This is a genomic window from Acinetobacter sp. KH_038, from assembly GCF_057839405.1.
Window position 1 is genome coordinate 1,614,429 of the sequence record NZ_CM174489.1, and the last position, 57,671, is coordinate 1,672,099.

The 57,671-nt window shown below is 41.3% G+C and carries 57 protein-coding genes and 2 pseudogenes (2 of these 59 cut by a window edge); 27 read left to right on the forward strand and 32 right to left on the reverse strand.

The window, feature by feature from the left end:
• On the forward strand, positions 1-1,312 hold the 3' portion of the coding sequence (accC, locus tag AC3IT7_RS07565) for an acetyl-CoA carboxylase biotin carboxylase subunit (protein ID WP_475654402.1). 53 nt of this gene lie to the left of the window's left edge; only the last 1,312 of its 1,365 coding nucleotides appear in the window; its start codon lies beyond the left edge, outside the window; it ends in the stop codon at positions 1,310-1,312.
• A 55-nt stretch (positions 1,313-1,367) separates the two neighbouring features.
• On the opposite strand, the gene AC3IT7_RS07570 is transcribed toward accC, so the two are convergent.
• Positions 1,368-1,811 (reverse strand): hypothetical protein, encoded by a 444-nt coding sequence (locus tag AC3IT7_RS07570; protein WP_489248017.1) that lies wholly within the window; start codon positions 1,809-1,811, stop codon positions 1,368-1,370.
• Positions 1,812-2,126: 315 nt separating this feature from the next.
• On the opposite strand from AC3IT7_RS07570, the gene AC3IT7_RS07575 reads away from it, so the two are divergent.
• Together AC3IT7_RS07575 and AC3IT7_RS07580 are read left to right on the forward strand one after the other, a co-directional pair.
• Entirely contained in the window at positions 2,127-3,557 is a 1,431-nt protein-coding gene (locus AC3IT7_RS07575; RefSeq protein ID WP_489248018.1) for a sensor domain-containing diguanylate cyclase, read from the forward strand.
• A 49-nt stretch (positions 3,558-3,606) separates the two neighbouring features.
• Complete coding sequence (locus AC3IT7_RS07580; RefSeq protein ID WP_489248019.1) at positions 3,607-5,097, forward strand: amidase; 1,491 nt, start codon at positions 3,607-3,609, stop codon at positions 5,095-5,097.
• Positions 5,098-5,120: 23 nt separating this feature from the next.
• Here AC3IT7_RS07580 and AC3IT7_RS07585 read toward each other — a convergent pair whose 3' ends face one another.
• Complete coding sequence (locus tag AC3IT7_RS07585; RefSeq protein ID WP_489248020.1) at positions 5,121-6,287, reverse strand: MFS transporter; 1,167 nt, start codon at positions 6,285-6,287, stop codon at positions 5,121-5,123.
• A gap of 438 nt (positions 6,288-6,725) precedes the next feature.
• Here AC3IT7_RS07585 and AC3IT7_RS07590 point away from each other — a divergent pair, with 438 nt between their 5' ends.
• The 3 genes from AC3IT7_RS07590 (at position 6,726) to AC3IT7_RS07600 (ending at position 9,209) form a co-directional block, all read left to right on the forward strand.
• Positions 6,726-7,922, forward strand: coding sequence for an alpha/beta hydrolase family protein (locus tag AC3IT7_RS07590; protein ID WP_489248021.1), 1,197 nt, complete (start codon positions 6,726-6,728; stop codon positions 7,920-7,922).
• A 185-nt stretch (positions 7,923-8,107) separates the two neighbouring features.
• Positions 8,108-8,755 carry a hypothetical protein gene (locus AC3IT7_RS07595; protein ID WP_489248022.1) on the forward strand — a complete coding sequence of 216 codons (648 nt, stop codon included), beginning with the start codon at positions 8,108-8,110 and terminating at the stop codon, positions 8,753-8,755.
• Positions 8,724-9,209 (forward strand): hypothetical protein, encoded by a 486-nt coding sequence (locus AC3IT7_RS07600; RefSeq protein ID WP_489248023.1) that lies wholly within the window; start codon positions 8,724-8,726, stop codon positions 9,207-9,209. Before AC3IT7_RS07595 ends, AC3IT7_RS07600 begins: the two co-directional genes overlap by 32 nt.
• 229 nt (positions 9,210-9,438) lie before the next feature.
• Here the strand turns inward: AC3IT7_RS07600 and AC3IT7_RS07605 are convergent, their stop codons facing one another.
• The 7 genes and pseudogenes from AC3IT7_RS07605 to AC3IT7_RS07635 all read right to left on the reverse strand — a co-directional run bounded on the left by AC3IT7_RS07605 (position 9,439) and on the right by AC3IT7_RS07635 (position 14,539).
• Positions 9,439-10,206 carry a hypothetical protein gene (locus AC3IT7_RS07605; protein ID WP_489248024.1) on the reverse strand — a complete coding sequence of 256 codons (768 nt, stop codon included), beginning with the start codon at positions 10,204-10,206 and terminating at the stop codon, positions 9,439-9,441.
• Positions 10,207-10,321: 115 nt separating this feature from the next.
• Positions 10,322-10,657 (reverse strand): annotated as a pseudogene (locus AC3IT7_RS07610) (phage terminase large subunit); the annotation flags it as partial.
• Positions 10,655-10,888, reverse strand: a pseudogene (locus tag AC3IT7_RS07615) (hypothetical protein); the annotation flags it as partial. The pseudogenes AC3IT7_RS07610 and AC3IT7_RS07615, both read right to left, overlap by 3 nt.
• A gap of 43 nt (positions 10,889-10,931) precedes the next feature.
• A complete protein-coding gene (locus AC3IT7_RS07620) occupies positions 10,932-11,483 on the reverse strand; it encodes a hypothetical protein (RefSeq protein ID WP_489248025.1) in 552 nt (183 codons plus the stop codon).
• Positions 11,484-12,760: 1,277 nt separating this feature from the next.
• Entirely contained in the window at positions 12,761-13,021 is a 261-nt protein-coding gene (locus tag AC3IT7_RS07625; protein WP_489248026.1) for a hypothetical protein, read from the reverse strand.
• Positions 13,022-13,970: 949 nt separating this feature from the next.
• Positions 13,971-14,111, reverse strand: coding sequence for a hypothetical protein (locus tag AC3IT7_RS07630; RefSeq protein WP_489248027.1), 141 nt, complete (start codon positions 14,109-14,111; stop codon positions 13,971-13,973).
• Between the two features lie 158 nt (positions 14,112-14,269).
• On the reverse strand, positions 14,270-14,539 hold the full coding sequence (locus AC3IT7_RS07635) for a hypothetical protein (RefSeq protein ID WP_489248028.1): 270 nt from the start codon (positions 14,537-14,539) through the stop codon (positions 14,270-14,272).
• 401 nt (positions 14,540-14,940) lie between these two features.
• Here AC3IT7_RS07635 and AC3IT7_RS07640 point away from each other — a divergent pair, with 401 nt between their 5' ends.
• On the forward strand, positions 14,941-15,567 hold the full coding sequence (locus AC3IT7_RS07640; protein WP_489248029.1) for an SOS response-associated peptidase: 627 nt from the start codon (positions 14,941-14,943) through the stop codon (positions 15,565-15,567).
• Between the two features lie 246 nt (positions 15,568-15,813).
• Here AC3IT7_RS07640 and AC3IT7_RS07645 read toward each other — a convergent pair whose 3' ends face one another.
• On the reverse strand, positions 15,814-15,966 hold the full coding sequence (locus tag AC3IT7_RS07645; protein WP_489248030.1) for a hypothetical protein: 153 nt from the start codon (positions 15,964-15,966) through the stop codon (positions 15,814-15,816).
• Positions 15,967-17,220: 1,254 nt separating this feature from the next.
• On the opposite strand from AC3IT7_RS07645, the gene AC3IT7_RS07650 reads away from it, so the two are divergent.
• Positions 17,221-17,562, forward strand: coding sequence for a hypothetical protein (locus tag AC3IT7_RS07650; protein WP_489248031.1), 342 nt, complete (start codon positions 17,221-17,223; stop codon positions 17,560-17,562).
• A gap of 166 nt (positions 17,563-17,728) precedes the next feature.
• On the opposite strand, the gene AC3IT7_RS07655 is transcribed toward AC3IT7_RS07650, so the two are convergent.
• Both AC3IT7_RS07655 and AC3IT7_RS07660 read right to left on the reverse strand, forming a co-directional pair.
• Positions 17,729-17,974, reverse strand: a complete 246-nt coding sequence (locus AC3IT7_RS07655) for a hypothetical protein (protein WP_489248032.1) — start codon at positions 17,972-17,974, stop codon at positions 17,729-17,731.
• A gap of 632 nt (positions 17,975-18,606) precedes the next feature.
• Positions 18,607-18,837: a hypothetical protein gene (locus AC3IT7_RS07660; protein ID WP_004280185.1), complete on the reverse strand. Its 231-nt coding sequence runs from the start codon at positions 18,835-18,837 to the stop codon at positions 18,607-18,609.
• 253 nt (positions 18,838-19,090) lie between these two features.
• Here AC3IT7_RS07660 and AC3IT7_RS07665 point away from each other — a divergent pair, with 253 nt between their 5' ends.
• Both AC3IT7_RS07665 and AC3IT7_RS07670 read left to right on the forward strand, forming a co-directional pair.
• The gene (locus AC3IT7_RS07665) at positions 19,091-19,564 is read left to right on the forward strand and encodes a CinA family protein (RefSeq protein WP_475655110.1); all 474 of its coding nucleotides are present in this window, start codon (positions 19,091-19,093) and stop codon (positions 19,562-19,564) included.
• Between the two features lie 98 nt (positions 19,565-19,662).
• A complete protein-coding gene (locus tag AC3IT7_RS07670) occupies positions 19,663-20,283 on the forward strand; it encodes an aminotransferase (protein WP_489249989.1) in 621 nt (206 codons plus the stop codon).
• A 58-nt stretch (positions 20,284-20,341) separates the two neighbouring features.
• Here AC3IT7_RS07670 and prpC read toward each other — a convergent pair whose 3' ends face one another.
• Together prpC and prpB are read right to left on the reverse strand one after the other, a co-directional pair.
• Positions 20,342-21,481: a bifunctional 2-methylcitrate synthase/citrate synthase gene (gene prpC / locus AC3IT7_RS07675; RefSeq protein WP_489248033.1), complete on the reverse strand. Its 1,140-nt coding sequence runs from the start codon at positions 21,479-21,481 to the stop codon at positions 20,342-20,344.
• A 4-nt stretch (positions 21,482-21,485) separates the two neighbouring features.
• Positions 21,486-22,370 (reverse strand): methylisocitrate lyase, encoded by an 885-nt coding sequence (prpB, locus tag AC3IT7_RS07680; protein WP_489248034.1) that lies wholly within the window; start codon positions 22,368-22,370, stop codon positions 21,486-21,488.
• Positions 22,371-22,601: 231 nt separating this feature from the next.
• On the opposite strand from prpB, the gene AC3IT7_RS07685 reads away from it, so the two are divergent.
• Together AC3IT7_RS07685 and argF are read left to right on the forward strand one after the other, a co-directional pair.
• The gene (locus tag AC3IT7_RS07685) at positions 22,602-23,252 is read left to right on the forward strand and encodes a TetR/AcrR family transcriptional regulator (RefSeq protein ID WP_489248035.1); all 651 of its coding nucleotides are present in this window, start codon (positions 22,602-22,604) and stop codon (positions 23,250-23,252) included.
• Between the two features lie 113 nt (positions 23,253-23,365).
• Complete coding sequence (gene argF / locus AC3IT7_RS07690) at positions 23,366-24,286, forward strand: ornithine carbamoyltransferase (protein ID WP_489248036.1); 921 nt, start codon at positions 23,366-23,368, stop codon at positions 24,284-24,286.
• Between the two features lie 57 nt (positions 24,287-24,343).
• On the opposite strand, the gene AC3IT7_RS07695 is transcribed toward argF, so the two are convergent.
• Positions 24,344-25,636, reverse strand: a complete 1,293-nt coding sequence (locus tag AC3IT7_RS07695; RefSeq protein WP_489248037.1) for an MFS transporter — start codon at positions 25,634-25,636, stop codon at positions 24,344-24,346.
• Between the two features lie 432 nt (positions 25,637-26,068).
• Here AC3IT7_RS07695 and AC3IT7_RS07700 point away from each other — a divergent pair, with 432 nt between their 5' ends.
• The gene (locus tag AC3IT7_RS07700; protein WP_489249990.1) at positions 26,069-26,494 is read left to right on the forward strand and encodes a hypothetical protein; all 426 of its coding nucleotides are present in this window, start codon (positions 26,069-26,071) and stop codon (positions 26,492-26,494) included.
• 106 nt (positions 26,495-26,600) lie between these two features.
• Here AC3IT7_RS07700 and AC3IT7_RS07705 read toward each other — a convergent pair whose 3' ends face one another.
• The 9 genes from AC3IT7_RS07705 to rpiA all read right to left on the reverse strand — a co-directional run bounded on the left by AC3IT7_RS07705 (position 26,601) and on the right by rpiA (position 36,313).
• Positions 26,601-26,954: a YnfA family protein gene (locus AC3IT7_RS07705; RefSeq protein ID WP_489248038.1), complete on the reverse strand. Its 354-nt coding sequence runs from the start codon at positions 26,952-26,954 to the stop codon at positions 26,601-26,603.
• Between the two features lie 92 nt (positions 26,955-27,046).
• On the reverse strand, positions 27,047-29,323 hold the full coding sequence (gene clpA / locus AC3IT7_RS07710) for an ATP-dependent Clp protease ATP-binding subunit ClpA (RefSeq protein WP_489248039.1): 2,277 nt from the start codon (positions 29,321-29,323) through the stop codon (positions 27,047-27,049).
• A gap of 9 nt (positions 29,324-29,332) precedes the next feature.
• Positions 29,333-29,746, reverse strand: coding sequence for an ATP-dependent Clp protease adapter ClpS (gene clpS, locus AC3IT7_RS07715; protein WP_475654893.1), 414 nt, complete (start codon positions 29,744-29,746; stop codon positions 29,333-29,335).
• Positions 29,747-29,764: 18 nt separating this feature from the next.
• Positions 29,765-30,514 carry a DUF6776 family protein gene (locus AC3IT7_RS07720; protein ID WP_489248040.1) on the reverse strand — a complete coding sequence of 250 codons (750 nt, stop codon included), beginning with the start codon at positions 30,512-30,514 and terminating at the stop codon, positions 29,765-29,767.
• Positions 30,515-30,591: 77 nt separating this feature from the next.
• Positions 30,592-31,647, reverse strand: coding sequence for an N-acetyl-gamma-glutamyl-phosphate reductase (gene argC / locus AC3IT7_RS07725; protein ID WP_489248041.1), 1,056 nt, complete (start codon positions 31,645-31,647; stop codon positions 30,592-30,594).
• Positions 31,648-31,838: 191 nt separating this feature from the next.
• A complete protein-coding gene (locus AC3IT7_RS07730; protein ID WP_489248042.1) occupies positions 31,839-33,434 on the reverse strand; it encodes a rhodanese-like domain-containing protein in 1,596 nt (531 codons plus the stop codon).
• A gap of 76 nt (positions 33,435-33,510) precedes the next feature.
• Positions 33,511-34,503: an aliphatic sulfonate ABC transporter substrate-binding protein gene (locus tag AC3IT7_RS07735; protein ID WP_489248043.1), complete on the reverse strand. Its 993-nt coding sequence runs from the start codon at positions 34,501-34,503 to the stop codon at positions 33,511-33,513.
• A 208-nt stretch (positions 34,504-34,711) separates the two neighbouring features.
• On the reverse strand, positions 34,712-35,395 hold the full coding sequence (locus tag AC3IT7_RS07740; protein ID WP_489248044.1) for a M48 family metallopeptidase: 684 nt from the start codon (positions 35,393-35,395) through the stop codon (positions 34,712-34,714).
• Between the two features lie 246 nt (positions 35,396-35,641).
• Complete coding sequence (gene rpiA, locus AC3IT7_RS07745) at positions 35,642-36,313, reverse strand: ribose-5-phosphate isomerase RpiA (protein ID WP_475654915.1); 672 nt, start codon at positions 36,311-36,313, stop codon at positions 35,642-35,644.
• A gap of 104 nt (positions 36,314-36,417) precedes the next feature.
• On the opposite strand from rpiA, the gene ilvA reads away from it, so the two are divergent.
• From ilvA to AC3IT7_RS07760, 3 genes are all read left to right on the forward strand, one after another.
• Positions 36,418-37,956, forward strand: a complete 1,539-nt coding sequence (gene ilvA / locus AC3IT7_RS07750; protein ID WP_475654916.1) for a threonine ammonia-lyase, biosynthetic — start codon at positions 36,418-36,420, stop codon at positions 37,954-37,956.
• Positions 37,957-38,123: 167 nt separating this feature from the next.
• Entirely contained in the window at positions 38,124-38,780 is a 657-nt protein-coding gene (locus tag AC3IT7_RS07755) for a potassium channel family protein (protein WP_489248045.1), read from the forward strand.
• Positions 38,777-40,117: a TrkH family potassium uptake protein gene (locus AC3IT7_RS07760; protein WP_489248046.1), complete on the forward strand. Its 1,341-nt coding sequence runs from the start codon at positions 38,777-38,779 to the stop codon at positions 40,115-40,117. The genes AC3IT7_RS07755 and AC3IT7_RS07760 overlap by 4 nt, the downstream gene beginning before the upstream one ends.
• A 72-nt stretch (positions 40,118-40,189) precedes the next feature.
• Here the strand turns inward: AC3IT7_RS07760 and AC3IT7_RS07765 are convergent, their stop codons facing one another.
• The 3 genes from AC3IT7_RS07765 to AC3IT7_RS07775 form a co-directional block, all read right to left on the reverse strand.
• Complete coding sequence (locus AC3IT7_RS07765; RefSeq protein WP_489248047.1) at positions 40,190-41,332, reverse strand: phospholipase A; 1,143 nt, start codon at positions 41,330-41,332, stop codon at positions 40,190-40,192.
• A gap of 21 nt (positions 41,333-41,353) precedes the next feature.
• Complete coding sequence (locus AC3IT7_RS07770) at positions 41,354-44,293, reverse strand: insulinase family protein (protein ID WP_489248048.1); 2,940 nt, start codon at positions 44,291-44,293, stop codon at positions 41,354-41,356.
• Between the two features lie 166 nt (positions 44,294-44,459).
• Positions 44,460-44,912 carry a GNAT family N-acetyltransferase gene (locus AC3IT7_RS07775; RefSeq protein WP_475654920.1) on the reverse strand — a complete coding sequence of 151 codons (453 nt, stop codon included), beginning with the start codon at positions 44,910-44,912 and terminating at the stop codon, positions 44,460-44,462.
• Between the two features lie 277 nt (positions 44,913-45,189).
• Between AC3IT7_RS07775 and AC3IT7_RS07780 the strand changes: the two genes are divergently transcribed.
• The 3 genes from AC3IT7_RS07780 to AC3IT7_RS07790 are packed head-to-tail and all read left to right on the forward strand — an operon-like array spanning position 45,190 to position 47,158.
• A complete protein-coding gene (locus tag AC3IT7_RS07780) occupies positions 45,190-46,194 on the forward strand; it encodes an adenosine kinase (protein WP_475654921.1) in 1,005 nt (334 codons plus the stop codon).
• 14 nt (positions 46,195-46,208) lie between these two features.
• The gene (locus AC3IT7_RS07785) at positions 46,209-46,523 is read left to right on the forward strand and encodes a Rieske (2Fe-2S) protein (protein WP_475654943.1); all 315 of its coding nucleotides are present in this window, start codon (positions 46,209-46,211) and stop codon (positions 46,521-46,523) included.
• A 20-nt stretch (positions 46,524-46,543) separates the two neighbouring features.
• A complete protein-coding gene (locus tag AC3IT7_RS07790; RefSeq protein WP_475654922.1) occupies positions 46,544-47,158 on the forward strand; it encodes an OB-fold-containig protein in 615 nt (204 codons plus the stop codon).
• 64 nt (positions 47,159-47,222) lie between these two features.
• On the opposite strand, the gene AC3IT7_RS07795 is transcribed toward AC3IT7_RS07790, so the two are convergent.
• Positions 47,223-47,903 (reverse strand): YidB family protein, encoded by a 681-nt coding sequence (locus tag AC3IT7_RS07795; RefSeq protein WP_489248049.1) that lies wholly within the window; start codon positions 47,901-47,903, stop codon positions 47,223-47,225.
• 98 nt (positions 47,904-48,001) lie between these two features.
• Complete coding sequence (locus tag AC3IT7_RS07800; RefSeq protein WP_489248050.1) at positions 48,002-48,472, reverse strand: DUF6231 family protein; 471 nt, start codon at positions 48,470-48,472, stop codon at positions 48,002-48,004.
• A gap of 34 nt (positions 48,473-48,506) precedes the next feature.
• Between AC3IT7_RS07800 and AC3IT7_RS07805 the strand changes: the two genes are divergently transcribed.
• Entirely contained in the window at positions 48,507-49,376 is an 870-nt protein-coding gene (locus AC3IT7_RS07805; RefSeq protein ID WP_489248051.1) for a DUF2797 domain-containing protein, read from the forward strand.
• Positions 49,377-49,440: 64 nt separating this feature from the next.
• Here AC3IT7_RS07805 and AC3IT7_RS07810 read toward each other — a convergent pair whose 3' ends face one another.
• The 3 genes from AC3IT7_RS07810 to AC3IT7_RS07820 form a co-directional block, all read right to left on the reverse strand.
• The gene (locus AC3IT7_RS07810; protein WP_489248052.1) at positions 49,441-51,306 is read right to left on the reverse strand and encodes a SurA N-terminal domain-containing protein; all 1,866 of its coding nucleotides are present in this window, start codon (positions 51,304-51,306) and stop codon (positions 49,441-49,443) included.
• A 130-nt stretch (positions 51,307-51,436) separates the two neighbouring features.
• A complete protein-coding gene (locus tag AC3IT7_RS07815; RefSeq protein WP_004786051.1) occupies positions 51,437-51,709 on the reverse strand; it encodes an HU family DNA-binding protein in 273 nt (90 codons plus the stop codon).
• A 157-nt stretch (positions 51,710-51,866) separates the two neighbouring features.
• Positions 51,867-52,346, reverse strand: a complete 480-nt coding sequence (locus AC3IT7_RS07820; protein ID WP_489248053.1) for a phasin family protein — start codon at positions 52,344-52,346, stop codon at positions 51,867-51,869.
• 205 nt (positions 52,347-52,551) lie between these two features.
• Between AC3IT7_RS07820 and AC3IT7_RS07825 the strand changes: the two genes are divergently transcribed.
• From AC3IT7_RS07825 to hscA, 7 genes are all read left to right on the forward strand, one after another.
• Positions 52,552-53,202 (forward strand): hypothetical protein, encoded by a 651-nt coding sequence (locus AC3IT7_RS07825; protein WP_489248054.1) that lies wholly within the window; start codon positions 52,552-52,554, stop codon positions 53,200-53,202.
• A 112-nt stretch (positions 53,203-53,314) separates the two neighbouring features.
• Entirely contained in the window at positions 53,315-53,788 is a 474-nt protein-coding gene (locus tag AC3IT7_RS07830; protein ID WP_263576366.1) for an Rrf2 family transcriptional regulator, read from the forward strand.
• Position 53,789: 1 nt separating this feature from the next.
• Complete coding sequence (locus tag AC3IT7_RS07835) at positions 53,790-55,007, forward strand: IscS subfamily cysteine desulfurase (protein ID WP_489248055.1); 1,218 nt, start codon at positions 53,790-53,792, stop codon at positions 55,005-55,007.
• 107 nt (positions 55,008-55,114) lie between these two features.
• A complete protein-coding gene (gene iscU, locus AC3IT7_RS07840) occupies positions 55,115-55,501 on the forward strand; it encodes a Fe-S cluster assembly scaffold IscU (protein WP_422196204.1) in 387 nt (128 codons plus the stop codon).
• Positions 55,502-55,535: 34 nt separating this feature from the next.
• Complete coding sequence (gene iscA, locus AC3IT7_RS07845; protein WP_004279817.1) at positions 55,536-55,856, forward strand: iron-sulfur cluster assembly protein IscA; 321 nt, start codon at positions 55,536-55,538, stop codon at positions 55,854-55,856.
• A gap of 103 nt (positions 55,857-55,959) precedes the next feature.
• Entirely contained in the window at positions 55,960-56,475 is a 516-nt protein-coding gene (gene hscB / locus AC3IT7_RS07850) for a Fe-S protein assembly co-chaperone HscB (protein ID WP_475654929.1), read from the forward strand.
• A 34-nt stretch (positions 56,476-56,509) separates the two neighbouring features.
• A protein-coding gene (hscA, locus tag AC3IT7_RS07855; RefSeq protein WP_489248056.1) for a Fe-S protein assembly chaperone HscA crosses the window boundary here: on the forward strand, positions 56,510-57,671 show its 5' portion. Its footprint extends 698 nt past the window's final position; 1,162 of the gene's 1,860 nt are visible here — the first part of the coding sequence; its start codon is at positions 56,510-56,512; the stop codon falls past the right edge of the window.

Consider the following 57,671-nt stretch of genomic DNA (forward strand, 5'->3'; position numbering starts at 1 on the left):
CCGGGCTTGCAGAACTTTAGGGATCAAAACCGTAGGTGTCTATTCTGACGCAGACAAGGACCTGATGCATTTACGCTTCTGTGATGAAGCAGTCTGTATCGGTCCGGGTGCCAGCAGTGACAGCTACCTGAATATTCCAGCGATTATTACAGCTGCTGAAATTACTGGTGCAGATGCGATCCATCCTGGTTATGGCTTTCTCGCTGAAAATGCTGAATTTGCAGAAATCGTAGAAAATTCTGGTTTTATCTTTATTGGTCCACGTCCGGAACATATCCGTTTAATGGGCAACAAGGTTTCTGCCATTACTGCCATGCGTAAAGCGGGTGTGCCAACGGTACCGGGTTCTGCCCATGCAGTCACACCAAACAATGCCATGGCTGAAGCGAAAGAGATCGGTTTTCCTCTGATTGTCAAAGCTGCTTCTGGCGGTGGTGGTCGTGGTATGCGTATCGTAGAAAATGTCGATACCCTGCTCGAATCTGTTCAGGCTGCACAGCGTGATGCAGAAATGTGGTTCGGTGATGATACGGTCTATATGGAACGTTTCCTGCAAAAGCCACGTCACGTCGAAGTACAAGTACTCGCTGATGGTAATGGCCATGCCATTCACCTCTATGATCGTGACTGCTCATTACAGCGCCGCCATCAGAAAGTACTGGAAGAAGCGCCTGCGCCAAACCTGCCAGAGCAAGCACGTGCTGACATTCTAGAAGCCTGTGTCAATGCCTGTAAACTGATGCAATATCGTGGTGCCGGTACATTCGAATTCCTGTTTGAAGATGAGGAATTCTTCTTCATTGAAATGAATACCCGTGTTCAGGTTGAACATCCGGTGACTGAAATGGTAACCGGTATTGATATTATCGAACAGCAATTACGTATTGCTGGCGGCTTAGGCCTCGATATTCAGCAAGAGGACGTCAAAGTTCTAGGCCATGCGATTGAATGCCGTATTAATGCAGAAGATCCATCGACCTTCTTGCCATCACCCGGCAAGATTGACAACTTCTATGCACCGGGCGGCGCAGGTATCCGTTTAGACTCGCATGTTTATCCGGGCTATAGCATTCCGCCGTATTATGATTCGATGATTGCCAAACTGATTGCGCATGGCAAGGATCGTGAAACCTCTATTTCTCGTATGAGAAATGCCCTGGAAGAAATGATTTTAACGGGTGTTAAGACCAATATTCCTTTGCATAAAGACTTAATCCTTCAGGATAAGAACTTCTGCAAACAGGCAATGGATATTCACTATCTGGAAAAACACTTGTTAAAGCAGCTGGAAGGCGCTGAAGACAAGGCTTAAATCCAAGCTCATAAAAAAACCGCTGTCATTCAGCGGTTTTTTTATTGTTGAAATTTTAAGGCAATACACGTCTCAGCACAGCAAAACACTGCTCGGCCTTGTCATTGGCACAAAAGTTAATCGTGTACGGATTCTGCCATTTCACAAAATATTGTGAAATTTCACCGGACTGATCCACCTGATTGCCGGAGCAGTCTTTTTCATTATTGTCATATTTCACTTGCAGAATCAGTGCTGGAATCTGCTGGGAAGGATCTTGTGCCGGCTGATAGTCATATAATCCGGAAGTCCACTCTGCACCACTTTTAATCACCACATTGTTATCGCCTTTGAAATTGTAATATTCAATACATTTTTTATTATTCGGAATTTCCATCCCCCACAATCCGACAATTTCCGGACGGGTCTTTACAGTAAAGGTATTCGGGACATCCGCCGCTTTAGCAGAAGTATCTGCTGGCTTTTTATTTTCTGTCGCCATTAGCCAAGGTGAGCTCATGAGTAAGATAAGGCTAAGACATATTTTTTTCATATTTACCGGCATCGTTTTAACAATTGATTCTAAATTATCATATTTTCCGGGATCGTGTCCCGCTCTAACGCAATTTCAATACACAGTCAGAAACTATTCATCATATTGTTTAAAAACATGGATTTCTTTTCTGACTTTTTTTGTATATATTTCGTATATAAGAATCTTAATAGTTCGTATTAATACAGCTTAATCAAACAATAAAATTATATTTTGGGTCAAACTTACTTGCTAAACAAAGTGATCATTCACACTTAAAAATTTGAAAACAGGATTTTAAATTTGCAATTAGCTCGAATAACAGAACAACAATTCAATCATGATACCTATGCTTATTTTGTCATTGTATGCGTGGTTCTGCTGTGTTGTTTTATTGGGATTGCGACCAGACCACTGGAGTATCTGGCCTTATTGTGGCCGGCGAATGCAGCCTTATTGGCCATATTTTTACGCTTTCCACATTTAAATAATCTGGGTGGCTGGCTTGGTGCATTCAGTGCCTTTATGTTTGCAGATCTGGTCACCGGCAACAGCTTACTGCAAAGCCTGTTTCTCACTTTTTCCAACCTGATCAGCACCATCGTTTCGCTATTCTTTATTCGTTATTTCAAGATTAATTATAAATATTATAATACCGGCTATACCTTTGTTCATTTATTTGGCATCTCTGCTTTTGCCGGCTGTCTGGCCAGTGCAGCCTTTGCTGTGGCCACTCTACCCCATTTACCCAATTCGTTCATGACCAAAGATAATTTATGGATTGATTTTGGTTTGTGGTGGACCGGCGAGATGGTCAATTATATTGTAGTACTACCTTTGGTTCTGGCCTTTCCCAGAATCAAGGATATGCAATATCTGTTGAAAAACCGCCGTCAGAAGCGTCATCATTTTAGCTATTTTCTGCCCGCCGCTACAGTCGTTCTTTGTGTCATCATCACCAACATTTTTTCGGGGCCGGGCGCGCTGCTCTATCCTTTAGCTGCACTGATCTGGGCTGCATTAACTTATCGCCTGTTTAGCATGACACTGATCAATGCTTTTGTGATCATCTTGACCTACTACAGCCTGACCCAGTTTTATGCGACCAATCACGCGACTCTGGCAGATTCTACCATTTATATTTCACTGCGCATTGGCCTGTTTATGCTGGCCCTATCGCCGCTGATTCTTTGTATTATTAGCCAGAACCGCAATGAGCTGTTTAAACGGGTTCTGTATCTGGCCAATCATGACAGCCTGACCCGTACCATGAATCGGCATTTTTTCTTTCAGAAAGGTGAATATTTACTGCAATATGCCAAGAAAATGGAATTTTCGGTCATCATGCTGGATATTGATCATTTCAAACGTCTGAATGACCATTTTGGCCATCATGTGGGTGATAAGGTACTGCAACACTTTGCTGAAATTATACGTACCAATTTACGTGCTCAGGATCTGTTTGCCCGGATTGGCGGAGAGGAATTTGTGCTGTTACTCTGGAATACCGAACCTTTCGAAGCTCAGGATATTGCAGAGCGCATACGCAATCGTGTCGAAAAAACCCCGATGCATCAACCGGATGGATCATCCTTATATATTACTGTGAGCGTTGGGATTACCCATCAAAATGAACCGCGGTACCAAGATTTGCAAAACCTGATCAATATCGCCGATCAGGCCTTATATCAGGCCAAACATCGCGGGCGTAATCAGGTGGTGCTTGCATCTTAAACTAAAATCATCTACAACCTTGAAACAGCATCAACGCTAGGGAATGGCAATGAAATTAGAAGAATATCTACAATATGATGGTTTGGGACTGGCCAAACTGGTCGCTAATAAACAAGTACATTCAAGTGAACTTTTATCTGTGGCCCTGGAACGTAGCTCAATTGTCAATCCTGAGCTGAATGCCATTATTATTCCGATGCATGATTATGCCTTGAAGCGTAGCCAGCAGAATTTATCCGGACCTTTTGCCGGTGTGCCCTTTCTGGTCAAAGACCTGTTTCAGGAATATGCCGGCTATCCGACTTCTTATGGCTGCCAAGGCTTAAAACGGATCGGTTATATTGCCGAAACCAATGCCGAGATTGTCAACCGTTGGGAAAAAGCCGGAATTGTGACTTTTGGCCGAACCAATACGCCTGAATTTGGTATTAAGGGGATTACCGAGCCGGATGCCTGGGGTAGCTGTAAAAATCCATGGAATTTAAAGCATAACAGTGGCGGCTCTTCGGGTGGCTCGGCTTCTGCCGTGGCTGCTGGGATTGTGCCGATTGCGGGTGCAGGTGATGGTGGCGGTTCGATCCGCATCCCCGCTTCATATTGCGGACTGTTTGGCCTGAAACCAAGTCGTGGCCGCACGCCGTGGGGACCGCAAATGAGTGAAGCCATGCATGGTGCAGCGATTCAGCATGTATTAAGCAAAACAGTGCGGGACAGTGCTGCAATGCTGGATGCCACTCATGGTGAAGATCACAGTTCGCTATTTAAGATTCAGCGTCCGCAACATCATTATCTGGATGTAATTCAGCAGCCACCGAAAAAACTGAAAATTGCCTTTAGTACCTATTCTACGATTGGCACGCCTGTCTCTCAGGATGCAATCAAGGCCATCGAACAGACAGCAAAGCTGCTCGAGTCTTTGGGACATGAGGTCATTGAAGACCGTCCAGCGATTGATGGCATGCAACTGGCCAAGGACTTTATTACCACATGGTTTAGCCAGTTTTCGTTTATGCTGGATGAAATTCAGAAAGGCTATCCGTCTAAAGCGAAGGATTTTGAACTGGACTCTTTAGCACTGGCGGCTTTCGGGGCGAAAACCAGCGCACTTGATTATATCCAGAACCTGAATAACTGGGGCCAGTACGTAACCCAGATGAATCATTTCTTTGATGATTATGACCTGTATCTGACACCTGCAACCGCATCCGTCGCGCCAAAAAATGGCGAAGTCAAAACACCTGCATGGCAGAAGCCCATCTTGAAGGCTTTATTGGGTGTAGGTAAGGCCCATCTGCTGGCACAGGGTAAACTGGTCGATCAGATTGTCAAAGAAAATTTAAAGTGGGTCCCTTTTACCCAGCTCGCCAACATTACCGGACTTCCAGCCATGTCGGTGCCGCTGTACTGGAATGAATACAACCTGCCACTCGGTTCCCAGTTTATTGCGCCCTTTGCCCGTGAGGACCTGCTCTTGCAACTGGCAGCGCAACTCGAGCAGGCACAGCCATGGTTTGGTCAATATGCCAAGATTCGGATCTGACTTTTAAGCAATCCAGGACATTATCAAGATGCCTTGGATTGCTCAACGCTATGCGGCAATCCAAAAATCAATAACAAACCGAGTAAGGTAGATGCGGCGGCAAACATAAAGACCATTTCTCCGCCAATTTTATCCCAGTAATAGCCTGCCAGAATACTGCCACTTGCTACACCTAGCCCCCACATGGTGCTATATAAAGCCTGTCCACGGCCTTGCTGTCCTGCAGAAAAATTCTGGAAAATAACCCGCATGGCAATCATGTGGAATAAACCAAAACTCAAAGCGTGAATGGTTTGTGCAAAAAATTGTGCCGCAAATGAAGATGGAAATATCCCTACAACCAGCCATCTTAAACCCGTCATTAACAGGCACAGCATCACCAGATGGCGCCATGACCAGCGTGTCAAAAAGAAAGTGGCATAAGCGAACATAATAATTTCCGCAATGACTCCGACCGACCACAGCAGTCCAATCTGGCTGGTACCGAACCCCGCCTGATTGAGATAATTACTATAAAAACTATAAAACGGCGCATGTGAAAACAGCATGATCAGCTCAATCAGAAAAAAGCTGTATACCACCGGACGCTTGAAAATTGGCCATAATGGTTCAAGCTGTTTCTGCGCAGTGGGTGCTGCCGTGGGTTCTTTAATGCTAAAAGACCAGAGAAAGGCCAGAAATGAAATACATAACAACAAGACCGGCAACATACTGATGCTGATAATTTCAAAGATGGCACCTAAGCCGAATACACCGATAATAAATCCGACCGAGCCCCACTTCCTGACTTTTCCATAAAGCTCTGCCCGTTTTTCCCCGAGCCAGAATAAAGTCACACCTTCAAATTGTGCCAAAATCGCATTTTGAAAAAAACTGAAAATCAGCATCAATAGAGCAACCGACTGAAAGCTATTTGGAATGATAAAAATCATGAACCAGATACAGGCTTCCATCCAGGTGGCAATGCGAACCAGCAACATGCGTTTACCGGATTTATCTGCAATCCAGCCCCAAATGAAAGGTGCAAAAAACCGGGTGAGAATCGCAATGGAAGATAAGATACCGATTTCCTGATAGTTAAAGCCTTGATCTTCCAGATACAAACTCCAGAACGGCATGAATGCACCAACTATCGCATAGTAGAAAAAATAGAAACCGCCTAGTCTGGATTGTATTGTCAGTGATTGCATTATCTTGCAATCCCTTGAATTTTCAATAACTTAAAAATATTTATAGTTGCATCACATTGCTTCATTTTGCCTTCTTTGCAGTTCAATAGTCTATAAATCAGTCTACAAAATTTATTTTTTGTAGATTTGATTTTTTTGTAGACTACTTAACTAATCCGCTGATTTTTAAATATTTAAATAGTGAAATTTTAGCATAATAGAGTTATGAGCCGGAATGAGAAATATATTACATCAAGCTGATACAGCTATAAGATAAAAAAACTTAAGTTAACTCATGAAGACCGATTGACTAAGTCAAAACTATTAAGCAGAAAAAAATGAAGAAGCCCATATCTTTGGAGAGTTTTAATTTACAAACTTTGTCAATAGTCAATTTAGTAAACTAAAAAAAACTGATACCTTAAAAATCATAATATAAAGAGTAAGGCAGATACATTAATGAAAATTAAAAGTTCTTTTTTAAAATTATCAATTAGCTGTTTATGCTTAGGCTCAACATATATGATAGCTTCGCCAGCCTTTTCTGCTAATAGTGAAAGTCAATTATCTGATATTTCAGCGAAAACACCAGGTACCTTATTATCTCTTCAAGAACAAAATATTGATCTTTTTACAAATGCTTCACAGCGGTTCCTAGTTACTTATCGTAGTCGTGGAGTACATTCTGAACCTATTGTGACTTCTGGATTTATTTTATTACCTAAAGGTCAGGCACCTAAAGAAGGCTGGCCTATTTTAGCTTGGGCACATGGCACCACTGGTGTTGCAGATATTTGTGCGCCTTCTGGAGATTATTTAGGTGGCCCAGTAAATAATTATCAGCAAGTAGCAACTCAGGCACTGAATTCTTGGCTAGCTCGAGGCTATGTAATAGTTGCACCTGACTATCAAGGTTTAGGTACACCTGGTAAGCATCCTTATATGAATGCACAAAGTCAGCTGCATACCGTGGTGGATGCTGTAAGAGCAACTCACTTTTTAAAAAGTTATAAAATTAGCAAAAATTGGTATGTTATGGGGCATAGTCAAGGGGGTGCAGCCTCGCTTAAAGTGGCAGCTGATGGTCAAAAAGATGCACCTGAACTAAATTTACGTGGCGCTATCGCTCTTGCTCCTGGAGGCTATCAATATCAAGGGATTGCAGAATATGTGAAAACCCAACCTCAAATAGATACAAGTGTCGCCGCATTTTTTCCAATTGTTCTCTTAGGTGCTGAAGCAGCAAATCCTCAGCTTAATCCTGCAAGTTTAGTCACTCCAGAAATGGAGAATATTATTAATTACGCGCGCAAACGTTGTTTATCTGAATTACAAACAGATTTAAAAAAAGCACCTAAAACAGTTTTCAAGCAAAATGCCAACCTGCAACCTTTGATTAACTATCTAAAAATGCAATCAATTGAAAATATGATCCCTACTGTACCCCTTATGATTATTCAAGGAGATAAAGATAAGCTGGTAGATTCCCGTGGCACATATGCTTATTACCAGCAAGTTTGCAAAATGAAAAAGCCGATTTTATTCCACTCAATTAAAGATGGAGATCATCGTGAGTCATTAAGACAAAGTGAATTTTTATTTGAAAACTTTGTCGCCTTAACAGAGAAAAATAAGCCTTTTAGTTCATGTAATTAAAAATACTGAGCTGTGCAACCTGATAGCAGGAAGCACAGCGTAAAACACTCAAATAAAACTACTTTTACTTAAATTACAGATATTTAGTTTAAAAAAACATGGATATACATTAAATTTATTTGAATATTAATATTTTATCAGTATATTGCATTTACGAAATTCTCATCAGATTTGAATATATGACAATGAATATAAAAAAAATTTTACTCTTAGGGATATTGGGATTTTTAACTGCATGTCAGGTTGTAGAAACTGCAGATAATAAAAAATCTGTTTCTATGCTACCACTGTATATTCCTAAAGAAGCGCGTTACTTAGATACTCCATCAAATGCACCCACCTCTGAAAAGTTGACGGCATATACAAATCAACTTGTTAGCCCAGAGCAAAAATATGCAACGATAAAAACTATTCCTTATACATTTTTTCAGGGTTCTGGCTCCCTTAGTGCTTATCCATATACCGTTTATAATTTTGATAGAAAACGCGTAAAATTTGTTGCGAATTCAATCATCAGTCCTTCTACTACAATGAGTCGATTTGATTACTCGCAAGCAAAATTAAAACTACCGGTTGGTCAACATGACATTGTTTTTGTTAGTGGAATAGGTAGCCATAGTTATTTCACTGAAATTAAAAATATAACCTTGGAAGAAAATAAAGATTATGTGATTGGTGTTGATCATATTCCAGGCAGCAAGACAAGAGTATTTATTGCTGAGTATGAAGTTGATTCAAGATTTAAATCAAATGATCCTGACTCTATTGTAATTAAAAAACGAATTGTTGATGGTGTTGAGCATGCAAATCTTAAAAGTGTCAAAATATATTAAGGAAACAGCTACTTTCGGATTATTGGCCTCCTTAGTACTATTACAGGGCTGCGTAAAAATGATCTTGCCGACTTCTGAAAGTGAATTAATCTCTAAGTCAATTGGCAAAGGTGGGTCAATAGATGTCCCATTAGGATATATAGATGCTTATGCAAATTTAAAGCAAGCGTATTTAAGATGTGAGCAGGTAAAAACTGCGAATTCATATATATTAGTTGATGCAAATTTAGATCGAGAAAAGAATCTTGCCATTTTTTTTGGTAAAGCACCTTATGGCACCTATCTGTTTAAAACAACTATCACACCATCTGATCCTAACAATTCCAGGCTTACTCTTCATTTGATGAAAGCTCAGCTATTAACAGAAAAAGCCAATCAAAATTTACTTCAAAAGCGTTTAGAGCGAGATAGACTACGTGCTTTAGGCCAAGACACTAAATGCAATAAAGATTAATTTTTCAAGCATTATATTAAAGTTTAAAAAAAAGCTGTGAACCCCAGGGTTGCACAGCGTTAAAAGATTAATTCGGAAGTCTTCACACCAACGTGCATTTCCACTCGATTGTTGCTCATAATTCCTATCTCACAGGCATAAAAAAACCGCCGTGAGACGGTATGGGAAATATTTTGGGAATTAAAAAGCACCCAAGGTGCTTTTTAATTAGATTTCAAATCTATGGAGATTACTGTTTTATTCCTAAGTATAGGACTGCGTTCTGTCTACTGCTATTTTCTGCTACAGCATAAAGTGATTTAATTGATGAATCATAATAAACCACACCCTTTACTGACTGTCCCGCCAAATAACAAGGTGAATAACCAAATGCTAATTCAACATTGAAATAAGGAGCATCTTCTTCAGCTGTTATTTTCCCTGAGAAACTGCAACCACTTTGGCCTTTACCTGATATCACACCTGTATTTGAAATAGTTAAGGTGGCTTCTTCGATACCTTCAACAATCGCTGATTGACCAATATAAGATCCTGCAATTGTCGTCAGATCGGATACCGTATTGTTTAAATCAACGTCATATAAGGTGTCAAATGTAACCTGGTTTGAAGGCGTATAAGTGATCGCCCCTTTAAGACTCTTTTTAGTTTTAAAAGTACCGACAATAGATGTGTCGTAAACTGCACCACCACCAAAATAAAAGTCTTTCCCTTTATTCGCTTTTACCATATCACCAGAAACAGCTAAGTCACCAGTCATGAAACCAGTAATTCCATTAGAATAAGGTGGTGTATATAAAAACCAGAATTTATTATTTTTATCTACCAATCCAATTACATTCTGCGCTTGATTGGTCTTACCAGTATAAACACCATTGATTTCAACATTAGCTACAGGTTGGTTATCCCCCTCACTATTAGAAGATGATGAATTATCCCCACCCCCACCGCAAGCAGTCAATGCCAAAGTTAATAGACCCACGCCAAATACATTTTTCATGGTTATTTCCAAGTTATTATAAAGTTCCGGCAAACTTTAACCAACTCAAAAACTTTAATCAATCAGGGCAGCCTTAACCACTCTGAGGAAAGTTCTGCAGATCTGCAAACGAACCATCTTCCTCGACATCTCTCGGCACTTTCTTTCGAATGTGCTCTGGCAATGCATTGATATATTCATCATCAATCAACGCCGATATTGAAATCTGCTGCCAATTACCCGGAATGTTACCTGTCATCACAAAGTTAATTGGATCCTCAACGTGTAAACGCTGCATGATCAGAATAATCGGTGTGGATGATCTAGCCTTATGTGAGTTGACTGTGTTCAGAATCTTACGATTTGCCTTGTTACATGCCGTCTTACTGAATGCATCTTCAGGCTTAAGCGGATCGTCCAAGATAATCGCACCAGTAAAGCCATTATCAGCCAATGTACCTGCACGGCAGCCCGCAATTTCTATAAGAAGATTCAACTTCACAATATGAAAATCAAACCGCCAATTTTTGGTTGATTCAAATTGAAACTTACGTCGATAACCAATTAGATATTCTTCTAATTCTTGGAATAGGAGCTCTTCAGCTTCTAAATATTTTTCTTTTGCTTTTGGAAGAGGCTTAGTACGGGGTTTGGTTTTAATTGGACGCTTCTTAGTTTTCCAAAAATAGTCATCCATGTCCATAAATTACGCCCATTAAAAAAACCTCCCTAAGGAGGCTTAGCATCTACATTTGTTTCTTTATATCTGCAGTTTCATCGATCATATTATTTATCAAGCCTTCAAGTACACTAACACTTGCAATAAACTTTTCCCTATTTAAATAATAATTATCCTTAGACGGTATGGGATAAACTTGTTGATCAACATCTCTAGTTTTATTGAATTCTTCAAATTTTTTTACAATAATCCAATCATCTCTCATAGCGATTGAAAGCTTACACAAATAGCGAACTTCAACGTAAAAAGAGCTTACTTTTTTTAGATATTCATCGATGTGTCGTTCGTTTCTAATACCTCTAAAAAGCAAACTAAAGCGAGTTAAATGGTCAGCAATATTTATTTCCTTTCGATCAATATCATCTTCATCAATTACTGCATGAGCATACTGTATAATAATTTCTTCAATCTCTATGGCTTTACTATTGATCAAATCTAAGGTTGAAAATAGAGATTTTATTTGATGTTCTTCCCGCCAATCATTAAAAAGTAAAATTGCAATAATAGGGGTAATACATGTAGCAGCAAAGCTCATTCCATCCTTAACAGAATTTTCCAAATTAAACCCTGTCAAATAATTAAAAATTAAACAAACCAGTAAATACGCAACAAACATCACAAAAAAAAATTATCAGTGTTGTAGCTATTTTCTCCGCATTATTACCTTTTAAATTCATAAGTCCCCCTAATTTATTAAGGGATATTACGCTAAATTTTATGTTCGATTAATGACTGAGTAGAATAGTTCGCAAATTCCTAATACGCTCTTTCAACTTGATCATGATGCCATCAATTGCCAGTAACTCATTTCGAGTCAATCCCGATCTACTGAGATTCTGATACTTATACAGCTCAGTACTGCAAAATTCTAAGTCTTGTTTAACTTGTACTTTGTCTGTCATGAGTACCACCAATAAGAAAAGAAAAACCCTACTCAAGTCTACAGAAGTAAGCAGGGTCTTATGTGCCGTAATACGTTCGGCGATTTGGAAATAAAAAAGCCCGTTTAACTCTCTCTCCAATTAAACGGGCTTGACTAGCGCTACAACTTTTTTCTTATTTGCAGGGCAACAATATTGCTTAAATATTTCAATCCAATGACATGGCTATTTATTTGAATGTTTGTTATTCAACTTCCTTCAAACAATCCCGACACTCTTTCTTCTGGTTGTCACTAATCTCAGTCGCACCATGCAAGCCGAATAAACAGAATATAAATTGGAGCATACTTTTCTCCTGATAAAAAAAACCCATTCGAGGGGAATGGGCTTATAAACTAAGAACCTGGAGGGTTCATTCAGAAACTACAGCGATAGAATCTGGTTAGGAATTCTATACAAGATCATAATTTATTCATTGGCATAATGTTACATCAAAAATAATAAAATCATATAGTTATATAATTTTAATCTATGGTAAATATTAATAATGCTTTTAAAATTTTAATTCCGTCGAATTCGACCCAATTAGAATCTGGTGCCCTGATATTGCTTACACCAACATTTCTCAAGGCATAGCTACCACAAAAGCTGCATGCTGTGGTCCATGGCTACTCCCTACTTTGATTGCCACTGAATAGGCACAGTACTAATCAATTTTCGGTTTCATTATCAATAATGTCAGGGCATCACTCCCAACTTTGATTTCACTTTGCTGCACCTCCTATTCATGCTCGATGAGCTACATGGGTTGTACCCTCTTTCGCGGGGCCTAAACGCGCCTACTTAAACACTCTTTAGCTAATCAGTACGCTTTGGTAGCTGGGCATCACTTTTCTCCTGGCAATAAAAAGCCCCCATAAGGATGCTCAAACTTTAAATCTAACTTAAATAAATATCATCTACTAACTCGCTTAGCGCAATATTTAATTTTTTCCTTATTGTCTTCAATCTTACTCATGCGCATACATGAACAAAATAATTCCGACTGTTTATATTCAACGTTTTCAGGCACATTTGCGTCGTAGCATTTAGCATCAGATTCTGCCAATCTTGGAGGAGTAATCCATTCACCTGAATAAAAGGGATATCCAAAGCCCCCTATTACAATAATAAGAAGAATATTAATAGGTAGATTGTTTTTAATATAATTTAACATTCTAAAGTTCCAAAAAAAGCCCACCATTTGGCGAGCTTTTTTAAAATTTGGTATGGCAGGCGAGTTCAAACCGCCAACTGGTTCTTCTAGATAAACCCCACAGTTTTATTTTTGCATCTTAGATGCCCTACTGCCACATTAGCCAGTCGTAACCACGGGATAAAACTTTATTCATGCTTGTACTACCTTTTAATTCATGAAGAAGCTGCAATTTAATAAAAATGTATTCTATTGTGGATAGAAATGACGCATATTACAGTAGGGCTCTAAGGATATAGCTTATTATTAAAAACTGCGGTCATGTCTATAGGGCCGACTGTCAAGCCAAGAAAGCCTATAAAGACACACACTAAATTGTTTTGGTCTCGGTTGAACCGTAATATGACCAGTATAGTGAAACTATCCCTTAATTTTCAGAATAATGAAATCCCTATACCTCAAATTCTTTATAAGTATTTTTCTTATAGGTTTTTATGGCCTTAGATGCTCGTTAATAGCTGATCCAATCGCGAGGGTCATAAGGTTTTCATATTGTTTCCATGTCATTCGTTAGCAATCCAATTCTTCAGACAAAAAAATACCTCCCTTGGGGAAAGGAGGCTGATTGGAAAAGAAACTAAAGCAATAGAATCTAGGTGGTTATTTTATATAAGATAAAACTTTAACCATTGGCATAATATTACATTAATTTTTCAATTAAAAAGCCCGCTTATTTTTATAAATAAACGGGCTAGTGCTGTAGTCATTTTCTTGGTCTTATTTGCATGTTCTTGTTGTCGCAAAAACAATATAGCATTAAGTTTTTAATAACAAAGTATAGAGAATATTTAGAAACTATTTTCCTGTGTGGCATTTAAGTTACTTTTCTTTTCAGGTCATAAATTTTGAGTAATAAAAAAGCCCATCCAATGATGCGCTCTTTTATTAAGGGGTGATAATTAATCCTTTATCAAGCCGCAAATTCTTGTAGTACAAATTGCTTTACGCTTTCATCAAAATTTGGTTTTGAAAGAGTTAGCTTGCCATTTTTCATTGATTTATAACAATAGCTTGCTGCTACCCCTACACCAAACAAAGTCAACAACTTCATTGCTCACCTCATTAACTGTCAGATTTGAATATTAAATTATCATTCAAATTTGTAGCTTTCCAACTCAATTTCGAGTGCTTTCTGTACTATCTGTTAAATATTGTATGGACAGCAGATAATCAACATCCAGCGTTGATGTGATTTATAAAGATCAAGCACTAATGATTAATTTGTATATTTACCCAGTTCAGAAAATCACTTTTATCAGTAAATTTTGGCGCAGCACTTATGCTTAATATCTCTTTAGTTCCAAATTGACCGCTAATATTATGAAATGCCTGAATACTGAAGTCTTGCGAATCACCTTCATGTAAAACACTAAAATATTCTACCGTCTTATCAAACTCACTTTTCTGTTTAAACCCGGGACGTTCTTTTAAAAATTCATAAACCTGTTCTAGAGCGGGTAAATAATTATTTCTAGGCATTCTGTATTTTCTCTAAAATTATGCGCTTTATGATGAATGCCTATTCTGAAGGGATCCTGATCAGAATGTTTGATCTTTTCTTACCGTTTATGTAAACCGTTTTCTCGAATATTTTATTAAGTACACAAAAGCCCATGCTTTGGCAATCAACTGTGCATCGGGGTTTTAGCACTTCAAGGTTAAGAAAATTTAGCCTTATAAATCATATTTATCAATATAGTCTGAGCTTGTTTAAATTTACTTGCCCTATATCGCTTCCAGATTCAAACGATCACCAAAAAACAGGAAAGCTTTTCTGGCATTGCCAAATCTAGACTTACCATTTCGAGTTGTTTTGAAGTCAGCGTTCTTATACTTTGAATTTTTATTGCAGAGCATTATGCTCAGTAAAGAGGTCGGCCATGTGTTCAAACTACGAATTCCCCTCGAAACAACGTCTCTCTTTATTAGATATTCATGAAGAGCAACTCGAATTAGACATGCAATCACACGTATACCCTTTAGCTCCAGCTCCCATCATTCTGCGCGGTGCTAACGCGTTTGAACTGGATATTGCCTGTTTTGGATTAATTCCTTCATGGGCAAAAGAGTTAAAATATGGTCGACATACCTACAATGCCCGTACTGAAACAGTGGCTTCCAAACCAAGTTTTCGGCATGCCTGGAAAAATGACCAGTTTGCTCTGGTGCCGGTAGATATGTTTTATGAACCTCGATATATCGAGGGTAAGTCGCATTGGTATGCGATCTCGCGTCAAGATGGTGACCCTTTTACCGTTGCTGCGATTTATGATGATGCGCTCATTGACGGCCAGAAAATCCGCTCATTTTCGATGCTCACGATTAACGCCGATCGGCACCCCTTTATGCAACAGTTCCACAATCCAGATGATGAAAAACGCTCGATTATTGTCATTCCGGAAGAATCACGCCATGACTGGTTGCAGTGTAAGCACGAACGTGCACATGAATTTTTCTTTGCAATGAAAGATGAATTTATAGCAAAACCTAGAGACAAGCGTGCATAGGAAAACTTGAGTTTAAACTCTACTTTATGATTGATTTTAAGTACGTGTTCAAATCCTCAAGCTACATAAAATGATCGCGCTCAACAGTATTTAAGTCCAAATAGTTTTAATCAGAACAAGATATTCAGCATAGATTATTCACTTGATGTTGAAGCAAGCTGAATCCGCTTTGTTCATAAAAATAGATTCGATGACTGAGTATGTAAAAGCCCTAACACAAGTTAGGGCTTCTTAAATATGAAAAAGCTATTTCTGCTCTCTCAAAGGATTTTCAGGTTCAGCATTGGGTTTTTTCTCTGGCTTCACACCCTTATAAGAGTCTTGATTGCCTTTATCATCATTGGATTCTTTTTGTGGATTATCTTCCTGGTCAGATTCATGGTCTGTTTTGTTGGTCATATATATTCCCTTTATCTGGCTAATACACAAATTAATAGGATATATAGGGCTAAACATCAATTATATTTATGTTTCACATCCACATTAACGCTGGTGTATAAAATTCCGGATTAAACAACTTTATCAGACAGATTTATCTTATCTCCAGCAATATCATATATATAAAATTTCCATAGAAAAGAAAAACCCCACCGATTAATAATCAAGCGGGGATTCATCTGTAGCAATACATCTACTGAACTGGAGCATCATTCAATATCTTTCAAGCAATTACGGCACTCTTTGATTTCTTCATACTCACCACCGTAATTGATTTCAGTCGCACCATGAAGGCCAAATAAACAAAATATAAATTGGATCATGTTCTTCTCCTGAATCTAAACAGCTTAATCAGCGATTAAGCTTGTATTGCGTTAAATGTAAAACCAATTGATATAAAATCATTAAATTTATAAATTAAAATAATGACTTAGATATAAATCCTGAACAAAACAGTCAAAACTCAGTTTACGAAATTTAAGCTTGTACAGGCTGTTCAGATTTAGGTGCCTGGCTTTTCTTGCTGTGATCACTGCTCATCATCTGACACATTTTTTCTTTGCAAGATTTAAAACAACAACCAACCATCACGCCCATGCCAAATGCACATATACATCTCATCATAGCTTTGTCCTGTCTTTTCATGAAAAGAGATATATAAATAACATCTATTCATGTTTCACTCTTGAGAGAATTTTCAGGTTTTATGTTGTATATGAAAACTTATGTGAAGAAATCATTACAGTTAGAGCAAATAAAGAATACTTAACTTTCTTGGATCTAAGAAAAAAAGCCTGCTTAACTCTCCTAAATTAAGCAGGCTTTATAATGTGCTGATTTTTAATTATTTTCAGTAGGTTTTTCGAATGAAGTTAAGATAGCACTGGCCCAATCGCCAATCTGTGTAAGATGTATAGAGGCTATGTTTCCAAATGTGCGGGATACGTTAATTTTCTTAATGAAATGACTGAATTTTAAGCAGAAAATATATTTTATTAGCTCAATTTCCTTTTTAAGGCATTTGAGTCAGTGCTAAACAACTCACTTAGATCTTCATCAAGATTAATTTGGGATTTTTTAGAATAAAATAATTTGTTTTCAGCTTTTAACGAAGTCAGAAGCTTTCAACTTCTTAGCAAGCAGATAGATGACCACTTTCTTTTTAGCCATTTGTCTCTATAATTTTTCATATGAGGAATAAGAATAGTTTGGCATATGAAAAATCGCATATTTATTATTTTGTTGATGAGTCTGGCCATAAGTGGTTGCCAGAAACAGCAAGCAGACAACTTGGCAGCATCTGATCCAGCCGTTAAGACACAATTTGAGCAATCTGATCAGCGGCTTAGTACATATCTGGATCAATTGGATTCGTCCACTATTAGCCTTGAACAAAGAACCCGCATATTATGTGAACAATATCCTGAAGAATATAAAACCAACTATATGCCTGCCCTTTTACAACTTATGCCTAATGAATATACAGAAAAAGAGCTTCTGTCAGATTTGGATAATGCCCTAAACTTCTATAAACAAAAGGCCAATATCCAATGTTAATTTATAGCTCTTTTATAAGTATATGTATGCCTTAAAAAAACCGCCTGAATCAGGCGGTTTTTTTATGAAGAGATTACAGCTGAAACAGAATTAAGGTCACAGATTTGACTGATCCTATCAGACCACACAAATGCTGTGAGTTAATCCCATACTGCTGATTCAGCAATTATTCCAGATCTTGTTGAGACTGCTGGTTTTTTTGCTGATTGCGTTGTGGCTGCTGCTGTTGTTGCTGCTGATCACGCTGCTGTTGATTATTCTGACCCTGCGGCTGTTGTTGCTGCTGGTTGTTTTGTTGCTGATTCGGACTTTGCTGGTTATTTTGTTGACGTTGCTGATCTTGCGTACGCTGTTGATCTTGCTGCTGTTGTTGTTGCTGTTTCTGTTGGTCTTGCTGTTGATTATTAGCCATTGGTGTAACTCCTTACTATTTGCTTTAAATTAAAAGCCGATAGAGTTTCGACTTAATATCTACTCTACGCATTTTTAAGAATTCGCCAACCTATAACCTGTTACAGATTAATTCAATGTAAAAAATAGTAAGCTAAGTAGTTGAAGTCGGGATTAATTAGCAACATAAATTACCTTATATAATGAAATAAACACATAATGAAAGACTATAGTTTATAAAATTTTTATTATTCAATAAAAGTAATAACTTAACTCAAAAATAATATATAGAAAGTATTCCATATTAATTAAAAAAGAATCATAACTCATTCATTCACAAAATTAAGTAATTGATTTAAACATTAAATAAAAATTATATCTTATTGAGCAATATTCTATAAAATATAATAAAATATTAAAAAATCTTATTTAATTAGAATGTTTTTTAATAAGGTGATATACGATATGTAACATTGCTTCACGCATAATTATTATGTTGTTTCCAATGTATCTTGACTTTTCATTATAAAATATTTTTGGTTATCTCATTATTAACTTTGGTAAAACCTATATTTTTAAAAATCTTTTATTAACTTATCTTTAGCTAAAAAATAAGCCTCTTAAAAAAGAGGCTTATTAATATTGCAGTCGATATTAGATATTGACAACTTTAACAATAATGGTTTGAGTATCTTCCTGCTCTTCTGCAAGGTGCAAACGCTTTAGCTCTTTACTTTTTACCTTAAATTGCAAATTCTGATAAGAAATTGTGCTTGGAATCTGGTCAAAATATTGGCCATCAGCATCAATTTCTTCTTGAAATAATGGTGTACCCAATTGATAGTCTAGACTTTTTAATACGACATATTTCACTGTGGTTTTCATACTAATAACCTACTTTCATTAAGCACTTTATTTTTATTTTTACCACTGTTCGCAGCAAGATGAAACCTCTATTTTCAAAAAATGCCTAGGCTTTAGACAGTCAGACCTGTTTTGTGCAATCACTTTCTCTTACATCAATAACGTGAAAAAAATTTAACTTTTAGAAAAATATAAATATACTTGGAGTTGATAGACAGAAAAAATCAGTCTACATTGATCTAAAAATCACTCCCACCAAGAAAATATAGAAACTATGCTTAAAACATGCTGCGGCTTACTCGAAGAGAAAAACATAAAAATTGCCTTTATCGAAAGTGCAAGTTCAGGCTATCTTTGCAGCCAGTTTTCCATCTGTAAAGGCGATGGTGCTGAAATTCTGGCTGGCGGCTTGGTCTGCTACGATGTCAATGTAAAAACCTCAATATTGGGTATTTCGCAAAATTTGATCAATAGTTACACTGCCGAGTCCATGCCGGTCACTGTTGCACTCGCAGAAGCGGGTAAAAAGATGTTCCAGGATGCAGACTGGATTATTGCCTGTACCGGTTTACTTAAACCCGGTGGTAGCGCGACACCAGAAAAACCTGAAGGAACTTTCTTCGTTGCCATTAATGACGGTACTCAGGTGCATCAATTCCAGTATTACCTGAAAGGTACCCCGCTTGAGCGCCTGAATAAGCTGTCCGCAGTGGTTGCACATGATATGATTAATCTATTGAATAATTAAATTCATTGTCATCGTTGTACTGCAACACGCTTCATTATTTCTACTGCATTTTAAGATAGATTAGCAGAATCAAATGCTAATCTATTGTTGAGGGTAGAATAATCATGAATATTAAAACGGCGCTGCTTCTGCTCCCTCTCGGCTTGCCCGGTCTGGCTTTCGCTACGGTCGGTGGACCACAAAATATTGAAGTCTTAGGCTATGAAGTTAAAGAGCAAAAGCTTTATGTCATGCGTCACTACCTGGACGGTCGTGGGCGCTTGCCTCAACTGTATTATTATAATTTTAAGTCGAAAACGCCGAATCAACTGATTCAGGTCAATTCCTTATATATCAATCCCAAAACCAAACGCATTGATTATGATCAGGATAGCCGCAAATTTGATCAGGATATTGCCAAAATCAAGAAGCGCTTAGTGCCATTACATCCGATCCAAAAATCCAAACCAGAACTTAAAATTTTAAAAACGACAAAGGGTACTGCTCCTGCCTGGCATGATCCACAGGAGAAAGTGCCAAAATGGTCCTATCAATATCAAGTAAAATCTGGCTCCCAAAAAAGTCCGCTTCATCAGGCAGTCAGTTATCAACCAGGCTTAAAAATCAGCCAGGCCTATCAAGTTCCACGACAGAATAAAACACTGGTGACAGTCCAGTATTTGGGTATTCCTTTTGAAACAGGCTATACCATCGAAGATCCGGTACTTCTCAGCAAGTAAAAGAAGCCAATAAAAAAGGTCTCGATTGAGACCTTTTTATATTATTAACGCTAACGAATTAAGCCGCAGTAGAACGCTCGGCAATCGGCACCACTTTGCGCAGCTCCGGCCCGGTATAATCTGCACTTGGACGGATAATACGGTTATCTGCGCGTTGTTCCATCACATGTGCCGCCCAGCCGGTTACACGTGACATTACAAAAATCGGGGTAAACAGCTTGGTTGGAATACCCATAAAGTGATAAGCCGATGCATGGAAGAAGTCTGCATTACAGAATAGCTTCTTCTCACGCCACATCACTTCTTCACAGCGTACCGATACCGGATACAACACGGTATCGCCTACATCTTTGGCTAGACGCTCAGACCAGACCTTGATGATGTCATTACGCGGATCATTATCTTTATAGATCGCATGACCAAAGCCCATGATTTTTTCTTTACGTTCCAGCATGCCCAGCATTTCACGTTCAGCTTCTTCAGGTGACTGCCAGTTTTCGATCATGTCCATCGCCGCTTCATTGGCCCCACCATGTAAAGGTCCACGCAAGGAACCGATTGCACCGGTAATACAAGAATGCAGATCAGACAACGTTGATGCACAGACACGCGCAGTAAAGGTTGAAGCGTTGAATTCATGCTCTGCATATAGAATCAGGGAAACATTCATCACCTGTTCATGCAGTTGATTTGGCTTTTCACCATGCAGTAAATGCAGGAACTGCGCACCAATTGAATCATCATCGGTATTTTCTTCAATACGCACGCCGTCATGGCTATAACGATACCAATAACAAATGATGGCCGGCAAGGTGGCCAGAATACGGTCTGCAATATCCTGTTGCTGTTCAAAAGACAGCTCTGTTTCCAGATTGCCCAGCATGGATACGCCGGTACGCATGACATCCATCGGATGTGAATCGGCAGGAATACGTTCAAGCACTTCTTTTAGTGCCTGAGGTAAGGTGCGCAGGGATTTGAGTTTGGCTTTATAAGCGGCCAATTGTTCTGAGGTTGGCAGCTCGCCAAAGAAAATCAGGTAAGCGACTTCTTCGAACTGGCAATGTTCAGCCAGATCCTTTACATCATAACCACGATAAGTCAGACCTGCACCACTTTTGCCTACAGTCGAAAGTGAAGTTTTACCTGCCACTTGTCCGCGCAATCCTGCGCCGGTGAGTACTTTTCCTTCAGCCATTTTTTTAATTCTCCTGTTTAAACAGTTTATCTAATGTGTCTTCAAAGCTGTGATAATCTAAAAATTCGTAGAGTTCTTTTCGTTGTTGCATGATATCCAGCACATTCACCTGAGTACCATGTTCGCGCACTGAGCGCATGACTTCCAGTGCTGCTTTTTGCATGGCACGTGTCGCTGATAATGGATACAGCACCATGCCAATACCCTGCTCGGCCAGTTCATCTACCGTATAATACGGCGTATCGCCAAATTCGGTAATATTCGCCAGTACCGGCACACCGACTGCATCGCATACCGTACGATACATGGTGATATCGGTCATCGCCTCGGCAAAAATCGCATCTGCACCCGCTTCAACACAGGCACAGGCACGGTCAATCACCGCTTGCAGGCCTTCTTTTTGTAGGGCATCGGTACGCGCCATCACTACAAAGTTTGCATCGGTTTTTGCATCGACTGCAGCTTTAATACGATCGACCATTTCCTGTTGCGATACGATTTCTTTATTGGGACGATGGCCACAGCGCTTCTGTGCCACCTGATCTTCAATATGAACTGCAGCGGCACCTGCGGCAATCATCTGCTTGATCGTACGGGCAATATTCAATGCGCCACCCCAACCGGTATCAATGTCGACCAGCAAGGGAGTATCAACACGTTCTGTAATCCGGCGTACATCTTCAAGCACATTATCCAGACTGGTCATGCCCAGGTCAGGCAAGCCATAAGAATAATTCGCGACACCCGCACCTGATAAATAAATGGCTTTATAACCGACTTGTTTGGCCATCATGGCAGCATAGGCATTTACGGTGCCCATAATTTGCAATGGTTTCTCGACTTCAAGTACTTGTCTAAATCTTAAACCTGCAGACATTTGTTCTGTCATCTTCCTTTTCCACAGTCTTGGCTATAATTATTGAAATTCGAGTATACTCATTTGGCTTGCTCATTCCATAACCCAATAGAACAAATACTCTAAAACTTTAGTCAAATTTTGAAGTTTTACTTCAGCTTGTCTGGCAAATCCTGCTCTCAATTGCTCCAACCATGAAATATGTGCATATATTTGCTATGATGGCAGTTCAATCTCTATTGACATGTCGATGTATTATCTCCTATGCAAGACTTTCTCGCCCTAGAACCGCTCGCCAAAGATCTGCCCCAGACCAAACGTGGTCATGAGCGCTGTATTGCGCTGCTGATCAATGCAACCGAGCTATTTCTGGAACGTGGTTATGATGCAGTCTCGCTCGATGATATTGTTCAGCATGCCGGTGGCTCTAAAGCTTCTATCTATAAATACTTTGGCAATAAAGAAGGCCTGTTCAAGGCCATCTGTGATTATCGTCGCAACAAGTTTTTTGAAGATATCTGCATTCCGATCGAACTGATGGCACTGGATTTTCGTAGTTATTTAATCCATACCCTGCTAAATTTTTATCATCAGATCATGCAACCGGAAAATTCGGCCTTTATGCGCCTGGTGCTGGAACAGAGTCAACGCAATCCGGAACTTGCGCTGCATATTCATGAACGTGGTCCAGTTCAGGTACAGAGTGCGATTGCGACAGCCCTGGAGCAGGCCAATGCCCAAGGCCTGTTACATTGCGAACATCCTCAATATTCGGCGCAGCTGTATTTTGGTATCTTGCGTAACCTGGAATGGCGCATCCTGATGGGAATTCCGATCCAGGAAGATGATCAGGAAATCGACAAATATGTCAGTTATTGTGTGGATCGCTTTTTAGACGGTCATCAAAAAGTCTAGTTTTTTTGCATTTTTGATTGCTTATAGTATATTAGCCGATTCCGTATTTTTTCTTAAACTAACCAACAACTGATTGTTGATCGAGTTTTTCGGCAATTATTGTGGAGTAACGAATGGCTCTCCGTCACTTTCTCACCTTACGCGATTTATCAACTTTAGAACTTAACCAGATCCTGCAACGCGCAATTGAGCTTAAGCGCAAACAGCATAACAATGAAGTGTTCCAGCCATTTGTTGGTAAAGTAATGGGCATGATTTTTGAAAAATCCAGTACCCGTACACGTGTTTCGTTTGAAGCAGGCATGAGCCAATTCGGTGGTAGCGCGATTTTCCTGTCTTCACGTGACACCCAATTGGGTCGCGGTGAACCGATCGAAGATTCAGCCCGTGTCATTTCCAGCATGCTGGATATTGTCATGATCCGTACCTTTGGGCATGATATTGTAGAGCGTTTCGCCTCTTATTCAAAAGTTCCAGTCATCAATGCCTTGACTGATGACCATCACCCTTGTCAGTTGCTTGCGGACATGCAGACTTATCTGGAACAGCGCGGTCCGATTGAAGGTAAAACCGTGGCATGGATTGGCGATGGCAATAACATGTGTAACTCATATATTGAGGCAGCACACATGTGGGGCTTCAAGCTGAAAGTTGCTGCACCAAAAGGCTATGAACCGCAACAACAGTTCCTGTCAGAATTTGCACATTGTGTGGAACTGGTAGATACCGCTGAAGATGCGGCTGTAAATGCTGACCTGATCGTGACTGACGTCTGGGCCAGTATGGGACAGGAAGAAGAACAGAAAATTCGTGAAAAAGCCTTTGCCGATTATCAGGTCAATGAACGCCTGATGGACCTGGCGCATCCGGATTGCCTGTTCATGCACTGTCTGCCGGCACACCGTGGCGAAGAAATTTCAGAAAACCTGCTTGACCATAAAAATGCTGTGGTTTGGGATGAAGCTGAAAACCGTCTACATGCACAAAAAGCCCTGGTTGAATTCCTGATTAATGAAAATCTGAAAAAAGACTAATGTGGATTACATAAAAAAAGCACCTCAGGGTGCTTTTTTTATGATGGATCAGATGAGTTAATGATCATTTTTAAGATATTTAGGCTCTCGTGGAAGCTGCCAACTACAGAAGAAACAAATAATTAACATGAAAATAATATAAACGAAGAAGATATTTTCAATGCCCATCGACTTAAACTGCAATGCAACTGTCGGTGCAGAACCACCAAAGACAGCATTACCCACAGCGTATGAGAAACCAACACCAAGCGCACGTACATGGGGTGGGAACATCTCTGCTTTAACAATCCCACCAATGGACGTATATAGACTCAGGATCAACATCAGGAAGACCAGCAGCAATGCAATGATAAATGGTGAATCATTAAAACTACGCATCCCAATTGCCATCACGGGATAAGTCGCGAGTGCCATCAAACCACTAAACAACAACATACAGGTACGTCGACCGATCCGATCTGACAATGCACCAAAGAATGGCTGTGCCACCATCAAGACAAAAATACATCCTGTCATGATGAGACCTACCGTTTGAGATGCAATCCCAATATTGGTCAAATAGGTTTTTGAATAAACAGTAATGACATAGAAACTGAGTGATCCCGCAGATGTATAACCCACAACCAATAAGAAGGTTTTCCAGTGATTACGAAATAACTCACGCAATGTACCCGACTCTTCTTTATCACTTTCTTCAGTCGCAAGTGTTTCTTCTAAACGACTACGTGCAAGGAGTGACACAATCGCAGCAACACCACCAATCACAAAGGGAATACGCCAGCCGCCATCAAGTAGCTGTTGCTCAGTCATAAATGCTAAGAAAATGACACCGAGTAAACTTGCTAATAACTGACCGCCTGTTAAGGTTACATATTGGAATGAGGAGAAAAAGCCACGTTGACCTTTTAATCCCAGTTCACTCATATATGTCGCAACAGCACCATATTCACCACCGACGGATAAGCCCTGTAATAATCGGACTAATAACAGTAAGAATGGCGCCAGCATGCCGACTTGTTCATGTGTTGGTAGCAAGGCAAACATAAATGAGCTGACTGCCATTAAGCAGATCGAGATCACCATAGATTTCTTGCGACCATGTTTGTCGGCAATTCGACCAAAGACCCAACTACCAATTGGACGCATAAAAAAGCTGGCAGCAAATACACCCCACACATAAATGGCTTGTGTAGAGCTATCCATATCTGGTGCGGTGAGTGCCTTGGTAAAATATACAGCAAATACGGCATAAATATAAAAGTCGAACCATTCAACCAAGTTACCTGACGCTGCGCCAACAATTCCTTTTATTCGACCCTTTTTTTCTTCTTTCGTATAATTCTGACTCATGAATAATTACCATACACAATATAAAAAGATTGATTTTTCACCCTAAAAAATTTCACTTACTAAAAATTTCGATGTAAATTTCAAAAATTTAAGAACAAAACTAAATCATTCAATAACAATGCCAGAAAAGCTTAATTAATTAATTGAAATATCATTCAAATAAAGATGAATATAAGATTATCTGAACGATTACCTATATTTGTAGGTTTTATATAGACACATTGTTGAAACAAATAAAAATAGGAGCCATTTGTTCTATATTTTTAGAGATCTTAAATATGCATCTTAAAGTCGCAGGTACAATAAAACATGTTTAGAGAAGTGCTTTTTTGGTGCAACCATTTATAATAAGTGAATGAATAATAAGCGCAGTGTATTTCAATGAAAAAAATAGTGTTCAGTTCATGGGTTTTGGCTTTAAGCCTGGTTGGTATGACTGTACAAGTTCAGGCATCCGAATTTGACCAATATCTTCAAGAAAGAAATATTATTGACAGCAAATTTAAAATCCAGAAAAAAACTGAACTAAATGAATTACTCGCACTACTCAGTGCAGAAGATTCTAGAACTTTGCCTTTACAAATCGACCAGAATACGATTATTGAACAATTACAGTTAAGTGCAAATAAAACTATCCTGAAAGGTTTAATCACTACTCCCGACTTTAGCCAATTTGAAAAAGACTTGGGGCGTAAGGAAGTAATGAAAGTGATCCGCAATAATTTGCTCAACAATTGCAAGATTTTCTTTGAACATCGCTATCAGATCGAGAATCCATACAAGGTGGAACTCAGCCTGATTTCGCAGACCCAAACGTATAAGACCGAAATTTCCCAGAAGGACTGTAAAGTAAAATAGTCTGGAAGTAATCAACAACCAGGTTTAGATTCGAAATCCAGCAATAAAAAGGTAGCGATGGCTACCTTTTCTGATGAATCTTGCTCTTATATCAGATTAGGTGCTGCTAACGAACCAGCCCTTGCGGCTGTAGAATTATAATCAGTGCACCAAGTATCACCACCATGCCGCCAAGCAAGTCCCAACGCGACAAGGTGACTTGATCTACGAAACGCAACCACATTAGCGCTGAGAAAATATAAATACCACCATATGCAGCATAAATTCGTCCTGATGCAGCCGGATGCAAGGTTAATAGCCAGACGAAAGCTGCCAAAGCCAATGCTGTTGGAATCCATAACCAATGGCTTCTCCCCTGATTTAAAATCAGGTAGGGAAAATAACAGCCTAAAATTTCCATCAATGCCGTGACCAAAAACAGAAAAAATGTAGTGAACAGTTTGCTAATCTGAATATCCATGATTTATCTTTTATAAAAATGAAGTTACTTGGTTAAAGACAGGAACACATGAAAAAACCCGTGCAAGCACGGGTTTTATTTTTTCATATGGATTAAGCAGGTTCAGCCGTCTGGTCTTCAAAGACTTCAAGTTTCAAACCGACAGGTTTACCATTTTCTTTCTTCACTGATACTGCAACGTTGCCGCCATTTTCAGCCAGTTCACCAAACAGGATCATTTCTGCCAGTGGTTTTTTCAGATGTTCCTGAATCAGACGTTGCATTGGACGCGCACCCATCAAACGGTCATAGCCCTGTTCAGCCATCCATTCGCGTGCACTCTGATCCACTTCCAGCATGACTTTCTTGTCATCCAGTTGTGCTTGCAATTCGGTCAGGAATTTATCTACTACATTTTCAATAATACTGCTTGGCAATGCCTTGAACTGAATCACGCCGTCAAGACGGTTACGGAATTCTGGCGAGAAGGCTTTCTTCATTGCTTCCTGATTATCGTTGCTATTGTCCTGATCCATGAAACCGATGCTGACACGAGAAATACTTTCTGCACCAATATTGGTGGTAAGAACCAGTACTACATTACGGAAATCAGATTTACGTCCATTGTTATCAGTCAGGGAACCATGATCCATGATTTGTAATAACAGATTAAAGACATCAGGATGTGCTTTCTCGATTTCATCGAGCAACAAGACACAGTGCGGATTCTTGTGAATCGCATCGGTGAGTAAACCGCCCTGATCAAAACCGACATAGCCCGGAGGTGCCCCGATCAAACGGGATACCGCATGACGCTCCATATATTCGGACATATCGAAACGAACCAGCTCTACGCCCATCTGTTTCGCCAGCTGCTTGGTCACTTCAGTTTTACCGACACCGGTTGGACCCGCAAAGACAAAGCTACCAACTGGTTTATCTGGAGATTTCAAACCGGCACGTGACAGTTTAATGGCTGAGGCTAAAGCTTCAATGGCTTCATCCTGACCAAAAACCACACGTTTCAGATCACGCTCAAGATTTTCCAGTACGCTCTTGTCGTCCTTAGAAACAGTTTTCGGTGGAATACGGGCAATTTTGGAGACGATATCTTCAATATTTTCTACGGTGATCAGGCTGTCGTCCTGTTCAGCTTTCAGACGGCGCTGCGCACCGGCTTCATCAATCACGTCAATCGCCTTGTCTGGCAAGAAACGGTCATTGATAAATTTGGCAGAAAGTTCAACTGCCGACACCAAGGCCTGATCATCATATTGCACATGATGGAAATCTTCAAACTTCGATTTCAGACCACGTAAAATATCAATGGTTTCAGAAATAGATGGCTCATTGACATCAATTTTCTGGAAACGACGTGATAAAGCATGATCTTTCTCAAAGACCTGACGGTATTCCTGGAACGTGGTAGACCCGATGCAGCGTAATGTACCATTGGCCAAAGCCGGCTTGATCAGATTGGATGCATCCATGGTGCTGCCCATACTCGAGCCTGCACCAATAATCATGTGAATCTCATCAATAAACAGTACGGCTTCCGGTTTCTTTTTCAGCGCATTTAAAAGCTGTTTCAGACGCTTTTCAAAGTCACCGCGGTATTTGGTTCCCGCCACCAAGGCACCAATATCCAGACTGAAAATTTCAGCATTTTCCAGTGGTTTTGGTGCTTTGCCATTGACGATTAACCATGCCAGACCTTCGGCAATCGAGGTTTTACCGACACCCGGATCACCAACAAGCAGTGGATTGTTTTTACGACGGCGGCAGAGAATCTGCGCGGCACGTTCAATTTCTTTTTCACGACCAATCAGCGGATCAGTCTTGCCCTTTTGTGCTTCTACATTCAGATTGGTCGTATAAAGCTCAAGTGGACCTGAACTGGCTGAAGATGCCGATTCACCATCCAGATCTTCGATCTCTTCTTCAGATTGTACGTCCTCTTTGCGCGTACCATGTGACAGGTACTGGGTCAGGGTCAGACGGTTAATTTGATGACGTTTCAACAGATAGACTGCAAACGAATCACGCTCAGAATACATGGCAACCAGAATATCGGCACCTTCTACAGTGCGATCACCGCCGCTTGACTGCACGTGAAAAATCGCGCGCTGCAAGATCCGGTCAAAGCTTTCTGTCGGGTGTGGTGCCTGATCACTATTTTCACCAAGTTTAGGGGTATGTTGTTCGACGTACTCTTCTAATTCCTTACGCAACACGATAATATCTGCGCCACATGCTTTCAGGGCATTTACGGCAGAATCATTGTCGAGCAAGGCTAATAATAAATGTTCTACAGTCAGAAACTCATGTCTCTTTTGACGAGCCATGCTGACAGCCAAACGTAGTGATACTTCTAATTGACGACTGAGCATGTAACCCCCTTAATCTTTAGGCTCTATTTGGCAAAGTAATGGATGACCTTGTGATCGAGCATAATTATTGACTTGGTTCGCTTTGGTTTCCGCAATGTCTCGAGGATAGACCCCAGCTACACCCTTTCCTTCATAATGTACAGTTAGCATTACTTGTGTAGCTTGGTCAAGATTCATTGCAAAGTATTGTTGTAAAATTTCAATTACAAATTCCATCGGCGTATAGTCATCGTTCATTAAAACGACAGCATATAACGGCGGGCGCTTCAGTTCTGGCGGAGCAGTTTGTACTGCCAGATCAGAATCGTCATTTTCAAGAGGTTCGCTGCTTAAACGCGGGCTGATATGCCAATCAACAATTCCAGACTCAGAAAAAGAATTTTTGATATCACTTAAACACATTTGACGTTTATTGCTTGGCATAAGATTTATATTTCACACTTAATTTGCATTTGCTTCGGTTTTCGGAATTTCTGACAAGGCTGCAGACTGGTTTTCAACTGCTTTACCCTGCTCCCAGCTAAAACGGCGAATCACCGGCTTGGCACCACTGAGACGCACTTCAATAAATTCTGGCTTAAAGCCCTTAGGCATGGTCCAGCGACCCGTTAAGCGCTCGTAATTTTCAAAATTAAAGTTTTTATCTTCGAGTGGCACCGCCAGAATTTCAGTCCCTTTAATCAGACGTAATTCGACACTGCCTGAAGCACGACTTTTACTTGGACTGACCTGAACCAGATCAATCTGATATTCAAAAGCATTTTCAGGCAAAGGCTTAATCGACAGGTTTTGTACGGCCAGAGCCAAACCGCCACGCTGACGCAAGATCTCGCGATAAATGGTTCCGACACTTTCAGCCTGAACCTGTTCATCACGTGCCTTGGTCATGGCCAGATATAGATCATTGGCATTACTGACGGCCAAATCACGTTCCTGAACCGCAGTATTCAGATTCTTGTTCAGTGTTTCCAGACGAGTCTTCTGAGTCTGTACCACATCGACCAGTTGCTCTGCATCTGCATCATAGCCAGCCGCAGTCAAACCCTGACGATGTCCTACGGTATATCCGAGTACACCACTGCTCAGGATCAATACAGCCGCACCAATGACCAAGGGCGTATTGCCTTTCATGAATGGTTTTTTCGTACCTGATTCCTGAGGAAGCGTCTTATTTGACTCGTTATTCGGCATTTTGATCTCTTGTTTGCTTTAATCAAGACACACATTTAAATCCAAATCTAAATGTGTGTGAAGTTCTAATACGTTTTTTATGGTAATAAACCAATATTATTTAGGCCGGCATCTTCAGCGAAACCAAACATCAGGTTCATATTCTGTACAGCCTGACCTGCTGCGCCTTTCACCAGATTGTCCTGTGCAGCCAGTACCACCAGTTTGGTCGGTTGTGGCTTATACAAGGCAATACGCAACTGGTTCGCCCCGCGCACTGAACGGGTTTCTGGTGAGCTACCTGCCGGCATCACATCGACAAAAGCTTCATTGGCATAAGACTGTTCATACAGTGCCTGTAAATCTGCTGCCTGACCTGCTTCGGTTAAATCAATGTAGATGGTCGATAACATACCACGGATCATTGGCACCAAATGCGGGACAAATAAAATATGATCAAAGACATTTTTTTGACCTGAAATATTTTCCAGTGCTTCAACAATTTCTGGATGATGACGATGGCCAGCAACACCATAGGCCTTAAAGTTATCGGCATTTTCAGAATAAATCATGCCCAGGCTGGCTTTACGCCCTGCACCTGAAACACCTGATTTTGCATCAATGATAATGCTTTCAGGTTTCACCAATGCTTCAGTCGCTTTTAAAACTGGCGCCAGACCCAACTGCACTGTAGTTGGGTAACAACCCGGATTCCCGATAACATTGGCTTTTTTAATTTCTTCACGATTCAATTCAGATAAACCGTAAACAGAATCTTTTAACAGTTCTGGGCAAGCATGTTGCATACCATACCATTTTTCAAACTGTTCAAGATCTTGTAAACGAAAATCTGCAGCCAGATCGATGACTTTGGTATTTGCAGCAACCAGCTCTTCAGCATGTTTCATGGCAACCCCATGTGGCGTTGCGAAAAATACGACGTCGCATGCTTTTAATAGATCCAGACTTAAATCGGAAAATTTAAGATCGGTATGACCGCGCAAGCTCGGGAACATGTCATCAACACGACGCCCTGCTTCAGTACGTGATGTCAGCGCTGTTACATTTACATCTGGATGTCGTAGCAAAAGACGCAAAAGTTCAACGCCTGTATAACCTGTACCACCGACAATACCCACTGAAATCACAATCATTACCTCAAATAAATGTTTCTTTTATGCAGTTAGTATGACAGGAAGTTCTTATTTTCTGAACTGTTTTAGGGGTAATTGGCCGTTTTATTAGCAGTGAAAGCTGGATCGAATCCAAAATAGAAAATTGAAATACTTCATTTCACATAACCAAACCCATTTAATGAGTTTGGTTATTTCTTTTTTACATGTGCTTAAACAACAAAGAAGCCGTGTGTGCCATCTTTTTTCAACTGATCTACAAGCCCAAACTCCCAGTCCAGATATGCTTGCATGGCTTCACGAGAGTTATCTGTACCTTCATACGGACGTTTATAACGGTCAATTTGTGCAGACAATGTAATGATATTGTCAGTCACCAATTCAAATCCAGCCGCTTTCCAGCCTGTATTACCACCTTCAAGTACATAAAGTTTTTGATGTACAGCTAAGTATGGCTCAATGTCTTCAGCTGCAAACTTGGCTAAAACCGATTTACCGCAGGTGAGCACAATCACATCTTTGGCTTGCCATTCAGGTTGTTGGATCAATTCGATTGCATCTGCTTTTAATAACCAAGCTGCATTGGGAATATGACCTTTTTTATATTGTGCCAACGGTAAGACATCCCAAATTGCCACATCGTGCTGTTGCTGTAGTTCAACGAGTTGCTGTGGTGTAATAGTTGATATTACTTTACTCGCGGGCACGTTTGGCTGCCAAGCCCCTTGCTCAGTCAATACCGTACTGAAATCTGTTTCTAGCACATATACTTCCCAATTCATTTGTCCTAACCAAGAGGCTGTCATATAAGCACGTATGAATTGATCATCAACAAGTACGATACGCGCACCTCTTACAGCCGCATTATGGTCAACTTCTTGAACGAGCTGTCCACCAGCAACCCATTTTGAACCTACGAAATGTCCTGCAATGTATTCTTCTTCATCACGCACATCAAATACATAAGTCGTGCGTGTCGTATCTGCTTTTAAAGTGTTTAATTCATCCAGAGAAATCGTTTTCACTTTTGCACGTTGCGCTAAATCTTTGGCATTTTCTAAAAGTTCTGGTTTCAGCGAAGTTTTTTGATCTTTAAAAGATTTTTGTTGCCTATGAGCAAGTTCTTGGCCTGCTAAAGTCCAACCGATTGTGCCATTTCGAAGTGCATAGACTTGATGATTAATTTTTGCATTCACCAAAGACTGTGTTCCGATAATACTTCTCGTACGTCCAGCGCAATTAACAATAATGGTTGTATTCTCATCTTTGACTAAGGAAGGTGCACGCAAAACCAATTCAGCACCCGGCACACTTTGACCTGATGGAATACTCATGGTGTTGTATTCATCAAAACGGCGCGCATCCAAAATCACAATATTTTCTTTTGCATCAATCTTAGCTTGAACTTCTTCAGCACTTAAAGAAGGCGTATGTTTAAAATGCTCCACCCACTCACCAAAGGCTTTGGTTGCAGAATTCACATCTACAAACAGTTCACCACCATCACGTTGCCATGCCTGTACCCCACCTTTTAATACATAAATTTGGCTATAGCTATAACGTGTAAGTTTTTCAAATGCCCGTTCTACGCGACCATCTTCATCGTCATAAATAACAATCGTAGTGTCTAAACGTGGTATACGATTGAGAATTTCAACTTCTAAACGTGAAAGCGAAATATTGGTGCTAAACAATGGATGTGCTTGTGCATAAATATGCTCTTCGCGTAGATCCACGATTGCGATTTCTTCACCATTGAGGAGTTTTTCTCGGATTTGAACAAAGTTAAGTTCTGGAATATTTGACATGAAGGATCTCTAAATTTGCTTAGGCTATTTATTTATACAAGTAAAAAAGCCTCGACTGTTTCAAGGCTTTTACGTATTATTTCAATGGATAAATATCTGATGAATTTGCATCAATCGTGTTTGGAATCAGCTTTTCATTAAAGAAAGCATCTGCGATTTTTTGTTGTTCTGGCATGTCATCTAATACAACACCTTGTACATCATAGCTACGATTTGCATTCGCCTTCAAAACGACTTCTGTTGGCAAATTACCCCATAGAGGTGCAAGGACTTTTGCTGCATCGTCAGGATTTTGTTTTACCCAAGCTGCTTTTTCTTTTAATGCATTGACGATATCATTTAAGATGGCTGGATTTTCCTGAGCAAATTTATGCCCTGTTAAGTAATAACGTGTATAGCTCGCCAAGCCCTCGCCTGAAGCAAGAATCTTCGCATGTTGCACCACTGTACCACTTGATACATACGGCTCCCATGTTACCCATGCATCGACACCACCATGTTCAAATGCCGCACGACCATCTGCTGGACTTAACCAAGCAGGTTCAATATCTTTAAAGCTTAAGCCAGCTTTATTTAATGCAGCAATCAATAGATAGTGACTACCTGCAGCTTTAGTGACTGCAATCTTTTTACCTTTTAAATCTGCCACAGTTTTAATCGAAGAGTTCTGCGGAATCAAAATAGCTTGAGCATTTGGTGATGCTGTTTCTTTTGCATAATAAGTTAGATTCGCTTTAGCTGCTTGTGCAAAGACAGGTACGGTGTCAGCAACGTCAGCGGTGACATCAATACTGCCAACATTGAGCGCTTCAGCAAGCGGTTGACCGCTGGTAAATTCATGCCAACTGACTTTAACTTTCTTTTCGGCCAGTTGTTTTTCCAATTCACCTGTTTCTTTTAATAAAGTCATGAGTGTTGATGAACGTTGATAACCGATGCGTACAGTATCTGCTTTATAGCTTGCTTCTGCAGCCGTCGTTTCAACTTTTGGTGCTTCGGTCTTATTACACGCGGTTAAAAAAATGCTCGATATAAGCGAAAAAGTGAATAATAGCTTTGATTGGATCACAACTTAACCCCTCTAAAGTGCATTTGAGTAAGCACTCTTATTTTTCAAATCAATGACGAAGAAATGCTTTATTTGGCGCTATTCTAGAAAGGAGGAGTTTGATTTAAAAACAATCAAAACAGATAAGTTATGAAGAATTTATTCCATGGCAAGTTATATTTTATTGTCGTTTTTTTAGCACTAAAAATGCTTTAGATGAGTTTTTGATTTAGGGCTCCGACCACCAGTACGGCAACGGCGTATTTTTTAATATTGTTCGATGCGCCTGGAAATGTGGATCATGTTTGGCGACTTCTGCCCAAAAGCGTGGACTATGATCAAAATGCCTGGTATGTGCCAGTTCGTGTACGACAACATAACACATGACGCCTTCAGGAAATAACACCAAAGCGCTATTTAGCATAATATCATGTTTGGCAGAACAACTGCCCCACCGGGTTTTGGGCTGACGAATATTGCACTGATTAAAAGGCAGATGGCATTGCTGTGATACACGCTTTAAATACTCAGGAATTGCTTCTTTGGCATAAGCAATCACAAAGGCTTTTAAATACGCTTCAGGATGTCGATCGCTAATCCACAGCTGTAAATTTTCAGGATCAAAACTGAAGTTATTTCTTTGCTGTTGATAAGAAATTTGCACAGGGGCTTTGAGATTGAATAACTGCACTTCACCCGGTAGCGTCCGGTCAATATTTTCGGATTTTTCTTGCTGAGATTGCCAGGTTTTAATCAGCCAGCTTTCAGATTGCTGAATAAAATGCTGTATCTGTTTTTTGCTACAAAAAACCGGAGCGGTCAGGCGAATTTGAGTCGCATCGACACGTAAACGTAGCCGTGTTGAACGGACATTGCGGCTGATTTGAATTTCGGGCAGATCGGATAAAGTCATTTTTTATATTTAATCATTTTTTAATTCTCCCCAACCCTCCTTTGTTAAAGGAGGGAGAAAAGGCTTTATTAAAATATGTAATAAAGAGCCTTTCTTGCACAGAAGTAAAAGCAGTGCTTTAACTTCTGCTCAGGATTTGGAAGGATTTATTATTTACTAAAACTCACTCCTTTCATTTTCTACAACCTCTTTTACATTTTCTCCTAGAAGGAGAAAACTTAAGGTATGAAAGAAGTTTGTCAAAACTTAAACCGCAGTACGCTCTTCAATACCGTTATCAGTCGCAACAATGGCAATATCTGCTTTATTTAATGCAAAGATCCCGTTACATACCACACCCGGAATATTGTTTAAGGTTTTTTCAAGTTCAAGTGCATTCAGAATATTCAGGTTATGTACATCTAAAATCACATTACCGTTATCTGTCACCACACCTTCACGATAAGCAGGGTCACCACCCAAAGAAACGATTTTACGCGCCACCGCAGAACGCGCCATTGGAATCACTTCTACAGGAAGTGGGAAATCATGCCCTAATTGCCCAACCCATTTAGAATCATCAACGATACATACAAATTTTTTCGCAATAGATGCCACGATTTTTTCACGCGTCAACGCTGCACCACCACCTTTGATCATATGCATATGACGGTCAATTTCATCTGCGCCATCGACATAAGCATCCAGACCACCGACAGAGTTCATATCTACGACTTCAATGCCCAGCTTTTTCAAACGCTGTGCAGTTGCTTCCGAACTTGCCACTGCCGCTTCAAGTTGCAGTTCTGGTAAAAGGTCAATTAAAAAATTAACAGTACTGCCTGTGCCAACACCTAAAATGCCCCCTTTCGGTAAGTGTTTTAAAGCCGCTTTGGCTGCAGCTTGTTTTTTCTCATCTTGGGTTGCATATAGACTCATGGCTTCACTCAACTATTTTGGACTTTTGCAGTATTTTCGAACCGCAAAGCCGTATGGTTTGTTACAATAAGCCCCTATTTTAAACTGTTAGATGGAAAATTAACATGCTGTCTCGTTTGGTTCGACAAATTTTACAAGCAACAGTCTACGATGTTGCAATCGAAACTCCACTCGAAGCAGCGCCACGAATTAGCGAACGATTAAATAATAACATCCGCTTTAAACGTGAAGATTTACAACCGGTTTTTTCATTCAAACTACGCGGTGCCTATAACCGTATTAGTCAATTACCGAAATCACAACTGGAACGTGGCGTTATTACTGCTTCAGCCGGCAACCATGCACAAGGTGTGGCACTGTCAGGGAAAAAGTTGGGTATTCGTGCGATTATTGTGATGCCTAAAACCACACCGGATATTAAGGTACAGGCGGTTAAACGTCTTGGTGGTGAAGTCGTTTTACATGGTGATTCATTTGATGTCGCCAATAAATATGCGATTCAGTGTGCCCAAGACGATGGCATGACCTTCATTCCACCCTATGATGATGAACTGGTCATCGCGGGCCAAGGTACCATTGCCAATGAAATTCTGCGTCAGTGGCGCGATGTCGATTATGTCTTCGTTGCAGTAGGCGGCGGCGGCCTGATCGCAGGTGTTGCAGCGTATTTGGGTGATGTTGCACCACATGTCAAAGTCATTCCGGTGGAATACGATGAATCTGCCTGTTTAAAAGCCGCATTAGAAGCCAATGAACGTGTCATTTTGCCATCTGTGGGTTTATTTGCTGATGGTACAGCGGTAGCGCAAATTGGTGAAAAGCCATTTGACGTGATTCGCCTGCAAAAATCAGACAATTCAGGACCGATTGTAGAACCTGAAGTTGTACTGGTCAATACTGATGAAATCTGTGCCGCGATTAAAGATACCTATGACGAATGCCGCAGCATTGTCGAGCCATCTGGGGCAATGGCACTGGCCGGAATCAAGAAATACGTCACTGAACACGGTATTGAAGGCAAAAACATGGTGTCGATTGTCTGCGGTGCCAACATGAACTTTGACCGTTTACGTTATATCGCGGAACGTACCGAACTGGGTGAACGCAAAGAAGCCATTTTTGCCGTGACCATTCCCGAGGAAAAAGGCGCGTTCTTAAAATTCTGCCGTGCCCTGCAAGGCCGTAACATTACCGAATTCAACTATCGCGCCAGTGATGCCACTGCTGCACAAGTTTTTGTGGGTATCAGCCTGAAAAATGGCGAAAAAGAACGTCAGGAAATTTATGAAACGCTCAAGTTCCAATATGACGTTGATGACCTGTCTGATGATGAAGTTGCGAAGCTGCATGTCCGTTATCTGATCGGTGGCCATGCCGATATTGAAAATGAACGCTTGTTCCGTGTGGAATTTCCGGAACGCCCTGGCGCTCTATTGATGTTCCTGGAACGTCTTGGCCCGACGCACAACATTACCCTGTTCCACTACCGTAACCACGGCGCTGCTGAAGGACGCGTTCTGGTGGGTCTTGAAGCAACCGATGCCCAGCAGAATCCGGATGGCTTAATTGAAACCCTCGAAGCTATTACCTATCCGTATCTGGAAATCACCAACAATCTGGGCTATCAACGCTTTTTGAAGTAATTTTTAAAATCATCAACCGCCTTCCGAGGCGGTTTTTTTATGCTCAGTGCAAAATAATCACAGTTACACGATTTATCGCAGCATCATGCATTGAATATCAGAGCAATCTGGAAGATATTCTCTTACACTAGAATGAATAGGCAATAAGAACAGTTAGGACAATATTCATGGCATTATTTGCAGTGATTGGGCTTGGTAGCTTCGGTGCAACCTTGGCCACGCAGCTGATCAGTCTGAATCATGAAGTAATCGGAATCGATCTGAATAAAAAATATGTAGAAAATATTTCTGATCAATTGACACATGCCGTCATTGCCGATGCAACGGATGAACATGTGCTGGATGAACTCAATGTCCAGCGTTGTGACGCTGTCGTCGTAGCGATTGGAGAGGATATCGAAGCCAGCATTTTGTGTGTATTGCACCTGAAAAATATGGGAGTGAAAAAGATCTGGGTCAAAGCCAAATCCAAATCCCATCACATGATTCTGACCCACCTCAATGTCGAGAAAATCATTCATCCCGAAGAAGATATGGGTGTTCGTGTGGCGCAGTCCTTAAGCTATCCGATGGTCAGTCGCTATATGGCGCTTGAAGATGATCATTATATTGTCAAAATCGAGATTCATGCTGATCATCATGGTACGCCACTGAATCAACTGATGAAGCATGCACCTGAAATCAGCACTTTATTGCATAAACGTGGATCTGTGGTGCAATACCAGGTAGCAGCCGATTTAATTCTCCAGGAAAACGATATTTTGCTGGTTGAAGGATTATTGGAACCCTTACGCCGTCTTTCCAAATACTTCAAACACCTATGAACAGCTCAGACCTAAAGCAACATAGAACCGTCAATCTCAGTCCCCCGAGCTTATTGGCTTTGGGGTTTCTCGGATTAATCTTGATCGGCTCGCTGCTGCTGATGCTGCCTATTGCGCATCATGGGGAAATCAGCTGGCTGGAAGCCATTTTCACAGCAACCTCTGCAGTGACGATTACCGGACTGTCAGTGGTCAATGTCGGTGAGGCCTATACCGTATTTGGCCAGATTGTCATTATGTTTTTACTACAATGCGGTGGACTGGGTTTTATGACCTTTGCCATTCTGGCAGTGATGAGTCTGGCTCCCAGGATGGGGCTCAAACAGCAGGTCATGGCACAGGAATCGATTGGCCAGACCAGCCTGAAAAAAGTCAGCTTCACCATTAAAGCGGTGTTTCTATATTCGCTGTTTTTTGAAGCCATTGGCACACTGATTTTAACCCTGTCCTGGCTCAGAGAATATCCGTTTAGTGAGGCATTCTTTTATGCTGCCTTTTATAGTGTCTCTGCCTTCAATAACGGGGGATTTTCACTTTTTCCCAATAGCTTGATGAGCTTTTCAGGCCAATACCTGATTACCTTTACCATCAGTATGCTGTATATCATTGGTGGCATCGGCTTTCTGGTGCTGATGGATGTCAAGCAGCATCGACGCTGGCGCAAGTTAAGTACCAATAGCAAGCTTATTCTTTCGACTATACTGGGTCTCAACCTGAGTGCGTTTATTGTGCTTTGGCTCCTGGAAGCCTCTAACCCGCAAACTTTGGGTCTGATGAGTTGGGGCGATCAGGCTGTGAATGCCTGGTTCCATGCCACGGTTCCGCGCTCGTCAGGCTTTAATAGCCTACCGATGGAACAAATGAGTGATGCATCGACCCTCGTCACCATGTTTTTGATGTTTATTGGTGGAGGCTCCTTAAGTACGGCAGGTGGCATTAAAGTCGGCACATTTATTATTGTGGTGATCAGCGTGATCAGCTTTTTAAGACGCGAAGATGAAATCCGGCTGTTTAATCATTCTATTCCTGAAAAAACCACATTTAAGGCACTGGCTGTGGTCTGTATCACCGCTGCCTTAATCGTGATGGGCTTTATGAGTTTATTAATTCTGCAGCCTGAACATGACTTTCTCGATCTGTTATTTGAAGCGATGTCAGCAGCCTGTACCGTTGGCTTGACCCGGGGAATAACCGGAGAACTACAACCTGCCAGTTTGATCGTTTTGATGCTGTTAATGTTTGCCGGTCGTCTGGGACCACTGACGCTGGCTTATTTTATTGCCACCCCGAAAAAGAGCCGAATCAAACATCCGCCTTCAGAAATCCAGATTGGATAAACTCCCTAATAAAAAAACCATGCCGCAGCATGGTTTTTTTATATTAATTCTAAAATAATGAAGCCTGGAAACTTAGAACCAGTTCATCAAGGAAACACCTAAGCCCACATAAGTAGCGCGGTGATTATAATCAATCAGACTTTCGCCATAACCATCAAACAGCTGGAATTGGCCACGTAAGCGGCCACTGATCGGGAATGACCAGTCAAACTGGATTGCACCACGATTGTCATCACCGCCTTTTAAGGTATGACGCAGCATCAAGGAAAAATCATGCTCGTTATGACGATAAAAAGCTGTCATGTCGCCACGCCCAATATAGTTCTTGATCTCGGGATTATTGTCATCTTCCCGATTTTCTTCAAAGCGATACCAGGGACGTAGCATCAAGGCAAAATTGTCTTTTTCAAAGCCCAGATTCAGCATGACGCGGTTCCAGCTGCGTGATAATGGATCAGAACGGCCATTGGACTGATGATTAATGGTCAGTCCTAACATACGCCAGTTAAGACCAAATAGGTCATAATTGGTACGAAAGATTAAACTGGCTTCCGGCTCATAATTGGTTTCACGAAACGGACGTGATTCTTCCGAGTTATAGACCTGCCAGCGTGAAGACTGGGTATAACCCAGCCAGAGATCGCCATTATTACCCAGGATGTTCTCAACTGCCTTGGTTTTTAAAGACAACTGAAACTTTGCTTCGGTTGAAGTAAGATTCTGGTCTTCTTCTACGGTGTTATTGGGATTTTCACTCTGTGGAAATTCATTTTTCTTGGATGTCCAGAAACCGGGCATCAGATAAATTGGCTGATAAGAACGGATGTTCCAGGTACCCAGTTTACTTTCCGGAGACAATTCCCAACGGCTATCCAGTAAAGACAGATTCGGTGTCAGTTTTGATCCTTCAGAAGCATAAATATTGGAAACGGTCTGTTCAATTTTAGCTTTCAAATTATCCGGTTCAGGTGCAATCTCTACCGCTGCACGACGCTCAGACACGATCTCTGACTGATTGATAACTGGTATTTTAAATAACGTATCATAACAGGCCAGACGTTCTGCGCTGATTTCCAGTGCCGCACAGGCTTCAGCCGTTGCCGGCATAGGACTGTTCACCACCGTTCTTTCTTCCGCATTCACTTGCGTCCCAACTGCACAGCCCAGCATCACGCTCAGCTGTAGAGTTGAGCGCTTAAACGAATTAAGCGCCATCCCTTATCCTCATTTTTTTATTTATAGAACTTGTTGAATTGCAAAACCAAGCTGCTCCAGCGTTTCACGTTTTGCCACTGGTGCCACGACTGCTTTAGTGGCCTGCTGCTCGACCAGATAAGTTTGCGCAACACGCTTTAAATCATCCAGGGTGACATTTAATAAACGTTCACGTAATTTTTTACGGAATGCTGGTGTGCGCTGATGCAGGTAGGAATAACATGCAGTAATCGCTTCACCTGCGGGTGAACCCGGTTTATCCATGCTGGCAATCAGACCCAAAATGGCCTCTTCCAGTTGATGCGGCTGCTGTGGTGCATTGAGTAACCACTGTATACTGGCATCAAAATCCTGGAAAGTTTCTGCCAGACGCGGGTCACGGTAGCTGTAGAAACGGAATGAACAGGCATTGCCGTCATAGCTCGCACCACCACCATAAGCACCACCTTTCTCACGAATGGCACTGTGCAGGAAGCCATTGCGTAAATATCCTGCCAGTGCCATCAAGGCAGCAGCATCAGGGTGTGAGACTTCAACTGCCGGATAAGCAGCTGCACAGAACTGGACATTGGCCTGAATCAACCAAGCTTCGTGCTGATCATGTGTTACTTTTTCAACTTGAGTCAGTGCAACCGCTGCAGAATCAACTGCAAGTTTATCCCAGACATTCTGGATTTCTTCGATCAGATGTTCAGACTGCGGCTCTTCACAGACCAGCAGGAACTGTTTCGGTGCTTGTAATAAAAGCCGATGAATCCGTTTTAACTCGTCAATTAGCAAATCGTATTCAGCCGGATCTTTTTCAATTTTAGATACCAGCTCGATCAGCCAGTTCAATGCACCGAGACCGGTATTGTGATAATCCCGCAAGGCCAAGGCACTGTGCTGACGTGAAGCGGCCTGCATCGCATAGCTATGACCCGAACCGGAAATACGCGACTGCCAGCGTGTTTTACGCTGTTGTAACAGCTCAACAATACGGTCTTTCTCATCAAAACGCAGTTGTTCAAAACCGATTTTCAACAGACGGATTGCATCCAGATGATTAACCAGCGACTTGGTCGTCAAAGTCAACCAGGCACTGATCTTGTTTTTGTCATCGACTTTAGAACGCAAGGATGCGCCCATGCCCAGACCACCACTCACCGCAGTTTGCAGTTGCTGGAATTCTAGATAATCATATTCGCCCGCACCAACTTCGCCCATCAGGATCGACAGCAGGTTGAAATATGGCGACTGCACCACTTCATCCGGAATATTGACCAGAACCTGTTGGTAATAAATACCATTGGTACCGGCATGATACAGATTCAACGGCGTATCGACCTGATTACAGATAATCTCACGTAATTGGCCCTGAACCACCTGTAATTCCGCAGGTACATCTTCCAGGCCAACTTTCGGCAATAAGTTCAAGTCATCCGGAGTATCCTGACGCACATTCAATGCTTCAGTCTGGGCAATAATTTCAGCTTTTTGCTCTTCAGTCAGATTCTTGCCAATTTCAGCCAGACGTGCTTTTTCATCCGCCGCTTCTTTGGCTGATTTAGTTGCATCCGGAACCAGCGTCAGTTGGACACGATGCGGGTTATCCAGCAGATATTCTTTAATCAGATTGGAGAGCCACATTGGATCTTGCAGTTCTTCTTTAACCGCAGCAATGGCAGAATCCACATCCCAGACTTCGACCGGATCACGGTGATGAATCGCACTACCCAGACCGCTCAGAATCAGGCTCAGACCATAAGGCGTGCCATCGCCATTGATTTCACGCTGATGCAATTCAATCTGATGCAGGATTGCATCGACCATGTTCTGATCGACCGGTTTCGAGGCAACATCTTCCAGCACCTTGAACACGCCATTTTTAAATTCTTCTGCATGTTCAGGATTTGAACCCTGCACCGCACAGTAGAAAGTCATCTCGAAATTAGAGTCATCCACGCCCATAAATGGACCGGTCGACTGGGCATAACCACAGGTTTCCAGATAATGACGCAATGGTGATGCAGAATCTTCAAGCAGAATCCCTTCGACTAAACGCATGCCCAAACGCAGTTTAATATCACTGGCTTCAGGCAATAACCATGACAATACATGATAGGTCTTGTCCTGAAGATCTTCAGCATCGACTGCATAGCTGTCTGTAACAGTCAATGGTGCAGTCAAACGGGTTTCAGGGGTTGGATATAAAGTCTGACCTTTTTCGAATTTGGACAGTGCCAGATTTTCAAACTGCTCTTGCAATTCAAAAGCGGTTTTATTGCCAAAGGTCATGAAGACTGCATTACTTGGATGGTAATGTGACTTATAGAAATCAACTAACTCCTGGTAAGTCAGGTCAGGAATATCTTTAGGATCACCACCAGAATTATAATGATACGTGGTATGCGGATATAAATGATGCGCCAGCGTATGATAGAGCTGGTCTGAAGGCGAACTCATCGCCCCTTTCATTTCATTAAAAACCACGCCTTTATAAACCGGCTCGCCATTTTCCAGTTCAATACGAATGCCTTCCTGGGCAAAATCCAGCGGATTCAGGTTCGCAGCAAATGCCGCGTCCATATACACTTCCAGCAGGTTTTGAAAATCCTTGCTGTTTTGAGTCGCAAATGGGTACGCAGTCCAGTCTGCCGCAGTAAAGGCATTCATGAAAGTATTCAATGAACGGCGAATCATCAGGAAGAATGGATCACGCACCGGAAATTTTTCTGAACCGCATAATGCAGTATGTTCCAGAATGTGTGCTTCACCTTTAGAGTCCATCGGCTGGGTACGAAACGCCACCAGAAAGACATTTTCATCGTGATTGGTCGCCAGGTGATAATGTGTGGCGCCAGTCACTTTATGTTTATATTCAGACACAAAAATGTCTAAAGCTTCAACATGTTGTTGACGTACCAACTGAAACGCAGGATGTACAGTTTGAGAAATGGTTTCAGTGACATCTACAGTCATGCGATCTCCTAATGCTTTAATTAAAATAACTAGGGACATTATAGCTTTAGTTATCTGAATTATTCACGCTGAAAACCGAGGATTTTGATCGAATTAAGTAAACTTGATCATTTGAAAATTAAATCATCAAATTTACTTGCCACGCCGGAACCCAAACTTTAAGCGCTTATGAGATCAGATATTTAAAGTAGTTATAGCTTGGATTATTTTCCACAAATACATAATTCTGTTTCTGATAAAAACTGGCAGCCAGTCGGGTATCGGTTTGCAGACACAAGGCTGAATAATGTGGACGCGCCAGTTGCTCTAGCTGAGCCAGAAGCTGCCTACCCACCCCATGTAGCCGGTATTTCGGATGCACATAGAAACGCCGTACCCGGCCAATCCGCTCTTCAATACCATTATCACCCCATTGCTGGTTCAAGCCACCACAGCCAATCAGTTTTTTACCATCATGCGCGACGACCAGATATTCATTGGCCTGAGCGAAACAGTTTTTACCGGTGCGATATTCTTCAATTAACTTATCCATCACATCTAAGCCTTCTTTACGCGCCAGCACTGCCAGCGTTTCGATCTGATCGGGTAATTGTTCGGCTGTTACAATTTTAATATCCATATACGCACACTATTTGAAATTGTTGTGGAGAATCACGGTCGCAGAGCGACTTCAAGGTATCATGCCAAGAGTGATCTATCTTTATAAATAAAATATGATCATTAAATCAATGCCGCATTGCAGCAGTGCATAAAAATAAGCCAAAATTTAAACCAAAGATAGTCAATGAATAAAATACAGCATTTTTTAAAAATATTTGAAAATTATTCAGCAAACTACAGCAATCCCAAGCAATCGTGTAAACTTAGCACTTTCATTTTTAATGCGATATTTGAACATGGCAACTGTTGATCTTTTTGCAATTGGTAATGCGCTGATTGACCAAGAATTTAAAGTTTCTGATGACTTTTTAACTGCACATCACTTGCAAAAAGGCACCATGCAACTGGCAGATGGTGAGACTCAGGCCACTCTTTATCAAAATCTTCAAGCGACCCAAACCTACAAAGGCCAAGCTTCAGGCGGTTCAGCAGCCAATACGACTGTGGCATTTTCTGCACTTGGCGGTTCTGCATTCTATGGTTGCCGGGTCGGCAATGACGAACTGGGACAAATTTATCTAAAGGGTTTAAATGATGCCGGCATTCAGACCACGACCCAGTCCATCAGCGAAGGTGTAACGGGTACCTGTATGGTGCTGGTCAGTCCAGACTCTGAACGTACCATGCATACTTACCTAGGTATTACTGCCGAACTGACCGATCAACAGATTGATTTTAGTGCACTGAATACTGCGAAATGGCTGTATATCGAAGGTTATCTATCCACTTCGGATACTGCGCGTCAGGCGGTCAAACAGGCACGTCAGATTGCCCGCGCCAATGGGGTGAAAATTGCCTTAACCTTATCTGATCCTGCCATGGTGCAATATGCGCGTGCCGGTCTGGATGAAATGATTGCCGACGGTGTAGACCTGCTGTTATGCAACCAGCAAGAAGCCTTGATGTACACCGAAACTGACAACCTTGATGCTGCCTTACTTAAACTGAAAACCCTAAGTCAGCACGTTGTCATTACATTGTCAGCCGAAGGTGCACTGATTTCAGATCATAACAATACTTTCAGAGTTCCAGGCCGTAAAGTGACTGCGGTCGATGCGAATGGTGCTGGTGATGCTTTTGCCGGTGCTTTCCTGTATGCCTTAAATGCCAATCTGGATCTTAAAACTGCTGCCGAGCTGGCGATTCTGATTTCAAGTCAGGTCGTTTCACAGTTTGGTCCACGACTGGCGGTCGAAGACTATGCTGCATTATTACAAGACTTTCAAAAGGAATGTGCTTAATGTTTAAAATTTGCATGACTGAAGATATTCCAGAGCGTGAAGCACGTTCTTTTGAGCTTCCAGATGGAGATATTATTTTCATTACCCAGCGTGATGGTTCTTTCTATGCCTATCAGAATCTGTGTCCGCATTTGCAGGTAGAGCTGGAATTTCTGGAAAACCAGTTTCTGGATCGTGATCAGGAATTTATTGAATGCTCCACACATGGTGCTCTTTTTATGGTTGAAAGCGGTGAATGCATTTCCGGGCCTTGCCAGGGCCAGTCACTTGAAAAAGTAGAGATTACCGTGCATTCTGATGGTGGAATTTACCTCACAGAAACAGCATAAAACCTGAAACGGAATTCACCATGCCAGCATTCTTTCTAGACTATAATCTGATGCCTTTTCATCTCAGTTTATTGGCGATCATTCTGTTTGGTGTGGTGAAAACCATTGGTTTCTATTTTGGGCTCAGATCCAGCAAATTCTTGCAAAAAATCTCACCTTATGACTTTCAGCAACTCGACCTGTTGAATGTCAAATTTTCGAAAACCTTGATTGTGTTTTTCTTTCTGATGAATTTCAGCTTTGCTGGTTATGTGTTGCAATTCCTGATCTATTCTCAGGAATTTGAGTTTTTGCCAGCTTATTACCTGATTATTCCAGCTTTAATTATTGCCACCTTTTTTACAATTTTCATGATTCATTGTCTGGATCAGGTCATTCCGCCTAAATATAAAAAGAACAATGTTAATCTGCTCGGCCGTCTGGCGACGATTTCCAGTGGTAATGCACGTCCCGGTTTTTCTGCCCAAGCACGGGTTCGAGATGAATACGGACAACTGCATTATGTACAGGTGGAACCAGAATTTGGTGAACTGGGTTTCCAATCGCAGATTATTTTAATTCGCACCCGAAAATCTCATTATATTGCCAAAAAAATCTGCGACTCCAATCAGCTGTTTAGCCTGAAGCTGGATTAGAAATTTGCAAGTTGGTATAAGCTTAAAAATCCCGACTGAGATCGGGATTTTTACATCATGGAATTTATTTTTTCAAAAGGCCCGAGACCATACTCAGGACATTTTGAATATCATTATTGGCTTCCTGCTTACTGGTTTTTTCACCCTGTGGCGTCAGTGAGTCAATAATCTGCGGCAAGACTTGCGAAATGGCACTATACACATCCTGTTTAGGAACATGCGTTTGCTGTGCTACCTGCTCCACCTCCTGATCATCAAACAGGTTTTGCACCTGCTGTGGATCGACATTGGCATTTTCACCGGGCCCGGTCGATACCCAGTCATCCACCTGACTATTTAAGCCCTGTCCTTTTAATTTGTCCAATGCGCCCTGTAAACCACCCTGTTTTTGAATCCAGGCCAATACCAGAGGCAGCACCGCAATCAATAAGGTCTTGCCAGTCGAACCACCTCCCAATCCTGAACGGGCTTGGGTAGCACCCTGATTACTTGCACCACCCAACTGACTAAGAACTGAACCCAAAATTGCGCCCAAACCATTTTGACGGGTCTGCTGGCCGGACTGGTTTTGCTGATTCTGATTATGTTGGCTTTGACCTTGTTGAGTCTGAGATTGATTCAAATGGCCCAATACCGATCCCAGGATATCTGCCAGAGCACCTTGTTGTGAAGATTGCTGTTGAGACTGTTTTCCGCCCAATGCCTGCTTGGCCAATATTTCTACAATATTACTCAGATTCGTCATATCCTCTATCCTGTATGCCTCTTAGTTACAGAATACGGTCTGCCCCCATATTGTCTAGGCAGGATTATGTTAATATTTGCAATTAAGCAGCCACCGGCTTACCAGCGAAATTTATTCCAGTTTTCAGGATTGGCCCAGAATTTGGAATTAAACCAGTCTGGCACATGCTTATAAGTTAAAATATTAAATTGCCATAGCGCAAAATCTGCCCCGTGCGTGGTCTTGTCAATCAGCTGGGTAAATCCTAAAGCACGCAAGAGCTTTTCATTCTGCAATCGGCTCACCACCACCAGACGTTTCGCAAATAAATCACGCAATTTAACCAGAGTTTGACTCATGATCTGTTCAGACAAATGTTCAGTTTCTGTCGTATCCAGCATCACCACAGCCAGGTCATAACGTTGCTGAAAAGGCAGATTTAAAAACTCAGATACGTTAAAATAGTGCCATTGAATAGATTGCTGAAACTGGACTTGAGTCAAGTCCTGCCCAATACAAATAGCAGTATGGATTGGCTGTTCCTGTGCGAAATCGTCTAGCATTGAAGTAATGACATTCTGCTCAGCCATAACTGCATCCTTATGATTTAAGTGAGTAATTTTTATGGAACTTCAGGGCATTTGTCATAAAATGCACGTCGGCCTCAAGGACCTTAGTGTAACTGATCAACATATACAGCGGGCAAATGTTGAATATAAATTAATTCTGGATCGTGCAGAAATTGATCTTCCGTTTAGTTTGGGCCAGGAAATCGAGATCGAATGGACGGGGAATATTTACTGCGTATCTTGCGGTAACAAGACTTCAAAATCATTCTCGCAAGGTCACTGCTTTAAATGCTTTAAGACCAATGCATCATGTGATATGTGCATCATGAAGCCAGAAACCTGTCATTATCATTTAGGCACCTGCCGTGAAGATGAGTTTGCCCAGAATGTCTGCTTTCAGCCACATATAGTCTATTTGGCCAATTCTAGCGCATTAAAGGTCGGGATTACCCGTACCAGCCAAATGCCGACCCGCTGGCTTGATCAGGGAGCAACCCAGGCCCTGCCGATTATGAAAGTTGGCTCGCGTCGCCTTTCCGGCAAGCTGGAAGTGATGTTCGGCACACAGATTGCCGACAAGACCGACTGGCGCAAGCTGCTCAAAGGTGAAGCAGAACCACTAAATCTGGTGGAAGTGCGTGAACAGCTATTAGAAGAGTTTGCGCCTAAAATTCAAAGCATTCGCGAAGAGTTTAATCAGAATCTAGAATTTAATGAAAATATTGAAGTACTGGACCAAGAGTTGGCACGCGAGTTTATCTACCCGGTCGAGCAGTATCCGGAAAAGATTAAATCACATAATCTGGATAAAACCCCGGTGATTCGTGGCAAATTACAAGGCATCAAGGGTCAGTATCTCATTCTGGATAGTGGTGTCATTAATATGCGTAAATATACCGGTTATGAGCTGATTATTCGTGCTTAAACCCTGATTTTCCCAGAGCATAAAAAAACCAGCCCGCAGGCTGGTTTTTTTATTCAAGAGCGTCTTATTTGATTTTTGCCTGAGATTTCAGGTAACGCGTATAGTCATCAAATTCCTGCTGACCACGAAGCTGCTGATATAACTTCACCAACTCACTGCGTTGCTCTGCACTCAGTACATCTACCGGGTTCTTCTTCACTTCTGATACGGCAACCACCACCAGCTCGTTTGGCATTTTTGCTGTGGTCACTGACCAGTGGCCTGCTTTTGGTGTCGGGAGACTAAAGGCCGCACGCTGTACATCACGTTTTAACAAACCTTCAGCACGTGTATAGACACCCGCATCTTCAAAGACCAGATCACCTTTCGCGACTGATGCAGCCGGTTTGGTTTTGAACTCATCCAGAGCTTTTTGAATTTTTGCTTTTGCCAAAGCAGCTGCCTTGTCTTCAATCAGTTGAGCCTGAACACGCGGTTTTGCTTCTGCCAGCGTTTGTTCACCAGCGGCATGATAATCACGCACCTTGATCCAGGCGACATCACCATTGGCCAACTGAATGCTTGATGAGGCATTACGGTCGCCATTTTTGACATCGTCATTAAACAGTTTGACTTTAAGGTTGGCATCGCTCAACACCGGATCACGGGTCGAAAGTTTTATCCCTTGGGCTTTCTGAACCTGTACACCTTTTACTTCTTGTGTAACCACGTCCAGAGAATCACTTCCTACCACCATATCATTCAGGCTATTCACCGTGTCAGAGAATGCATTGGCTTTCTTGGCAGTTAACACTTCCTCAGATAAACGGGCTTTTTGTGTCTCAAAAGATGGTAGCGCCACATCAGGTGATTGCACAGAAATAATATGATAACCATAATCTGTTTTTACTGGTGCAGATACCTGACCTGATTTCAAAGAACTTACGGTCTGGTCAAATGTGTTACCGAATACACCAGTTTCATAGACTGCAAGCGCTCCGCCTTTAGACTTGGATTCAGGATCTTCAGAATACTGTGCTGCAGCCTGTGCAAAGGTAGTGCCGGCTTTAATTTTCGCTTCAACTTCTGTAGCCAGTTTTTTCGCTTCTGCATCGCTGCGGCTGTCCGCAGTGATTAGAATATGTTTCACTTCGGGCTTTACAGCCTGTTTTTGTGTATTCACAAAGGCGGTATAGGCTTCCTGAAGCTCGGCATCGCTAACTGCCAGACTCTCTGTGGCAATATCACTTGGTTTTAGCACGACATAGTCAACATCAACACTGGTTGGCTGCTTAAACAAGGTTTTGTGCTTTTCATAATAGGCCGCTACTTCTGCATCGGACACTTTGACATCTTTTTTATAGCTGTCCAGATTAATGCTAGAAATATGAATATGACGTTGTTCAGTCTGTAAATCGGCAATCTGCTGCATTTCGACCGGGCTCACCAGCGGATAATCCAGGAATGTCGAAGACAACATTTTCAACGCATGATCTTTACGCAAACTTTCAACCAAAGCACGATTGGTCATACCAATTGATTTCAGATAGTTTTCATACAAAGCATCAGAAAACTTGCCATCTTGCTGGAAAGTCGGCTGTTGAGAAATCATCTGTACAATTTGCTGGTCACTCAGGCTGATCCCTAATTCTTCTGCCTGTTGCAGCAACAAAGTCCGTGCAACCAGAGTATCCATGGCTTTTTGGTCAATGAAGCTCTGATTCAGCAAAGTTTCATCGCCATTGGCATAACTGAGATATTGTTCTTTAAATGATTTGGTCAGTGACTCTAATTCTTTTTGAGATATTTCAGTCCCGTTCACTGATTTTGCTGCGTCAGAGCCCCCGCCACTAAAATATCCTTCAATACCTACAAGTGCTAACGGGGTCAAAAACAGAACGAGCAAGAATTTGCCCAACCAACCCTTAATAACTTTACGAAAAGCTTCCATAAGTATTCCAATATTTTATTTGCAAAGGATTTTAACCGAAAATACCCATTGAATGAATGTGTTAATCATCACAATTAAATTTATCAATAAAAAACGCGCCAAAGAAGGCGCGTTTCGTCGCTGGGTAAGCTTAAGCTACAGCGTCTTTTAAGCCTTTACCTGCTTTGAAGCTAGGTACTTTGCTTGCTTTGATCTCAAGAGTAGCACCAGTCTGTGGATTACGGCCAGTACGTGCAGCGCGTTCTTTCACGCCAAAAGTACCAAAACCGACCAAAGTAACTGTATCACCCGCTTTTAAAGCTTCAGTAACAGAAGCAATTGTAGCATCTAAAGCTTTACCTGCGTCAGCCTTAGATAATCCCCCTTTCTCTGCAATTGCATCAATTAATTCTGATTTATTCATGAAGATTACGTCCTCTTAATATCGTTTATTTAAGGTTCAAGAATTTGTTTAACATGCCATAACGCCTTTATAGCAATGCTTTAGGTATAAACGCAATACTTAAGAACCTCTTTTTTTTCAAAAAAAATGCGAAAAAAACATTGAATAATAAATAAAGTCATTTTATTTGTGTTTTTTTCGACAATTCTCCCTGCATTTTTTCTTGTTCCACAGTCAAATGATCAACCTTGGCATGCAACTGAAGGATTAAACGTTCCAAATGCTGTACATCCTTAAGTGTGACTAATCCTATACGATTCAATGAGTGATGAACAGAGTTGTCGATCAATTTTTCCACTTTATCTTTGGTGTCTGTAACCGACTCCTTGGCCTTTTCCGAGACCTTTTCTACAGTTTGATCGGCAATATCTGCAGTTTTAGATTCCAGTTCTTCGCCGACCTTGACCAGGGAGTCAAACAGTTTATTGCCTTCTTCTTCTGCACGTGAAAATGCCCCGAGTCCAGCCAGCCAGATCTGCTTGGTATATTTACGAAAATCAAGCCCCGATTTGCGCTCTGAAGTCGTTTTAGGCTTGCTTTTCAGGATTTTCTCATTCAAACCTTCATCTGAGTCTTGTTGTGTTTTTGACTTGTCCATGTGCACGACTCCTGTTTGTTTTCTGCGCAATTATTATAAATTATTCTACAAAATCACTGCATAATAGCAAATTTAGTACTTGATAGATTTGATAAACTGTTCTACAAAGCAATTTATTTCAAGTCTAATTTGATTTAACCCTGAAATCTCTTCACAGGCAGGAAGCTTTTTCACTTTATATTTCAGGTAAGGATTGGTTGTATATATGAGCGAATCGCAACAAAGTCAAAGTCAACCGCATTTGTTGCTTACGATGACATTAATCGTTTTAGAGACAATATTCACTTTCATTCTCAAACATGATCGTGTCGTTGCATTACAGGCCAAAAAGTTTGTAGACGAAAACATCTCGATTAAAATCAATAGCTATATTCCCTATTTCGACTTTTATGTGCAATTTACTCCAAATGGTCTGTTATTTGATCACAATGCTCCGGGGCGCATCGTCGACCTGGATGTACGCACGACACTTCCTGATCTGATCAAAATTTTTATTTTTGGCAACCGACGCAGCATTCGCAGTATGCGTATTGATGGCAATCAGGTTCTAAAAGATGAATTTCGTGACCTGTTGACCGTATTCAGTTTGCCAAAAGTACTCGCTGACTGGAAACACTGGCTGTCTGAAACACCAGCAGATGAAACCGAAATTATTGCGTCTAAGAAGCGTATAGCGCCACTTCTAAAGAAAATCGAAGAGCAGCGCTCCAAGATCAACACCCTGCAAGTTGAAGTCAAACAGTATAAAAACCGCCTGAAACGGATCGAGCGCCGTCAAAAGCGTATTAATATTATTTTTGGCTTGATCAGCATATTTTTGATTACGTTATTAGTGTATAATTGGCTCACTATGTAAATCTTTCATTTTAAGAAAATTAAATCCCACTAAGGTCTACTAAAAATAACTTGACTAATTTAGTCGGGATTCTTAAAATCGACACATCTAGTCTAACCATGTGTATCGAATCATGCGCCTAACCACTCGCGGTCGCTACGCTGTGACTGCTCTACTTGATCTAGCTTTGCAGCCTACTGAAAAAACGATTACGCTCGCTGAAATTGCGGCACGTCAAACTATTTCTGTTGCGTATCTTGAGCAGTTATTTGCGAAACTCAAGCGCCATGGCTTAGTTTCAAGTGTTCGCGGAGCAAATGGTGGATACCATTTAGCACGTAATGCAGATGAAATTACTGTGTTAGCAATTATCGAAGCTGTAAACGAAACAGTTGATGCGACTCGCTGTGACCATAAAGGCAACTGCCAGAATGGTGCGATGTGCTTGACTCATGATTTATGGCAAGAACTCTCCCACCACATTGCCGATTATTTAGCGAAAATCTCGCTTGCTGATCTGGTTGCACGTGACAATGTACAAACCGTGTCCTTGCGCCAAAATTCAGCATCCTTTGATTCAGCCCTTTTATCGGTTACAGGTATTTGACATGAAACGTCCGATTTATCTTGATTATGCAGCTACGACTCCGGTAGATCCTCAGGTTGCTGAACGTATGATGGAATGTTTAACATTCGAAGGTACCTTCGGTAATGCAGCATCTCGTTCACATGCTTATGGTTGGCAAGCAGAAGAAAAAGTTGAATATGCACGTGAACAAGTCGCCAATTTAGTTAAAGCTGATCCACGTGAAATCGTATGGACTTCAGGTGCAACCGAATCAGATAACCTTGCGCTTAAAGGTGTGGCTCATTTCTATGCATCGAAAGGTAAACATATCATTACCTCTAAAATCGAACACAAGGCAATTCTGGATACTTGCCGTGAGTTAGAGTCTGAAGGTTTTGAGATTACTTATATTGAGCCACAGCCGCAAACCGGTTTAATTACTCCGGAAATGGTTGAAGCAGAAATTCGTCCAGATACGATTCTAGTTTCACTCATGATGGTGAACAACGAAATCGGTACGATTACTGATGTGGCAGCGATTGGTGAAATCACTCGCGCCAACAAAATTTTCTTCCACGTCGATGCAGCACAAGCGGCAGGTAAAGTTGAAATCGATCTTTCAACTTTGAAAGTAGATCTGATGAGCTTCTCTGCGCACAAGATCTATGGCCCTAAAGGTATTGGTGCCCTGTTTGTACGTCGTAGCCCACGTGTACGCCTGAAAGCAGAAATGCATGGTGGCGGTCATGAACGTGGTATGCGTTCAGGTACCCTTGCCACTCATCAGATCGTCGGTATGGGTGAAGCATTTGAACTTGCAGGTAAAAACTTGGAAGCTGAACAAACCCGTTTACGCGTACTGCGCGACAAGCTCTGGAATGGCGTACAAGACCTTGAACAGGTGTTCTTGAATGGTCATCCGACACAGAACGTAGCGAATTACCTGAATGTCAGCTTCAACTTTGTTGAAGGTGAATCACTGATGATGGCCTTGAAAGATGCTGCGGTATCTTCAGGTTCAGCATGTACCTCTGCAACACTGGAACCCTCTTATGTACTTCGTGCATTGGGTCTTTCAGACGAGCTTGCACACAGTTCGATCCGCTTCAGCTTTGGTAAATACACCACTGAAGAAGATATCGACCATGTATTGAATATCACTAAAGCTGCTGTTGAGAAGTTACGTGAACTTTCTCCGCTTTGGGATATGTTTAAAGAAGGTATCGACCTTTCTAAAGTTGAATGGGCTGAGCACTAATCTTCATCCTGAGATAGTGACCAATCGGTTACTATCTCATTGAGAAAAGTTTTTTAACCCCCATATTTAATAATACTAAGGCTGACCCCGAGGTTTGGAGAAGCAACATGGCTTATAGCGAAAAAGTGATTGATCATTACGAAAACCCTCGTAATGTTGGCGTTTTAGACAAAAATGCTGAAAACGTTGGTACTGGTATGGTTGGTGCACCAGCATGTGGTGACGTGATGCGCTTACAGATCCAGGTAAATGACGAAGGCGTGATTGAAGAAGCACGTTTTAAAACTTATGGTTGTGGTTCAGCGATTGCATCAAGTTCTCTAGTGACTGAATGGCTCAAAGGTAAAACTCTGGATCAGGCACAAGCGATCAAGAACATTGATATTGCAACTGAACTTGCACTTCCACCAGTAAAAGTACACTGTTCTGTTCTTGCAGAAGATGCAATCAAAGCAGCTGTAGAAGACTACCGTAACAAGAAAGTTAAAGCTTAATTGTTCCACGTTTTGAAATTTTAACGGAGTTTTCATGATCCATTTAACTGAAAATGCTGCAACTCATATCAGCAATTATTTAAAAAATCGCGGTAAGGGTGAAGGCATTCGCGTTGGTGTGAAAACTTCAGGCTGTTCTGGTTTGGCTTATGTGCTTGAATTCGTTGACGAAGTCGATACACATGATCAGGCATTCGAGCAGTTTGGGGTTAAAGTGTTTGTCGACCCGAAAAGCCTGGTTTATCTTGAAGGTATGGAGATGGACTATGTTAAAAACGGCTTGAACGAAGGCTTTGAATTTAACAACCCCAACAAAAAAGGCGAATGCGGTTGTGGTGAATCCTTCACTGTATAAACCCGGCAGTTATTCTCTTTTGACATTAAAACAGTGTGTTTCACACTGTTTTAATTGCATTTATACAGTTATTTTTGCACATTAATCGCGGATCCCATCTCCCATGAATCATTTTGAGCTGTTTAATCTTCCGGTAGCACTCGATATTGATTTAGCGGCTTTAAAGACTGAATTTTTAAAGTTGCAGCAACAATATCACCCCGATAAAGCTGAAGATAAAGATCAGGCCCTGATTAAATCAAGCGACATCAATCAGGCCTTTAAAGCTTTGTCAGCGGTCGATAGCCGTGCAGCCTATCTATTGTCTCTCAAGAAACAGGATTATCACTTGGATCAGTCGATCAGTGATTTTGAATTCTTGCAGGACGCGCTGGAAATTCGTGAACAACTCGACGATGCAAGCTCTGCTGAAGACCTGACCTCACTCAAAGTTGAAGTCCAGCAATGGATTGACGGTCTGGTGCGCGAGTTTAAAATTGACTATACGGATGAAGACTGGGCTGAAGCACGCGATACAGTGCGTAAACTACGCTTCTTTGTTAAAGTCATGGCCGATATCGACAAGGCGGAAGACCGCTTCCTCGATGATGACAGCTTTGACCTTGATGATGATTTCTAATTTTTAATATTTAACGTGCAAAGGATGTAACACTATGGCTCTCTTGCAAATTGCAGAACCAGGTCAATCAAGTGCACCACATGAACACCGCATTGCGATTGGTATCGATTTAGGCACCACCCACTCTTTGGTTGCCACGGTTCTTTCAGGTAAAGCCAAAGTGCTTAATGACGAACAAGGTCGTGTGCTACTTCCTTCTATCGTGCATTATGCAGAACAGCAGACTCAATATGGTAATGAAGCTGCGCCTTTTATTACCACTGACCCTAAAAATACTATCGTTTCAGTCAAGCGCTTTATGGGTCGCTCCAAAGCCGATATCAAATTCCAGCATCCTTATGCCCTGGTTGGTGAAGCCAATGAAATGCCGGCCTTTGAAACTGCGCAAGGCCGTAAAACGCCGGTCGAGATTTCTGCCGAAATTTTAAAGCAGCTGAAAGATCGTGCTGAAACCAGTTTGCAAAATCCGGTGAATGGTGCAGTGATTACTGTTCCAGCCTATTTCGATGAAGCACAGCGCCAAGCTACTCGAGATGCGGCCCAACTTGCCGGTTTAAATGTTTTACGTTTATTGAATGAACCTACTGCTGCTGCGGTGGCTTATGGCCTCGATCAGGAAAGCAACCTGAGTACAGATCGCAACTATGTGATCTATGACCTCGGTGGCGGTACTTTTGACGTTTCAATTTTACGGTTTTCGCAAGGCGTGTTTGAAGTGCTCGCTACCGGCGGACACACTGCCCTCGGTGGTGATGACCTGGACCGTTTAATCCTGAAATGGGCCAAGAAGCAGCTGAATATCGAAACCTTAGATGATGCAGAATATGCACATTTTATTGTGGCAGCGCGTAAGGCCAAAGAAGCACTTTCAGATGCTGAAACCGTTCAGATTCAATTACTCGATCAAGTATTAACTCTGGATCGTGCGACATTTGAAGAGATCATTAAAGTTGCTTTGGATAAAACCATCAGCGTCTGCAAACGTGTGATGCGTGATGCCAAGCTTGAACTGGATGACATTCAAAATGTAGTCCTGGTCGGTGGCTCTACCCGTTCTTATGCAGTACAAAAAGCAGTTCGTGATGTATTTAACCAGGAACCGCTGTGCACCATTAACCCGGATGAAGTAGTTGCGATTGGTGCATCGATTACCGCAAATCAATTGATTGGTAATTCTACCGATGGTTCATTATTAC

Excerpts from the sequence above, each read along its gene's own strand:
- AC3IT7_RS07730 (WP_489248042.1), bottom strand. The coding sequence starts at position 33,434 with ATGTCAAATATTCCAGAACTTAACTTTGTTCAAATCCGAGAAAAACTC.
- AC3IT7_RS07765 (WP_489248047.1), bottom strand. The coding sequence starts at position 41,332 with ATGGCGCTTAATTCGTTTAAGCGCTCAACTCTACAGCTGAGCGTGATG.
- AC3IT7_RS07835 (WP_489248055.1), top strand. The coding sequence starts at position 53,790 with ATGAAACGTCCGATTTATCTTGATTATGCAGCTACGACTCCGGTAGAT.
- AC3IT7_RS07825 (WP_489248054.1), top strand. The coding sequence starts at position 52,552 with ATGAGCGAATCGCAACAAAGTCAAAGTCAACCGCATTTGTTGCTTACG.
- AC3IT7_RS07580 (WP_489248019.1), top strand. The coding sequence starts at position 3,607 with ATGAAATTAGAAGAATATCTACAATATGATGGTTTGGGACTGGCCAAA.
- AC3IT7_RS07720 (WP_489248040.1), bottom strand. The coding sequence starts at position 30,514 with ATGCCGAATAACGAGTCAAATAAGACGCTTCCTCAGGAATCAGGTACG.
- AC3IT7_RS07665 (WP_475655110.1), top strand. The coding sequence starts at position 19,091 with ATGCTTAAAACATGCTGCGGCTTACTCGAAGAGAAAAACATAAAAATT.
- iscA (WP_004279817.1), top strand. The coding sequence starts at position 55,536 with ATGATCCATTTAACTGAAAATGCTGCAACTCATATCAGCAATTATTTA.
- argF (WP_489248036.1), top strand. The coding sequence starts at position 23,366 with ATGGCTCTCCGTCACTTTCTCACCTTACGCGATTTATCAACTTTAGAA.
- AC3IT7_RS07685 (WP_489248035.1), top strand. The coding sequence starts at position 22,602 with ATGCAAGACTTTCTCGCCCTAGAACCGCTCGCCAAAGATCTGCCCCAG.
- AC3IT7_RS07700 (WP_489249990.1), top strand. The coding sequence starts at position 26,069 with ATGACTGTACAAGTTCAGGCATCCGAATTTGACCAATATCTTCAAGAA.
- AC3IT7_RS07800 (WP_489248050.1), bottom strand. The coding sequence starts at position 48,472 with ATGGCTGAGCAGAATGTCATTACTTCAATGCTAGACGATTTCGCACAG.
- AC3IT7_RS07830 (WP_263576366.1), top strand. The coding sequence starts at position 53,315 with ATGCGCCTAACCACTCGCGGTCGCTACGCTGTGACTGCTCTACTTGAT.
- AC3IT7_RS07705 (WP_489248038.1), bottom strand. The coding sequence starts at position 26,954 with ATGGATATTCAGATTAGCAAACTGTTCACTACATTTTTTCTGTTTTTG.
- AC3IT7_RS07815 (WP_004786051.1), bottom strand. The coding sequence starts at position 51,709 with ATGAATAAATCAGAATTAATTGATGCAATTGCAGAGAAAGGGGGATTA.
- AC3IT7_RS07600 (WP_489248023.1), top strand. The coding sequence starts at position 8,724 with ATGCAAATCTTAAAAGTGTCAAAATATATTAAGGAAACAGCTACTTTC.
- argC (WP_489248041.1), bottom strand. The coding sequence starts at position 31,647 with ATGATTGTGATTTCAGTGGGTATTGTCGGTGGTACAGGTTATACAGGC.
- hscB (WP_475654929.1), top strand. The coding sequence starts at position 55,960 with ATGAATCATTTTGAGCTGTTTAATCTTCCGGTAGCACTCGATATTGAT.
- iscU (WP_422196204.1), top strand. The coding sequence starts at position 55,115 with ATGGCTTATAGCGAAAAAGTGATTGATCATTACGAAAACCCTCGTAAT.
- AC3IT7_RS07785 (WP_475654943.1), top strand. The coding sequence starts at position 46,209 with ATGACTGAAGATATTCCAGAGCGTGAAGCACGTTCTTTTGAGCTTCCA.
- AC3IT7_RS07660 (WP_004280185.1), bottom strand. The coding sequence starts at position 18,837 with ATGAAAACCACAGTGAAATATGTCGTATTAAAAAGTCTAGACTATCAA.
- AC3IT7_RS07570 (WP_489248017.1), bottom strand. The coding sequence starts at position 1,811 with ATGAGCTCACCTTGGCTAATGGCGACAGAAAATAAAAAGCCAGCAGAT.
- AC3IT7_RS07695 (WP_489248037.1), bottom strand. The coding sequence starts at position 25,636 with ATGAGTCAGAATTATACGAAAGAAGAAAAAAAGGGTCGAATAAAAGGA.
- AC3IT7_RS07795 (WP_489248049.1), bottom strand. The coding sequence starts at position 47,903 with ATGACGAATCTGAGTAATATTGTAGAAATATTGGCCAAGCAGGCATTG.
- prpC (WP_489248033.1), bottom strand. The coding sequence starts at position 21,481 with ATGGCTGAAGGAAAAGTACTCACCGGCGCAGGATTGCGCGGACAAGTG.
- prpB (WP_489248034.1), bottom strand. The coding sequence starts at position 22,370 with ATGACAGAACAAATGTCTGCAGGTTTAAGATTTAGACAAGTACTTGAA.
- AC3IT7_RS07655 (WP_489248032.1), bottom strand. The coding sequence starts at position 17,974 with ATGGCTAATAATCAACAGCAAGACCAACAGAAACAGCAACAACAACAG.
- AC3IT7_RS07645 (WP_489248030.1), bottom strand. The coding sequence starts at position 15,966 with ATGACCAACAAAACAGACCATGAATCTGACCAGGAAGATAATCCACAA.
- AC3IT7_RS07640 (WP_489248029.1), top strand. The coding sequence starts at position 14,941 with ATGTGTTCAAACTACGAATTCCCCTCGAAACAACGTCTCTCTTTATTA.
- ilvA (WP_475654916.1), top strand. The coding sequence starts at position 36,418 with ATGCTGTCTCGTTTGGTTCGACAAATTTTACAAGCAACAGTCTACGAT.
- AC3IT7_RS07805 (WP_489248051.1), top strand. The coding sequence starts at position 48,507 with ATGGAACTTCAGGGCATTTGTCATAAAATGCACGTCGGCCTCAAGGAC.
- AC3IT7_RS07740 (WP_489248044.1), bottom strand. The coding sequence starts at position 35,395 with ATGACTTTATCCGATCTGCCCGAAATTCAAATCAGCCGCAATGTCCGT.
- clpA (WP_489248039.1), bottom strand. The coding sequence starts at position 29,323 with ATGCTCAGTCGTCAATTAGAAGTATCACTACGTTTGGCTGTCAGCATG.
- AC3IT7_RS07775 (WP_475654920.1), bottom strand. The coding sequence starts at position 44,912 with ATGGATATTAAAATTGTAACAGCCGAACAATTACCCGATCAGATCGAA.
- AC3IT7_RS07585 (WP_489248020.1), bottom strand. The coding sequence starts at position 6,287 with ATGCAATCACTGACAATACAATCCAGACTAGGCGGTTTCTATTTTTTC.
- AC3IT7_RS07605 (WP_489248024.1), bottom strand. The coding sequence starts at position 10,206 with ATGAAAAATGTATTTGGCGTGGGTCTATTAACTTTGGCATTGACTGCT.
- AC3IT7_RS07760 (WP_489248046.1), top strand. The coding sequence starts at position 38,777 with ATGAACAGCTCAGACCTAAAGCAACATAGAACCGTCAATCTCAGTCCC.
- AC3IT7_RS07590 (WP_489248021.1), top strand. The coding sequence starts at position 6,726 with ATGAAAATTAAAAGTTCTTTTTTAAAATTATCAATTAGCTGTTTATGC.
- rpiA (WP_475654915.1), bottom strand. The coding sequence starts at position 36,313 with ATGAGTCTATATGCAACCCAAGATGAGAAAAAACAAGCTGCAGCCAAA.
- AC3IT7_RS07820 (WP_489248053.1), bottom strand. The coding sequence starts at position 52,346 with ATGGACAAGTCAAAAACACAACAAGACTCAGATGAAGGTTTGAATGAG.
- AC3IT7_RS07625 (WP_489248026.1), bottom strand. The coding sequence starts at position 13,021 with ATGTTAAATTATATTAAAAACAATCTACCTATTAATATTCTTCTTATT.
- AC3IT7_RS07780 (WP_475654921.1), top strand. The coding sequence starts at position 45,190 with ATGGCAACTGTTGATCTTTTTGCAATTGGTAATGCGCTGATTGACCAA.
- AC3IT7_RS07595 (WP_489248022.1), top strand. The coding sequence starts at position 8,108 with ATGAATATAAAAAAAATTTTACTCTTAGGGATATTGGGATTTTTAACT.
- AC3IT7_RS07650 (WP_489248031.1), top strand. The coding sequence starts at position 17,221 with ATGAAAAATCGCATATTTATTATTTTGTTGATGAGTCTGGCCATAAGT.
- AC3IT7_RS07770 (WP_489248048.1), bottom strand. The coding sequence starts at position 44,293 with ATGACTGTAGATGTCACTGAAACCATTTCTCAAACTGTACATCCTGCG.
- AC3IT7_RS07630 (WP_489248027.1), bottom strand. The coding sequence starts at position 14,111 with ATGAAGTTGTTGACTTTGTTTGGTGTAGGGGTAGCAGCAAGCTATTGT.
- AC3IT7_RS07755 (WP_489248045.1), top strand. The coding sequence starts at position 38,124 with ATGGCATTATTTGCAGTGATTGGGCTTGGTAGCTTCGGTGCAACCTTG.
- clpS (WP_475654893.1), bottom strand. The coding sequence starts at position 29,746 with ATGCCAAGCAATAAACGTCAAATGTGTTTAAGTGATATCAAAAATTCT.
- AC3IT7_RS07790 (WP_475654922.1), top strand. The coding sequence starts at position 46,544 with ATGCCAGCATTCTTTCTAGACTATAATCTGATGCCTTTTCATCTCAGT.
- AC3IT7_RS07635 (WP_489248028.1), bottom strand. The coding sequence starts at position 14,539 with ATGCCTAGAAATAATTATTTACCCGCTCTAGAACAGGTTTATGAATTT.
- AC3IT7_RS07810 (WP_489248052.1), bottom strand. The coding sequence starts at position 51,306 with ATGGAAGCTTTTCGTAAAGTTATTAAGGGTTGGTTGGGCAAATTCTTG.